Annotated in this window: 43 protein-coding genes and 10 pseudogenes; 37 read left to right on the plus strand and 16 right to left on the minus strand. The window is 69.1% G+C overall.

Annotated elements, in window-relative coordinates; translation table 11 throughout:
• The first annotated feature begins 929 nt into the window (after positions 1–929).
• Positions 930–1,532, plus strand: a complete 603-nt coding sequence (locus tag AB0F77_RS38675) for an NAD(P)H-dependent oxidoreductase (protein WP_361958138.1) — start codon at positions 930–932, stop codon at positions 1,530–1,532.
• Between the two features lie 93 nt (positions 1,533–1,625).
• Positions 1,626–1,891: pseudogene (locus AB0F77_RS38680) on the plus strand (transposase); the annotation flags it as partial.
• Here the strand turns inward: AB0F77_RS38680 and AB0F77_RS38685 are convergent.
• On the minus strand, positions 1,853–3,139 hold the full coding sequence (locus tag AB0F77_RS38685; RefSeq protein WP_361958141.1) for an IS256 family transposase: 1,287 nt from the start codon (positions 3,137–3,139) through the stop codon (positions 1,853–1,855). The pseudogene AB0F77_RS38680 and the gene AB0F77_RS38685 sit on opposite strands and share 39 nt — an antisense overlap.
• Between AB0F77_RS38685 and AB0F77_RS38690 the strand changes: the two genes are divergently transcribed.
• The 3 genes from AB0F77_RS38690 (at position 3,125) to AB0F77_RS38700 (ending at position 5,216) form a co-directional block, all read left to right on the plus strand.
• A complete protein-coding gene (locus AB0F77_RS38690) occupies positions 3,125–3,820 on the plus strand; it encodes a hypothetical protein (protein WP_361958144.1) in 696 nt (231 codons plus the stop codon). The two genes, AB0F77_RS38685 and AB0F77_RS38690, sit on opposite strands and share 15 nt — an antisense overlap.
• Positions 3,817–4,413, plus strand: a complete 597-nt coding sequence (locus AB0F77_RS38695) for a V-type ATP synthase subunit D (RefSeq protein ID WP_361958147.1) — start codon at positions 3,817–3,819, stop codon at positions 4,411–4,413. Before AB0F77_RS38690 ends, AB0F77_RS38695 begins: the two co-directional genes overlap by 4 nt.
• A 281-nt stretch (positions 4,414–4,694) precedes the next feature.
• On the plus strand, positions 4,695–5,216 hold the full coding sequence (locus AB0F77_RS38700; protein ID WP_361958150.1) for a hypothetical protein: 522 nt from the start codon (positions 4,695–4,697) through the stop codon (positions 5,214–5,216).
• Positions 5,217–5,265: 49 nt separating this feature from the next.
• Here AB0F77_RS38700 and AB0F77_RS38705 read toward each other — a convergent pair whose 3' ends face one another.
• The gene (locus AB0F77_RS38705; RefSeq protein WP_361958153.1) at positions 5,266–5,664 is read right to left on the minus strand and encodes a nuclear transport factor 2 family protein; all 399 of its coding nucleotides are present in this window, start codon (positions 5,662–5,664) and stop codon (positions 5,266–5,268) included.
• 96 nt (positions 5,665–5,760) lie between these two features.
• Positions 5,761–6,948, minus strand: coding sequence for an FAD-dependent monooxygenase (locus AB0F77_RS38710; protein WP_361958156.1), 1,188 nt, complete (start codon positions 6,946–6,948; stop codon positions 5,761–5,763).
• 228 nt (positions 6,949–7,176) lie between these two features.
• Between AB0F77_RS38710 and AB0F77_RS38715 the strand changes: the two genes are divergently transcribed.
• Positions 7,177–8,577 (plus strand): amino acid permease, encoded by a 1,401-nt coding sequence (locus tag AB0F77_RS38715; protein ID WP_361958159.1) that lies wholly within the window; start codon positions 7,177–7,179, stop codon positions 8,575–8,577.
• 14 nt (positions 8,578–8,591) lie between these two features.
• Here the strand turns inward: AB0F77_RS38715 and AB0F77_RS38720 are convergent, their stop codons facing one another.
• Both AB0F77_RS38720 and AB0F77_RS38725 read right to left on the minus strand, forming a co-directional pair.
• Positions 8,592–8,837, minus strand: coding sequence for a universal stress protein (locus tag AB0F77_RS38720; RefSeq protein WP_358079771.1), 246 nt, complete (start codon positions 8,835–8,837; stop codon positions 8,592–8,594).
• Complete coding sequence (locus tag AB0F77_RS38725; RefSeq protein ID WP_358079773.1) at positions 8,753–9,046, minus strand: universal stress protein; 294 nt, start codon at positions 9,044–9,046, stop codon at positions 8,753–8,755. Before AB0F77_RS38725 ends, AB0F77_RS38720 begins: the two co-directional genes overlap by 85 nt.
• A gap of 259 nt (positions 9,047–9,305) precedes the next feature.
• Here AB0F77_RS38725 and AB0F77_RS38730 point away from each other — a divergent pair, with 259 nt between their 5' ends.
• The 10 genes and pseudogenes from AB0F77_RS38730 to AB0F77_RS38775 all read left to right on the plus strand — a co-directional run bounded on the left by AB0F77_RS38730 (position 9,306) and on the right by AB0F77_RS38775 (position 19,031).
• The gene (locus AB0F77_RS38730) at positions 9,306–10,985 is read left to right on the plus strand and encodes a chloride channel protein (protein WP_361958163.1); all 1,680 of its coding nucleotides are present in this window, start codon (positions 9,306–9,308) and stop codon (positions 10,983–10,985) included.
• A 95-nt stretch (positions 10,986–11,080) separates the two neighbouring features.
• On the plus strand, positions 11,081–11,326 hold the full coding sequence (locus tag AB0F77_RS38735; RefSeq protein ID WP_361958166.1) for a hypothetical protein: 246 nt from the start codon (positions 11,081–11,083) through the stop codon (positions 11,324–11,326).
• 5 nt (positions 11,327–11,331) lie between these two features.
• Positions 11,332–11,460 carry a hypothetical protein gene (locus AB0F77_RS38740; protein ID WP_361958169.1) on the plus strand — a complete coding sequence of 43 codons (129 nt, stop codon included), beginning with the start codon at positions 11,332–11,334 and terminating at the stop codon, positions 11,458–11,460.
• Positions 11,461–11,619: 159 nt separating this feature from the next.
• Complete coding sequence (locus tag AB0F77_RS38745) at positions 11,620–12,036, plus strand: DUF4396 domain-containing protein (RefSeq protein ID WP_361958237.1); 417 nt, start codon at positions 11,620–11,622, stop codon at positions 12,034–12,036.
• Between the two features lie 346 nt (positions 12,037–12,382).
• Positions 12,383–13,690, plus strand: coding sequence for a Na+/H+ antiporter NhaA (gene nhaA, locus AB0F77_RS38750; RefSeq protein ID WP_358079807.1), 1,308 nt, complete (start codon positions 12,383–12,385; stop codon positions 13,688–13,690).
• A gap of 591 nt (positions 13,691–14,281) precedes the next feature.
• A pseudogene (locus AB0F77_RS38755) lies at positions 14,282–15,482 on the plus strand (IS110 family transposase).
• A gap of 11 nt (positions 15,483–15,493) precedes the next feature.
• Positions 15,494–15,670 (plus strand): annotated as a pseudogene (locus AB0F77_RS38760) (winged helix-turn-helix domain-containing protein); the annotation flags it as partial.
• 50 nt (positions 15,671–15,720) lie between these two features.
• Entirely contained in the window at positions 15,721–18,276 is a 2,556-nt protein-coding gene (locus AB0F77_RS38765) for an ATP-binding protein (RefSeq protein ID WP_361958172.1), read from the plus strand.
• 81 nt (positions 18,277–18,357) lie between these two features.
• Positions 18,358–18,603 (plus strand): DUF4118 domain-containing protein, encoded by a 246-nt coding sequence (locus AB0F77_RS38770; protein ID WP_361958175.1) that lies wholly within the window; start codon positions 18,358–18,360, stop codon positions 18,601–18,603.
• Complete coding sequence (locus tag AB0F77_RS38775; RefSeq protein WP_361958240.1) at positions 18,492–19,031, plus strand: hypothetical protein; 540 nt, start codon at positions 18,492–18,494, stop codon at positions 19,029–19,031. Before AB0F77_RS38770 ends, AB0F77_RS38775 begins: the two co-directional genes overlap by 112 nt.
• A gap of 223 nt (positions 19,032–19,254) precedes the next feature.
• Here the strand turns inward: AB0F77_RS38775 and AB0F77_RS38780 are convergent.
• Positions 19,255–19,584: pseudogene (locus AB0F77_RS38780) on the minus strand (alpha/beta fold hydrolase); the annotation flags it as partial.
• Positions 19,585–20,730: 1,146 nt separating this feature from the next.
• On the opposite strand from AB0F77_RS38780, the gene AB0F77_RS38785 reads away from it, so the two are divergent.
• The 3 genes and pseudogenes from AB0F77_RS38785 to AB0F77_RS38795 form a co-directional block, all read left to right on the plus strand.
• Positions 20,731–20,877: a hypothetical protein gene (locus AB0F77_RS38785; RefSeq protein WP_361958178.1), complete on the plus strand. Its 147-nt coding sequence runs from the start codon at positions 20,731–20,733 to the stop codon at positions 20,875–20,877.
• Positions 20,878–21,051: 174 nt separating this feature from the next.
• Positions 21,052–21,348, plus strand: coding sequence for a hypothetical protein (locus AB0F77_RS38790; RefSeq protein WP_361958181.1), 297 nt, complete (start codon positions 21,052–21,054; stop codon positions 21,346–21,348).
• A gap of 225 nt (positions 21,349–21,573) precedes the next feature.
• A pseudogene (locus AB0F77_RS38795) lies at positions 21,574–22,041 on the plus strand (transposase family protein); the annotation flags it as partial.
• Between the two features lie 121 nt (positions 22,042–22,162).
• Here AB0F77_RS38795 and AB0F77_RS38800 read toward each other — a convergent pair.
• The 5 genes from AB0F77_RS38800 to AB0F77_RS38820 form a co-directional block, all read right to left on the minus strand.
• Positions 22,163–23,068 carry a hypothetical protein gene (locus tag AB0F77_RS38800; RefSeq protein ID WP_361958183.1) on the minus strand — a complete coding sequence of 302 codons (906 nt, stop codon included), beginning with the start codon at positions 23,066–23,068 and terminating at the stop codon, positions 22,163–22,165.
• A gap of 65 nt (positions 23,069–23,133) precedes the next feature.
• A complete protein-coding gene (locus AB0F77_RS38805) occupies positions 23,134–23,547 on the minus strand; it encodes a hypothetical protein (RefSeq protein ID WP_361958185.1) in 414 nt (137 codons plus the stop codon).
• 526 nt (positions 23,548–24,073) lie between these two features.
• The gene (locus AB0F77_RS38810; protein ID WP_361958187.1) at positions 24,074–24,247 is read right to left on the minus strand and encodes a hypothetical protein; all 174 of its coding nucleotides are present in this window, start codon (positions 24,245–24,247) and stop codon (positions 24,074–24,076) included.
• Between the two features lie 78 nt (positions 24,248–24,325).
• Complete coding sequence (locus AB0F77_RS38815) at positions 24,326–24,739, minus strand: hypothetical protein (RefSeq protein WP_361958189.1); 414 nt, start codon at positions 24,737–24,739, stop codon at positions 24,326–24,328.
• Between the two features lie 1,353 nt (positions 24,740–26,092).
• Positions 26,093–27,601 carry a SulP family inorganic anion transporter gene (locus tag AB0F77_RS38820; RefSeq protein ID WP_361958191.1) on the minus strand — a complete coding sequence of 503 codons (1,509 nt, stop codon included), beginning with the start codon at positions 27,599–27,601 and terminating at the stop codon, positions 26,093–26,095.
• A 361-nt stretch (positions 27,602–27,962) separates the two neighbouring features.
• Here AB0F77_RS38820 and AB0F77_RS38825 point away from each other — a divergent pair.
• From AB0F77_RS38825 to AB0F77_RS38875, 11 genes and pseudogenes are all read left to right on the plus strand, one after another.
• Positions 27,963–28,346: pseudogene (locus AB0F77_RS38825) on the plus strand (MerR family transcriptional regulator); the annotation flags it as partial.
• A gap of 866 nt (positions 28,347–29,212) precedes the next feature.
• A complete protein-coding gene (locus tag AB0F77_RS38830) occupies positions 29,213–30,112 on the plus strand; it encodes a transporter substrate-binding domain-containing protein (protein WP_361958194.1) in 900 nt (299 codons plus the stop codon).
• Between the two features lie 19 nt (positions 30,113–30,131).
• A complete protein-coding gene (ehuC, locus tag AB0F77_RS38835; RefSeq protein ID WP_361958197.1) occupies positions 30,132–30,839 on the plus strand; it encodes an ectoine/hydroxyectoine ABC transporter permease subunit EhuC in 708 nt (235 codons plus the stop codon).
• On the plus strand, positions 30,836–31,480 hold the full coding sequence (gene ehuD, locus AB0F77_RS38840; RefSeq protein ID WP_358079725.1) for an ectoine/hydroxyectoine ABC transporter permease subunit EhuD: 645 nt from the start codon (positions 30,836–30,838) through the stop codon (positions 31,478–31,480). The genes ehuC and ehuD overlap by 4 nt, the downstream gene beginning before the upstream one ends.
• Positions 31,481–31,541: 61 nt before the next feature.
• Positions 31,542–32,300, plus strand: coding sequence for an ectoine/hydroxyectoine ABC transporter ATP-binding protein EhuA (ehuA, locus tag AB0F77_RS38845; protein ID WP_358079727.1), 759 nt, complete (start codon positions 31,542–31,544; stop codon positions 32,298–32,300).
• A gap of 98 nt (positions 32,301–32,398) precedes the next feature.
• A pseudogene (gene ectA / locus AB0F77_RS38850) lies at positions 32,399–32,897 on the plus strand (diaminobutyrate acetyltransferase).
• Between the two features lie 97 nt (positions 32,898–32,994).
• Positions 32,995–34,257, plus strand: coding sequence for a diaminobutyrate--2-oxoglutarate transaminase (ectB, locus tag AB0F77_RS38855; protein ID WP_358079731.1), 1,263 nt, complete (start codon positions 32,995–32,997; stop codon positions 34,255–34,257).
• Positions 34,258–34,330: 73 nt separating this feature from the next.
• A complete protein-coding gene (locus tag AB0F77_RS38860; RefSeq protein ID WP_361958201.1) occupies positions 34,331–34,726 on the plus strand; it encodes an ectoine synthase in 396 nt (131 codons plus the stop codon).
• A gap of 4 nt (positions 34,727–34,730) precedes the next feature.
• Entirely contained in the window at positions 34,731–35,618 is an 888-nt protein-coding gene (thpD, locus tag AB0F77_RS38865) for an ectoine hydroxylase (protein WP_361958204.1), read from the plus strand.
• Between the two features lie 178 nt (positions 35,619–35,796).
• The gene (locus tag AB0F77_RS38870) at positions 35,797–36,234 is read left to right on the plus strand and encodes an NfeD family protein (protein ID WP_361958207.1); all 438 of its coding nucleotides are present in this window, start codon (positions 35,797–35,799) and stop codon (positions 36,232–36,234) included.
• A 29-nt stretch (positions 36,235–36,263) separates the two neighbouring features.
• Positions 36,264–37,373 carry an SPFH domain-containing protein gene (locus AB0F77_RS38875; RefSeq protein WP_361958210.1) on the plus strand — a complete coding sequence of 370 codons (1,110 nt, stop codon included), beginning with the start codon at positions 36,264–36,266 and terminating at the stop codon, positions 37,371–37,373.
• A gap of 526 nt (positions 37,374–37,899) precedes the next feature.
• Here AB0F77_RS38875 and AB0F77_RS38880 read toward each other — a convergent pair.
• Positions 37,900–39,180, minus strand: a complete 1,281-nt coding sequence (locus tag AB0F77_RS38880) for an FAD-dependent monooxygenase (protein ID WP_361958213.1) — start codon at positions 39,178–39,180, stop codon at positions 37,900–37,902.
• A 1,213-nt stretch (positions 39,181–40,393) separates the two neighbouring features.
• On the opposite strand from AB0F77_RS38880, the gene AB0F77_RS38885 reads away from it, so the two are divergent.
• Together AB0F77_RS38885 and AB0F77_RS38890 are read left to right on the plus strand one after the other, a co-directional pair.
• Positions 40,394–41,176 (plus strand): DUF4142 domain-containing protein, encoded by a 783-nt coding sequence (locus tag AB0F77_RS38885; protein WP_361958216.1) that lies wholly within the window; start codon positions 40,394–40,396, stop codon positions 41,174–41,176.
• Positions 41,177–41,412: 236 nt separating this feature from the next.
• Positions 41,413–41,694: pseudogene (locus tag AB0F77_RS38890) on the plus strand (hypothetical protein); the annotation flags it as partial.
• A 16-nt stretch (positions 41,695–41,710) separates the two neighbouring features.
• Here AB0F77_RS38890 and AB0F77_RS38895 read toward each other — a convergent pair.
• The 3 genes from AB0F77_RS38895 to AB0F77_RS38905 all read right to left on the minus strand — a co-directional run bounded on the left by AB0F77_RS38895 (position 41,711) and on the right by AB0F77_RS38905 (position 44,312).
• Positions 41,711–42,439: a hypothetical protein gene (locus AB0F77_RS38895; protein ID WP_361958219.1), complete on the minus strand. Its 729-nt coding sequence runs from the start codon at positions 42,437–42,439 to the stop codon at positions 41,711–41,713.
• Between the two features lie 210 nt (positions 42,440–42,649).
• On the minus strand, positions 42,650–43,159 hold the full coding sequence (locus AB0F77_RS38900) for a MarR family transcriptional regulator (protein WP_361958222.1): 510 nt from the start codon (positions 43,157–43,159) through the stop codon (positions 42,650–42,652).
• A gap of 64 nt (positions 43,160–43,223) precedes the next feature.
• The gene (locus tag AB0F77_RS38905; protein ID WP_361958225.1) at positions 43,224–44,312 is read right to left on the minus strand and encodes a PP2C family protein-serine/threonine phosphatase; all 1,089 of its coding nucleotides are present in this window, start codon (positions 44,310–44,312) and stop codon (positions 43,224–43,226) included.
• Between the two features lie 881 nt (positions 44,313–45,193).
• Here AB0F77_RS38905 and AB0F77_RS38910 point away from each other — a divergent pair.
• The 5 genes and pseudogenes from AB0F77_RS38910 (at position 45,194) to AB0F77_RS38930 (ending at position 47,597) form a co-directional block, all read left to right on the plus strand.
• Positions 45,194–45,748 carry a hypothetical protein gene (locus AB0F77_RS38910; RefSeq protein WP_361958228.1) on the plus strand — a complete coding sequence of 185 codons (555 nt, stop codon included), beginning with the start codon at positions 45,194–45,196 and terminating at the stop codon, positions 45,746–45,748.
• A gap of 97 nt (positions 45,749–45,845) precedes the next feature.
• Positions 45,846–45,998 (plus strand): hypothetical protein, encoded by a 153-nt coding sequence (locus AB0F77_RS38915; protein ID WP_361958231.1) that lies wholly within the window; start codon positions 45,846–45,848, stop codon positions 45,996–45,998.
• A gap of 118 nt (positions 45,999–46,116) precedes the next feature.
• Complete coding sequence (locus AB0F77_RS38920) at positions 46,117–46,275, plus strand: copper resistance protein CopC (RefSeq protein WP_361958234.1); 159 nt, start codon at positions 46,117–46,119, stop codon at positions 46,273–46,275.
• Positions 46,276–46,729: 454 nt separating this feature from the next.
• Positions 46,730–46,873, plus strand: a pseudogene (locus AB0F77_RS38925) (hypothetical protein); the annotation flags it as partial.
• A gap of 73 nt (positions 46,874–46,946) precedes the next feature.
• Positions 46,947–47,597, plus strand: coding sequence for a hypothetical protein (locus tag AB0F77_RS38930; RefSeq protein WP_361958243.1), 651 nt, complete (start codon positions 46,947–46,949; stop codon positions 47,595–47,597).
• Positions 47,598–47,609: 12 nt separating this feature from the next.
• Here AB0F77_RS38930 and AB0F77_RS38935 read toward each other — a convergent pair.
• Positions 47,610–47,702, minus strand: a pseudogene (locus AB0F77_RS38935) (flavodoxin family protein); the annotation flags it as partial.

The raw sequence follows: 47,702 nt of genomic DNA on the forward strand, positions 1-47,702 counted from the left end.
GAGCGAGTAACTCCCACTCCTGGTCAGTGAGTTCATGACGGCGTACCACAACACCATCATCTACCACCCGAACGATCTTTGAAGACGGACCCTAGAACCCAAGCGTTCCTCTGGGGCCAGAGAAGTCATTCACAGCCACACAGGCGTACGCAGAGGGTCTGGAGCACGTTGCGGCCAACTGCACGCCGACCAGCCCGAGAGAAGTACCCCGCACGGATCTGGGCCGACTGGCTGTGCGGTGAACACACCCCCGAGCGCCGCCAAAAGACAACCTCCGCCGCCCCGGCGCCCTCAACGACCACCCCGAATGGGAAGCAGCACTGCACGAAGTCGACGAACACTGGAACCCGACCTAGCCGGCAGACTGGCAACGCCACTACGCCGCGCAGCGAACTGGTACGCGACGAAGACCAGAGCCGCATCCTCCCCGGCGTCACCGCCCACGGCATGGACATCGGCAAATGGCTCGCACGCCAGCACCAGCACACCAGGTGCTGGCGAAGGCGAGTTGGACGGGCTTGTCGCACCCCATGGCCAGCGGCCGGAAGCGGGTTGCCGAGGTGACATGTGCCACACTTCGATTTAAAGCAACCGGTTGGATTGACAGGGGGCGGATGACCTATGAATATGTTCAGGCTGATGAATCCGAAGGAAGGGTAACGGTGCACACGCGCCCGGTTGGCAACAGGGCACCTGCCCAGGGTCAGCCATGGACCGAGCCCTCCGGGCGTGATTCACCGTGCCGCCACCCGTTCAGCAACACCTCACAATACCAAATCCGTGGCAGAGTGGTTTACGGAAGACCGACAAAGATAAGCATCGCCTGAAGAAATTCACCCACCCTCTCCGCGAATTCTATTGCAAGCCCTCCGGCTCCAATTGCCCGGCAGGGATGGAATTAACCATAACGAACTTACCGGGAAGATAAAATGAATCTGCTTTCCATTGATTCAAGTCCTCGGATGCACCACTCGCGTTCGCGACGCGTCGCGGCGCACTTGATTGATGTCCTAGTGGAACGAAACGGAACAAACCTGGTCCACAGGGATCTGGCGCAAGACCCGCCGCCGCACCTGGACGCCGCGTTCCTGGATGCTTACTCCACGATGCCCGCTGAACGCACACCGCAGCAGAACGCCACACTGAAGTACTCCGACATGCTGGTCGACGAGTTCCTCACCGCCGACATCATCGTTGTCTCCACGCCCATGTGGAACTTCAACGTTCCTTCCACACTAAAGTCCTGGATCGACCACATCGTCCGGCTCGGGCGCACCGTCAACGCAACCGGCAGCGGGTTCGAAGGTCTGGCAGCCGGCAAGAAGATGTATGTCGTCATCGGAAGCGGCGACTACTACTCGCACGGTCCTCTCGCCATGTACGACGCCGTGACGCCGTCGCTGCGAGCCGCCTTCTCCTTCATCTCGCTGCACGACCTCGAATTCATCCGCGTTGAAGGCACGAACCAGCCACAGACCCGGGACAGCGCCGTCGACGCGGCAATCTCCGAAATCGATCGACGTTTCCGATAAGAGCTCGTAACACGATCTTGTTGAGATGCCCTGGTGGGGCGTGACCGGTCAGACGATTCGGTCGTTCGTGATGGCGTGAGTACTCGGCCGTGGATCGTGGACGACGACTTGTGGGTGTTGGCCGAGCCGCTGCTGCCGCCCTGGCCCGAGCGGTCGCCGGGCCACGGCCGGTGGCGGACCGGCTCTGTCTCCAGGGCATCCTGTACGTGCTCTACAACGACATCGCCTGGCAACTCCTGCCGCTGGAGCTGGGGTTCGACTCCGGGCAGACCTGCTGGCGCCGCTTGGAGCGGTGGCAGCAGGCCGGCGTCTTCGACCAACTACACCGAATCCTGCTCTCCCAGCTGAACGCCACCGGCGGTCGTGCCCCTTGGCGTGGTGTAGGCGATCATTCGTCGGTGGCGGGCAGCAGGGTGGTCTTGTCCGGATAGAGGCTGTCCATGCTCTCGTTGGAACAGGTAGCGGCGGGGGAAGGCGATCCACTCGTCGTGCAACTCGATCAGGACGGCGGTCGCGAGGCGTTCGACGGCGGCGTCGTTGGGGAAGACCTGGACGACGTCGGCCCGGCGTTTGACCTCGCGTTTTAAGCGCTCCAGCGGGTTCGTCGACTGGATCTTCTTCCAGTGCTGGTGGGGGAAGTCGGCGAAGGCGGTGAGCTCGTCCTTGGCGTCCAGGAGCATCTCCTTCACCTTGGGGAACTGCTTGCCGAAGGCGTCGGCAACGGTGTCGAGCTGGGCGCGGACCGAGACGGCATCGGGCTGGGCGAAGATCGTGCGGATGGTCGCGGCGGCCATCTCGGCGTGCTGCTTCGGGATCACCGAGAAGACATTGCGGACGAAATGAACGCGGCAGCGCTGGTGTGCGGCTCCGATCATGACCTTGCCGATCGCGGCGACCAGGCCGAGGTGCTGGTCGGAGATGACGAGCCGGACCCCGTTCAGGCCGCGTTTGCGCAGGTCACGCAGGAAGGTGGTCCAGAAGGTCTCGTTCTCGCTGTCGCCGACCATGACGCCGAGGACTTCGCGGCCGCCGTCCTCGGTGACGCCGGTGGCGATTACCACGGCGCGGGAGGCGATCTGGTGGTCGACGCGGGCCTTGAGGTAGGTGGCGTCGAGGTCGACGTAGGGGAAGCGGGTGTGGTCCAGGGGGCGGTTACGAAAGGCGGTGAGGCTTTCGTCGAGGTCGTCGCAGATCCGGGAGACCTCGCTCTTGGAGATGCCGGTGTCCGAGCCGAGGGCTTTGACCAGGTCGTCGACGCTGCGGGTGGACACGCCATGGACGTATGCCTCGATGATGACGGTGTAGAGGGCCTGGTCGACGCGGCGCCGGCGTTCCAGGAGGCTGGGGAAGAAAGTGCCGGCGCGGAGTTTGGGGATCGCGAGTTCCAGGTCGCCGGCCTGGGTGGTCAGGGTCCGTTCGCGGTGGCCGTTGCGGTAGGCGGTGCGGGTCTCGGTGTGCTCGCCCCATGCGGCACCGATGTGCTGTGTCGCCTCGGCTTCTATCAGTTCCTGCAGGACTCGTTCGGCCGCGGCCCGGACGATCTCCAGTCCGTCCGCCGAGCGTAGTGACTCCAGAAGGCGGAGCAGGTCATCATGGGCCAGGGCCATCGTGCATCTCCCGGTCGGATTCACCGTTCACCGCGGAGAGTTGCACGGTGGCCCGTCCTCGTTCAGGGCGCACGAGCGGTCCACCAGGGGCAATACGGTGGCGAGCCGGGGGCGCACAGCGACCTGGCCTCCCTGTACGAACGCTGCGGACGCATTCGGGGACGGCCCGGCTCGGTCACCGTGCTGCCGGTGCTCACCATGCCCGCGGGCGACATCACCCACCCCGTGCCCGACCTCACCGGCTACATCACCGAGGGCCAGATCGTGCTCTCACCCGAGACACACGCGCGAGGCGTCTACCCGCCGCTGGACGCCCTGTCCTCCCTCTCCCGGCTGATGCGCAAGGGCGCAGGGCCCGGCCGTACCCGCGCCGACCACCTAGACGTCGCGGCCCAGCTGCTGGCCGCCCTGGCCCGCGCGCGGCAGGTGCATGATCTCGCGGACCTGGTCGGCCAATCGGCGCTGAGCCCCACCGACCGCCGCTACCTGGACTACGACGAGGCGTTCCTGCGGGACTTCGCCGACCAGCGCAGCGACGAACCGCGCGACCTCGACACCTCGCTGGAACGCGGCTGGCGGGCGCTGCTCACCCTGCCCCGCAGCCAGCTGTCCATGCTTCCTGCCCCCCTCCTCGACACCCACGGGGCAAAGGCCGCCCCGGGCGCGGAAGCGTCCCGATGACCGGCGCACGCCGGACGCCGCCCAGCCGTGCGGGACACCTGCGGCTGCGGCACAGCCTTGATGTCGCCGAGCGCGGAGCCGACCTGCTGGAGCAGAAGCTGCGAGTCCTGCGCTCCGAGCACCAGCGGCTGCTGCGTGCGCGGGAGGCAGCCGAGCGCGCCTGGCGGGACCTGCTGTCCGAGGCCGAGAGCTGGCTGCTGCGCGGACTGCTCCTGGGCGGGGAACAGGCCCTCGACTCCGCCGCCGCGGGCATCGGCCCCGCCGAGGTCACGGTGCGCTGGACCACATCCATGGGGGTACGCCATCCGGCGACGGTCGCCACGTCCGTGCACTCCCGTCCGCCCACTGCCGCCGCTCCCATCAACACGGCCCTCGTGCACGCCGAGGCAGCCTACGGCCGTGCCGTTCGCGCCGCCGCCGAGTACGCGGCGGCCCACGCCGCCGCCGAGCTGGTGGGCGCGGAAGCCATCAGCACACGGCACCGGGCCCGTGCTCTGCGGCGCCACTGGATCCCCCGCCTGCGGGAGGCACTCGACCGGAGCGACCTGGCCTTGGAGGAGGCCGAGCACGAGGACAGCGTCCGGCGGCGCTGAGCCGCCCGGCAATGACCCGATCTCGTTCGAGTCCATGGTGAAGGCGAAGGCGAAGATCACTGCCATGATCACCGCGACGGTGAGGACACCGGCGAAGTTGCCGACGAACACCGAGCGCCATCAACTTCCGCGTCGGCCTCGCCCGCCACCCCGGTCCCGACGGAGCCCGTGTCGTCGTCACCTTCGACGGCAAGGTTCCTCGGCTACAGGTGGTGCCCGGCGCCACCCTCGCGGAGGGGGGCGGCGCTCCGCCCGAAAACCAACCTTGGCATACTGCAAAGATGGCAGGCACAGCCCCGCGCACCCGCACACCCCTAGCAGCATCCCTGTCCGTGGCACTCGCCGTCCTGACCGCCGGCTGCTCGGACCATTCCTCCGCCCGGGCCACCGTCCCCGCTCCCGCGTCCACCGGCTCGGCCGTCCCGGGCCGTATCCAGGTGGATGTCGCCGACGTCGACATGACGATCACGGGCGCCGTGGCGCACCTCGACCGTTCGGGCAATGGCTCGCTCAGCATGAGCGTGCGCAATGACGACGGCGTTCCCGAGCACCTCGGCATGGTCGCGACCCCGGATGGTGGGCGGGGCGAACTGGTCGGGGGAACGTCGGCCGAGGGCAACGGCTCGCTGTCCACCGCTGGCATCCTGCTCCTGAGCGGCACCACCGTGACCTTCGGCGGCACCGGACCGCGCGTACTGCTGCACCACGTGCACGGCGCCACCGCACAACACACACTGCCCTTGGCCCTGCAGTTCGGTGTGGTCGGTCTGGTCCGGTTCCAGGCACGTGTCACGTCACCGTGAGCGCCGGCTGCGACCCGCGCGCACGCATGCGGGCCGACACCGCTCCGCATCAGGCCGTGATCCCGGTGAAAGCCGCCTCCAGCGCCTCGACCCGGTCGGTGTAGCCCGTGATGCGCGTGATCAGGCCGCCGGTGACGTCGAAGACGTGATACACGGCGTTCTCCGGGTCGGCCGGAGGCACGGCCCCGTGGATGCGCAGGCCGAGGACGACGGCGGCCGGGTAGGTGAAGGTCTCTTCGACGTCGGCCCGCAGGCCGAGGGCGCCCAGGCGGGCACAGCGGCTGAGGACGTGGGAGCGGGTGTGGCAGCCGGTACCTCCTTCATCGGGCGGGTTCCAGCGCACGTCCGGATGCAGGACATCGCCGAGCGACCTGCAGTCGGCGGCGTCCAGAGCTTTGCGCAGCCGAGCGGTGACGGAGCCGGGACCGGAACGGGAACTGGGCGACATCTGGACCTCTCAAGCGCGCGGGGCGGTCGGTGCCGAACCGGTCCCAGCCGCCAGGGCACCGCCGGGAGCGGCGCCATGCAGCCTGCCTATGATCAACTATGCGGGCACTGCCGCGAGTTGCCACAGCGACGGCCGTCGCTTCCCCGTCAGCGCGGTGCCGGCGAAGAGCCGGGCACCCGGCAGGCCGGCGAAGCGCAGGGCGGCACGGCGGATGTTCAGCTGTCGCTCCGACTCGGGGACGAACCAGCGGGCCGTTCGGCGGGCGGCGCGTTGTCCGTCCCTGACGACCGGCCGCCAGAGGCGTTCGTAGCCGTGCAGCGCGTCCTCGACGCGGCGGGCAGAGGCGAGTTGGTCGGCCAGGACGTAGGCGCCGGCGATCGCCAGGGAGGCCCCCTGTCCGGCGAGCAGGGACACGGCCTGACAGGCGTCACCGACCAGGACGACCCGCCCACGGCTCCAGGACGGCAGATCGGTCTGGGCGACCTGGTCGTAGTAGACCCGCGAGGACGGCGGACAGCCGGCCAGTGCGCGCGGCACCAACCAGCCGAGGGAGCCATATCCGCGATACAGCGCGGCCCGCGCGTCGTCCGGGCGGCGGGGGTCGGCGCTGCGGTGGACGGCGAAAGCGGCGACCTTGCCGTTCCGCAGGGCGTACAGGCCCATCTGCCGGTCGACACTGTCGGTGAGACAGAACCGGCCGCCGAGCTCCGCGTGCACCTGGGGGTCGTCGAAGGTGAACGCGGCGGTGTGGTAGCCGAGGTAGCGCACGTACCGCTGCTCCTCACCGAAGACCATGGCCCGCACGGTGGAGTGGAGACCGTCGGCTCCGACGAGGAGGTCGGCGTCGAGGGTGCTGCCGTCGGTGAGGGTGAGGCGGATGCCGTAGGCGCTCGGGTCGATGCGTGCCGGGCCGACGCCGAACCGCAGGCCGACGGCGAAGGACAGCCGTTCGCGCAGGGCGAGTTCGAGGTCGGGCCGCATGATGCTCAGCAGGCGGCCGTCGAGGGAGCGGGCGAGGCGGTCGTAGCCCAGCCGGGCACGGCACTGGCCCAAGTCGTCGACGAAGGCAACCTCGGAGACCGGGTAGCCGAGTTCCTCCAGCCGGGGCAGCACGCCCATGGCCTCGGCCGCGTCGTACCCCGGGCCGAAGAAGTCGATCATGTATCCCTCGGTGCGGGGGCACGGAGCCCTTTCCAGGACCACGACTTCCCAGCCGAGCGCGTTGTGCAGACGGCTGGCCAGCGCCAGTCCGGCGATACCTGCTCCGCAGATCACTGCTCTCATCGGTGCGCTTCGCCTCTTCCACTTCGGACACCCCCCACTTTTGCACTATGCAAAGCTCGGGCGCAAGAAGGCTCTGCTCGCCCCGCCAGTCGGTCAGGATTCTTGATGCGCCCCTAACGCCTCACCGACGGCCTTTTGACGTACCGTTGACATCGGTGTGCCGGGAAGACGGGTCGGCGAAGTGCCCCTGGTGAAGCGTCCGTTGAGGACATCGAGGAAGGTCTTCGCGTGACCCCGTCGAAGTCGGCTGCCGCCGTCGCGGCCGCCCCGTCCATCGGAGTGCGCGGCCGCGGTCCGCGCCGTTCCGTTCTCTTCTTCGCGTTCGCCTTCGCGGTGATCGCCGACCCGGTCTCCTCCGTCGCGTACGCGATCGAGGCCGCGCTGCGCGCCCTGCACGGTGACCTGGCGCTGCTGCTGCCGACGATGAGCCTGGTGATCGGGCTCGTGGTGGTCGTGACCGCGAACTACTGGCAGTTGGTGCGGCGCTTCCCGAAGGGCGGTGGCGCGGCGGCAGCGGCCGGCCGGGCCTTCGGCGCCCGCTGGACGTTCCTGCCCATCGGCGCCCTGGTGGTCGACTTCGTCCTGACCATCGGCATCTCCATCGCCGCGGCGGCCAGCGCGGTCATCGCTCTGTTCCCGGGCCTGGCCGCGTGGCGCATCCCGCTGGCACTGGTGCTGCTGGTCGTGGTGGCCGGGCTGACCTGGTTCGGGCACGGCGGACGGTTGCTGTTCGCCGTGATGACCGTCGCGTTCGTCGTGATCTCCGTGGCGGTACTGATCCGGGGCTTCGCCTCTCCGCACACCACCGGCCACGCAGGCACGTCCACCGCCCCGGGCCACTCCGCCGTCCTGGCCGTGGTGCTCGCCTTCCCGGTCGCCATGGCGCTGGCCACCGGCATCGAGGCACCCTCGACGGCGATCGCCCAGCTGGGCCAGCTCGACGACACGCACCGCCGCCGCTTCGGCCGCGGCACCCTCGCGCTCCTTCTCGTCATCGTCGGCGGCCTCACCCTGGCTCTCACCGCTCTGACCGTGCAGCTGCATATCGGCATCCCCGGCGCCGACTCCACGCAGATCGCCGACATCGCGCACGCCGCCGCTGGACCCGGCTGGCTCTACGGTGCCTTCCAGCTCACCAGCTCACTGCTGCTGCTCGCCGCCGCCAGCTCCTCCTTCCAGGCCGGACCCGGACTGCTCAAGGCCCTGTCCGGCACGGCCGAGCGGCCCGGCGTCCTGCCGCCGGTGCTCGGCCGGACCAACCACCACCACACCCCGTACTGGTCGCTCGTGGTCTACCTGGCGGCCGCCGCGCTCATCATCGTGGCCGCGGCGGGCCAGGAGCAGGAGCTCGTGCTCTTCTACGCGGTCGCGGTCTTCGTCAGCTTCCTCATCGGCCTGCTCGCCATGGCCCGCTTCGCCCGCCGGGAGAACAAGACGGCCCTGGCCTGGGTCAACGCGCTGGCGGCCGCAGCCGTCGCCTTCACCCTCGCGGTGAACCTGCTGCGGGGCTGGCCGATACTGTCGCTGGCCGCGACCCTGCTGATCGCGGCGGGCCTGTACGTCCGCTGGACGCGGACCGGACGCCCCAGCGGCATCGAGGACGTCGAGGCCCGCGCCGAAGCGGACTGACACCAGCAGGCGAGTCAGGTGCGCGCGGTCCGGTCCGTGTCGGCACGGACGACGAGGACCGGGCAGGTGGCGTGGTGCACGCAGTGGTGACTGACCGAACCCAGCAGCATCCCGGTGAAGGCGCCGTGCCCGCGGCTGCCGACCACCAGCAGCTCGGCGTCCTTCGCGGCCTCGGTCAGCGCCGCCGCCGGGTGACCCTCGACGACCTGAGGTCCACGGGCACGCCGGGCTGCTCCCTCAGCGTCTCCCCGACCGTGCACCGCAGGCTCTCGCGGACCCGTTTCTCGAAGTCGGCGTCCGAGTAGTCCACCGGCATGCCGTCGGTGGCCGGCAGCCGCCATGCCTGGCCGGGGCGTAGTTTTGTGCCGGTCAGTTCGGCCTGGCGGGCGGCCCGGCGCAGCGCCGCCCGGCTCGCCTCGGACCCGTCGACGCCCACCACGATCAGTGGTGGGGAAATCTGGCTGCTCACTGTTCGCCTCCGTGGCTCCTACGCCTACCGGCCTTCGCGCGGGCGCGCTCCGGATCAAAGAGGCCGTTCGGCCCCGGTGGCCGGCCAAGGTCCCGTGGCACACACGCTTGACTCCTTTTGCATAATGCAAAGATAGGGAAGGGGAGCGATGAGCGCCATACCGGCAGCGACGGACGGGAAGCACGTGCCCAGCGCAACAACGAGTGGAATCACAGCCGCGCCAAGGCTCACAGGCCTACGTACCGCCCCATGGGGCCTGATGGCACTGGCGGTCGTGGTCGGCGGCGGGGCCGGTGCGGGTTCGATCGTCTTCCGCTGGTGCATCGAGACGTTCACCCGCCTGTTCTCCGGCCACGCGGACTACGCCGCCTCCCCCGGCGCGGGCAATCCGCACGTTCCGTGGCTCGGCCCGTACTTCGTGCTCCTCGCCCCGGTGGTCGGCGGTCTGCTGTACGGGCCGCTGGTGAACCGGTTCGCCAAAGAGGCGCGCGGCCACGGGGTGCCCGAGGTGATGCTGGCCGTCGCCCAGCGCGGCGGGCGGATCAGCCCGAAGGTCGCCGTGGTCAAGACACTGGCCTCCGCCCTGTGCATCGGCTCGGGCGGCTCGGTGGGCCGCGAGGGCCCGATCGTGCAGATCGGCTCAGCCCTCGGCTCCACCCTCGGCCGGGTGACGAAGGTGACCGAGGCCCGAATGAAGCTGCTGGTAGCGTGCGGTGCCGCGGGCGGCATCGCGGCCACCTTCAATGCGCCGCTGGCCGGCGTGTTCTTCGCCATGGAGCTCATCCTGGGCACCTTCAGCGCGGAAGCCTTCGGCGCGACCGTGCTGGCCAGCGTCACCGCGAGCGTCATCGGACGCGCCGCCTTCGGCAACACTCCCTTCCTGAGCCTCCCCGACTTCCACGTCGACCACCTCGCCCAGTACGGCCTGTTCGCCGCGCTCGGCATCGGCGCCGCAGTGGTGGGGGTGGGCTTCTCCCGGTTCCTGTACCTGATCGAGGACGCCTGCGACTGGTTGTGGCGCGGCCCGGAATGGCTGCGCCCGGCGGTCGGCGGGCTGGTACTCGGCGTGCTTCTGCTGGCGCTACCGGAGATGTACGGCGTGGGATACCCAGTGCTGGAGAAGGCGACCGAGGGCGGATACGCGGTCGGCTTCCTGCTCCTGCTACTGGCGGGCAAGATGCTGGCGACGAGCCTGACCATCGGCATCGGCGGCTCGGGCGGGGTGTTCGCACCCAGCCTGTTCATCGGGGCGATGCTGGGCTCGGCGTACGGCGTCGGCGTCCACCACCTGGTGCCCGGTTCCGCCGGCGCGGTGGGCGCGTACGCACTGGTCGGCATGGGCACGGTGTTCGCCGGTGCGGCACGGGCGCCGATCACCGCCGTGGTCATCCTTTTCGAGCTCACCAGCGAGTACTCGATCATCCTGCCGCTGATGCTGGCCATCGTGCTCGCCACCGCCACCAGCCGCCTGCTCTCGCACGACACCATCTACACCCTCAAGCTGCGCCGCCGCGGCATCGACCTGGAAGGTGCAGCCCCCGGCGCCCGGATCGGCACCCAGCGCGTCGACGCCGTCATGGAGCCCCTGCCCTCCCCCCTAGCGGCATCCACGACCCTCGCCGACGCCGCCGACCTGCTGAGCCTGTCGGGCCATGGCGCCCTCCCGGTCATCGACGAGACCGGTGACTACACCGGCGTCGTCACTGCCCAGGCGGTGGCCGAAGCACTCGCGGAACAACCCGAGGACGCACCGACGCGAGCCGGGCAGCTCGCCGAGACGCCGCCGCCCGTCCTGGCCGACCAGCCTCTCTCCCAGGCCCTGCACGCCCTGCTGTCCGCCGCCGGAACCGGCGTACCGGTCCTCGACTTCGAGCACGGCAAACCGGTCGGCTGGCTCAGCCATCAGAGCGCGCTGCACGCGGTGCACACAGCCCCTTGACGCCCTCGGGAAGGCTCACCCAAACACCAATTTTGCACTGTGCAAAATGGGTACAGGGACCTCTGGACACAGGGAGTATCCCAAGGAGGTGGGCCATGCACACCGAGCACGTCCAGCGCTCCTACTCGTTCGCATGCCTCGACTGCGGACACGGATGGGAGGACACGTATGACATCGACGTGTCCGTGGACGAACACGCGCGGATCACCGCGATCTATCACCTCGGAGGCAGGCACGTGCCCTCGCCGCTGCAGTCGCCCCGCTGCCCCGCCTGCGAGAACCGCAAGATACGCATCATGCGGCCGGGGCGCGTGGCGACGGCCCACCTGCACGAGAGGTGATGCCGATGGAGCCGCACCACCAACCGGCCGCCTGCCTGGAGGCGCCGGGCTGGGCCAGTCTGGGTGCGGCCGGGGCAAGCGCCCTGGCGATCGCGGCGGACATGACGCTGCGCGGATACCGGCAACGCATGTGAATCATGTACCTGGTCTACCCGACCACGGCCCTGTACTGGGGTCCGGCCGCCCTGTGGTTCTACCTCCGCCACGGTCGACGGACCTCGCGGCCGGTGATCGAACGGGAGGGCAAGGTTGATCCGGAGAAACTTCCGGAATAAGTCACCTCCGCCAAGGCCATCGGCCATTGCGGCGCCGGGTGCGCACTGGGCGACATCGTCGGCGAGTGGCTGGTGCGGTCGACCGGCATGGTGATCGCGGGCAAACCGCTGTACGCCGACTTCCTCCTGGACTTCGTCCTGGCCTGGCTGTTGGGCGTCGGTTTCCAGTACTTCACCATCGCTCCCATGCGTGACATCGGGCCCGCGCAGGGACTGTGGGCGGCCGTCAAGGCCGATACGTTCTCCATCATGTCGTTCCAGATCGGCCTCTTCGCGGGCATGTGGTTGTACCAGGAGGTGTTGTTCGCTCCGGGACTGGCCAAGACCACCGCCGCATACTGGCTACTGATGCAGCTCGCCATGATCGTCGGCTTCTTCACGGCCTGGCCGGTCAACGGCTGGCTGGTCCGCGTCGGCTGGAAGGAGCGGATGTAACCATGCCGACCCGAAGCACCCGGCATCCGCACACCGCACCCGCATTGCTCACATCGGAGCATTTTGCGCAACGCAAACGTACGTGTCGCCCTGGGCGGGCCTGGATGGGCACGGTAGTCGTCGGTACGTCCATCCCCGGCCCGCCCGTCCGCGGAGGCAGAGCCCGACTGATGCCGTGACGACGATCACGGCGAGGCGGCGCACCCGGGGCGCCCGATCCGCATACCTGTGGTGGCCGCGGATAGGGTGTAAAGAACGCGTCAAGCGATGCGGGGTGTGCCGGGAAGTCTGGTCGGCGTCAAAGGGGCACGTGTGCCCGAAACCGGTGCTGTGGAGGTCTTCCCGGATGCGCGGTGGCAGGCGTGAGCGTTCTGTGTTCCTGGGCCTGCTGCCCTGGACGGAGCGGGTGCGGGTGGCCCGGGCCCTGCGTACGGAGACGGTCGGCGGGCTGGTGCTGCTGGCGGCGGCCGTGGTAGCACTGGTGTGGGCGAACTCCCCGTGGAACGGCGCCTACGAGGCCATCCGCGACTTCCACTTCGGAATACCCGCACTCGGCCTGGATCTGTCGGTGGGCCACTGGACGGCGGACGGGCTCCTGGCCATCTTCTTCCTGGTCGCCGGGATCGAGCTGAAGCGCGAGCTGGTCGTGGGCGAGCTGCGGACTCCGGCCACGGCAGCCCTGCCCGTGGTCGCCGCCCTGTGCGGCATGGCGGTCCCCGCCGGCGTCTACCTGGCCACTACCGGAATCGGCGGGGGCAGCCGACAGGGCTGGGCGGTGCCGATGGCCACCGACATCGCCTTCGCGCTCGCCGTCCTCGCGGTGCTCTCCACCCATCTGCCGTCCGCCCTGCGAGCCTTCCTGCTGACCCTGGCGGTGGTCGACGACCTCGGCGCGATCCTGGTCATCGCCGTCTTCTTCACCAGCGACCTGAACCCCGCCGCCCTCGCCGGAGCCGTGGCCGGATTGGTCGTCTTTTATCTGCTGCAGCGCTTCCGGGTACGTGGCTGGTGGTGGTACCTCCCGCTCGGCGTGGCGATCTGGGCGCTGATGTACAACGGCGGCGTGCACGCGACAGTCGCCGGTGTGGCCATGGGCCTGATCCTGCGGACCACACCGGACGAGAGCGAGGACGCCTCCCCCGGGGAGCGGACCGAGCATCTGCTGCGGCCGGTCTCGGCCGGCGTGGCCGTACCGCTGTTCGCACTGTTCGCCGCCGGGGTGAGCGTGTCGACCGAGGCCCTGGGCGAGGTTCTCACCCGCCCGGAGCCACTGGGCGTGGTGCTGGGCCTGGTCGTGGGCAAGACGGTCGGGATCTTCGCCGGCACCTACCTGGCCGCCCGCTACACCCGGGCCCGCCTCACTCCCGACCTGGCATGGGCAGACGTGTTCGCCCTGGCGGTCCTGGCCGGCATCGGCTTCACCGTCGCCCTGCTCATCGGAGAACTCGCCTTCACTGACCCGGCCGACGTCGAGCACATCAAGGCCGCCGTCCTGCTCGGCTCACTGATCGCCGCGGCCGTTGCGGCCCTGCTGATCAAGCGCCGCAACGGAATCTACCGCCGCCTGTGGGAGGCAGAGACCCGCGACGAGGACACCGACGGCATCCCCGACATCTACCAACGCACCGCCTCCGGCCGCGAGGGCACGGGCTGAACGGTGTCCGTTCCACTCGCGCTTGTGTTATCACACCAGTGAGATCACCACTGCACGCGCCGACACTCTGACGACATCAGCTGCAAGGAGGGGGGCCGAAGGCCCACGATCCGTTCAGGCGAGGCGGTGCGCTCGACATCACGATGGGATGGCTCTGCGTGCTGGCTGCGACTTCTCTGCTATTGAAGGCGATAGAGCTGACCAGACACGGCGCTTCACCCTCGTGACCGCTGATCGCAGGCGCGGTGGTCGCACTCAGCCTGTACCGGATCCGCCGGGACAGGCCCCGGGGCAGGCCGTGAATGCCCCTGGCCGACTGGCCGCGGCCCCCGTGACGTTTTCCGCGGTCCTGCAAGGGGACCGCCGGCCTCCGGGCCCGGCATGACTGTTCTCTCCTGTCGATCGGATGGCCTGGGGGGGTGCCACCGGGCCCGGGAGGCGCCGTTGGAGACGCTGATCAGAGGTCCGACTACCACCTGGCCTGGAACAATGCCCGGCCGCTTACGGGTGGCAGGTCTGCATGACGTGGATGCGCGCAAACGACGCCGACGCCCTGGCCGGCACCGCACGAACCCCGTCCGGGAGGATGGGTTGGACGACATCGACGACGTGGGCGTCTTCCTCTGCCTGGACGTCGGCAAGAGCGCCACCACGGACACGGCCTCATCCCGGCCGGCAAGAAGGTCTTCGACAAGCACAGCCCAACAGCGAGCCGAAACTGCGGGCCGTGTTCGACAAGCCGGCCGCGAAGTTCGACACCGTGCTGGTCATCGTGGACCAGTCCGCCTCCGTCGGAGCCCTGCCGCTGACGGTCGCCCGGGACGCCGGCTGCAAGGTCGCCTACCTGCCCGGACTCGCGATGCGACGGATCGCCGACCTCTACCCGGGCGAGGCGAAGACCGACACGAGGGACGCCGCGGTGATCGCCGACACCGCACAGACCCTGCCGCACACCCTGCGCTCGCTGGAACTCACCGACGAGATCACCGCCGAACTCACCGTTCTGGTCGGCTTCGACCAGGACCTCGCGGCCGAGGCCACCCGCACCTCCAACCGGATACGCGGCCTGCTCACCCAGTTCCACCCCAGCCTGGAACGCGTCCTCGGCCCCCGCCTGGACCACCCCGCAGCGACCTGGCTGCTGGAACGCCACGCATCCCCGGCCGCACTGCGAAAGGCCGGTCGCCGCAGGCTCGTTGAGGTGATTCGACCCAAGGCCCCGCGCATGGCTGCCCGGCTGATCGACGAGATGTTCGACGCCCTCAACGACCAGACCGTCGTGGTCCCGGGCACCGGCACCCTCGACATCGTGATCCCCTCCCTGGCCCGTTCGCTCGCGGCAGTCCACGAACAGCGACGAGCCCTGGAAACGCAGATCGGACAGCTGCTGGAGGCTCACCCTCTTCCCGCGGTCCTGACCTCGATTCCGGGAGTCGCGGTCAGGACCGCCGCCACCGTGCTGGTCACCGTCGGCGACGGCACCGGCTTCCCCACCGCCGCCCACCCGGCCTCCTACGCCGGCCTCGCCCCCACGACCAAGCCGTCGGGAACCTCCATCCACGGCGAACACGCGCCCAGAGGCGGCAACCGGCAACTGAAACGCGCGATGTTCCTGTCCGCGTTCGCCGCCCTGCACGATCCCACCTCCCGCACCTACTACGACCGATGCCGAACCCGCGGGAAGACCCACACCCAGGCACTCCTCCGCCTCGCCCGCCAACGGATCAACATGCTCTTCGCGATGCTCCGCGACCACACCTTCTACGAACCCAGAACCCCACACCTCGCTTGACCAAAGACCTCAACCCCGGCCGCCTGATGACACAGAAGGAACTCCTCCGGGAGGTCCGGGACCCCGCGTACGCCACCAGGACGAGCTACCTTCGGGTGTACATGGCCCAGTTCCGGCACAAACCCGAAGCGGATCCCGCCCGCTCCTGCTACCCGATCACCGAGCTGGGCATGGGCCACCGCTTCGACCTGACCTTCCTGGAAGTCCACCCCCCATCCCGTACGACGGAGACGAGACCATGGCACGCGGCAAACTCCGGATCTACCTCGGCGCGGCTCCGGGCGTCGGCAAGACCTACGCCATGCTCTCCGAGGCCCACCGGCGCATCGAGCGCGGCACCGACTGCGTCGTCGCCGTCGTCGAGCACCACCGCCGGCCCCGCACCGAGGTCATGCTGCACGGCCTGGAGCAGGTACCGCGCATGGAACTGACGTACCGGGACACGGTCTTCACCGAGATGGACGTGGACGCGGTGCTGGCCCGGCGTCCTCAGGTGGCCCTGGTGGACGAACTCGCCCACACCAACATCCCCGGCTCCCGCAACACCAAGCGCTGGCAGGACGTCGAGGAGCTGCTGGATGCCGGGATCGACGTCGTGTCGACGGTGAACATCCAGCATCTGGAGTCGCTGGGCGACGTGGTGGAGTCGATCACCGGCATACGTCAGCAGGAGACGGTTCCAGACGAGGTCGTGCACCGGGCGGACCAGACAGAGCTGGTCGACATGTCCCCGCAGGCGCTGCGGCGGCGGATGGCGCACGGCAACATCTACAAGACGGACAAGGTCGACGCCGCCTTGTCCAACTACTTCCGCCCCGGCAACCTCACGGCCCTGCGCGAGCTGGCCCTGTTGTGGGTGGCAGACCGGGTCGATAAGTACCTCCAGCAGTACCGCAGCGAGCACCAGGTCTCGAAGATCTGGGGCTCGCGCGAGCGCATCGTGGTGGGCCTGACCGGCGGGCCCGAGGGCCGCACGCTGATCCGCCGCGCCGCCCGCCTCGCCGAGAAGGGCGCCGGCGGCGAGGTCCTGGCCGTGTACATCGCGCGCAGCGACGGACTGACCTCGGCCTCCCCTAAGGAGCTGGCCGTCCAGAGCACTCTGGTGCAGGACCTGGGCGGCACCTTCCATCACGTCATGGGCGACGACATCCCCCTGTCACTGCTGGAGTTCGCCCGCGGGGTCAACGCCACCCAGATCGTGCTCGGCGTCTCCCGGCGCAAGGGCTGGCAGTACGTATTCGGGCCGGGCGTCGGTGCGACCGTCGCTCGGGACTCCGGCTCCGACCTCGATGTGCACCTGATCACCCACGACGAGGCGGGCAAGGGCCGCGGACTGCCCTCAACCCGGGGCGCCCGGCTCGGCCGGGCGCGGATCATCTGGGGCTGGCTGATCGGAGTCGTCGGCCCGGTGCTGCTCGCCCTGCTCCTGGCCAACGTCCCGACCGATCTCGGCCTCGCCAACAACGTCCTGCTCCTCCTCTCGCTGACCATGGCCGCGGCTCTGCTCGGGGAACGGTGGCCGGCGCTGGCCTCGGCCGCCGTCGGCTCCGCCCTGCTCAACTGGTTCTTCACCCCGCCCGTCCACACCTGGACCATCGCCGACCCCAGAAACATCGTCGCCATCGCCGTCTTCTTCGCCGTGGCCGCCTCCGTCGCGTCGGTGGTCGACCTCGCCGCTCGGCGCACCGAGCAGGCGGCACGGCTGCGTGCCGAGTCCGAGATCCTCTCCTTCCTCGCCGGCAGCGTGCTGCGCGGCGAGACCAGCCTTGAGGCCCTGCTGGAGCGGGTGAGGGAGACCTTCGGCATGGAGTCGGTGGCCCTGCTGGAACGCGAGAACGACATCGCCCCCTGGACCTGCGCAGGCCGCGTGGGCGACGCACAGCCAGTCGAGCGCCCGGAGGACGCCGACGTGGACATGCCCGTCGGCCACCATATGGCCCTTGCCCTGTCCGGCCGTGTCCTGCCCGCCTCCGATCGCCGGGTGCTCGCCGCGTTCGCCGCACAGGCCGCCGTCGTACTGGACCGTCAACGCCTGACGCACGAGGCCGAGCAGGCGCGCGCCCTGGCCGAGGGCAACCGCATCCGCACCGCTCTACTCGCCGCCGTCAGCCACGATCTGCGCACCCCACTGGCCGGTATCAAGGCGTCTGTGTCCTCCCTGCGCTCGGACGACGTGGAGTGGTCCGAACAGGACCAGGCGGAACTGCTGGCCGCGATCGAGGAGGGCGCCGACCGTCTCGACCACCTCGTCGGCAACCTCCTCGACATGTCCCGCCTTCAGACCGGCACCCTCACCCCGCTCATCCGCGAGGTCGACCTCGACGAGGTGGTGCCCATGGCCCTCGTCGGCATACCCGACCCCGAGTCGGCGGTCTTCCTGGACATCCCCGAGACCCTGCCGATGGTCGCCGTCGACAAGGGCCTGCTGGAACGTTCCGCCGCCAACGTCATCGAGAACGCGGTCAAGTACAGTCCCGACGGCGAGCCGGTCGCGGTCACGGCCAGCGTCCACGCCGACCACGTGGAGGTGCGCGTCGTCGACCGGGGCCCCGGCGTCCCCGACGAGGCGAAGTCCCGCATCTTCGAACCCTTCCAGCGTCACGGCGACGCACCCCGCGGCGGCGGAGTCGGCCTCGGCCTCGCGGTCGCCCGTGGCTTCGCCGAGGCCATGGGCGGCACCCTCAACGCCGAGGACACCCCCGGCGGCGGCCTCACCATGGTCCTCACCCTTCCGGCCGCCACCGGCCAAGCACCGGCCGCCATGAACCGTCCGGCTACGGCGACGCGGTCGTAGTCGTAGCCGGCAGCGCGGGTGTATGTCCGGCAATCTTCGGTCCTCTGATCCTCTTGCCAACCCGAACGTCTGCCCGAGCGTATGGCGTCAGAGGTGCGACAAGACCCGCACATGACGTCCGCGAACCTGGCGGTGATCCTGGTCGTGGTCGTCGTGGCGGTCGCCGCACTCGACAGCAGGGCGGCCGGGGTGGTTGCCGCGCTGTCCTCGGCAGCGTGGTTCGACTTCTTCCCCACTCGCCCTACCAGTGGTTCACCACCGCCGACGGTGACGACATCACCACCACGTTCCTGCTGCTGGCGGTGGGCGTCGCTGTGTCCCACCTGACTGCGCACGCGCGCACGCTGAAGCTGGTCACCGTCACCGCCCATCTGATGCGGATCCACGAGACGGCCTCGCCGGTCCAGTCCGGGGGCTCGTCGTACGCCGCGGTGGACCACGTTCGGGAGCAGCTCGTCGAGACCCCTGCGCGGCCGCCGCTTCGAACACGGCACGCCGCTCGGTCGGCGCCCCCGCCTGGAACAGGAGGGCTCGGTGACCGTCGGCCGGACCACCTGGGACCTGGACGTGGACGGCTGGCCCGGCCAGGAGTCGAACTACGTGCCTCGGTGGGCGGACGTTGCCCGGGCAGGTTCATGCTCCGGTCGGAACCCAGCGCCGTACCGCCTCCCTTGCAGACCCGCCTGGTCGCCGTGAGCCTGGCTGACCAGGTCAGCGCGGCGCTGGACACGGCGGGACCGGCGCTCGACGGCTGACCACCACCGTCCGGCCGGTTCCGCCCCGTCTACGCGGCGTCGCCGTACGCCGACTCCATGGTCCGAACCACCAAAGCGATGGCCTCGCCGGGCGACTCGTCCAGCAGCAGACGGCCCGAGTTGTCCATGACGTGCAACAGGGCACCGAGGTGCCGCCGGACGGCCTGTCCGAGGCGCTGGGGCGGCAGAGAAAGACGTCATGGTGCCACGTGGCCACCACGCACGGCGCCGACCGGCGTTCGGCCAGCGGGTCCCGCGGCAGCGGGTGAGGAGCAAGACTGCTGTGGCGGCAGCGGGCCACCAGCGTCATCCACTCCGTGAGCTCGTCCGGCACGCGGCTGCCGGGGGCCGGCAGCCGACGCAGCACCCGGGCGGTCCTCGGCAGAGTCGGCCGGGCGAGCCACGGCACGGTCGCTGCCACGCCCGTCGGAACCCGCAGCCGCACCAACCCGGCACTGGAGAGCAGCAACCGCCCGGCGATGCGCGGGGAGCCGGAAGCGAGTACGACGACACCGCCCAGCGAATGCCCGACGAGCAGGGCCGGTCCCGGCACCGCCTGCTCCAACGCCTCGGTGAGCCATCGCCCGTACCACGCGGATCAACCGCGCCGCGGACGCAGATCAGCGCTCAGGCCCGGTTGCCCGGGCATGTCGAGCACCACGGTGGGCCAACACCTCGGAGATGTGCTGGTAGACGGAGCCATTGGTGTTCGTCCCGGGCACCAGCACCACGGTCGGCACTGCGGGCGTACGGTCGTGGTGATGACGCTGGTGACGCCGACGGTCGTAAGGACCTCATGGCGTTGGTGCGGCACACCCCATTCACCGAGCCGTTCAAGACACCAGTCCCGTACCTGCTGCCGACACTTCGCGTTGCGATAGATGGAGGGTACGTCGGCAGAGTAGCCCCGCTGAACGGTACGGGTGCCGGGCGAGCGCCTGGTCCTACGCGTCGACACCGCCGCAGTCGGTGCCGCCTAGAGTGACGCCGGGGATTATCGCGACAGGTCTTGCGTGACGTGTTGTAGACAGCGGGGTGGGTCGCCTTCCTCGAAAGCGTGGACGTCCTGCAGCATCCACCCATGGGCGAAGGCGTCCACCACTTCTCGGAGGGAAGAAGTACATGGCGAAACCGCCGTGTTCGAGGATGTCGTCGCCGTGAGCAGTTCCCTGACCGCAGTGGGTGTCGTCGGTATGGCGGACGGTGCAGACGAACGTGCTGCCGGGTTTGGGACGCGACAATCTCCGCGGCCACCGTGTGGTCAAGTGTGGCCGACGGCCTCCTGATCGCTGATGGTCTCGTACGCGCCCGCCGGCGGTGGTGGTACGGCGCCGTCAGGCTTCGGGGCGGGCCGGGTTCGTCGGTGTCCGAGGAGGTGGGCGGCCAGTCCGCGGGCCGCGGTGCACGCCGTCCTTACAGGGCTGTCCGGGGGCGTCGGCAGCAGATAGAGTGCAAAGAACACGTCAAGGGACGTGTGGTGTGCCGGGAAGTCTGGTCGGCGGAAGGGGCCTTGCGCCCGTCGGTCGCTGTTTTCCTGGAGGTGTGCCGCCATGGCCGCTGGCTCACGATTCCGCTCACGGACTATCAGGGTGTTTACTCTGTCGGCGCGGCGGGCGGTTGCTCAAGCTCTGCGGGCAGAGACGACCGACGGCCCGATGGGTGCCCTGATGACGGGCCGACCTGACGGGACGTCCGGCTGATGGCAACGGACGTCCCGCCGCTGACGCCCGCGATCATCATTGCCGCCCTGGTGGTCAGAGCGGCGCTCGGTGAACTCCGGCACCGAGGAACCATCCGTGAACAGTGGGCGTTCTTGTCCACCGAGACGAGGGCCGACCGTGATTGATCGCCATCAGGCACGTCCGAATCATGCTGGCTGCCAGAGCACCGTCGACCTACACCTCCCGGCCCCCTCCACCTGTGCCCCAACCCTCTCCGGCCCAGTCGACCGCCGTCATCGCGGCCGAAGCCGCCCCGTGGCCCCGTCGGCCCACCGCTCACCAGAGGAGTCCTTGCACGCATGACCTGGCACTGGATCGGTCTCGTCTTCTTCTCCCTCACTCTGTTCCCGGGCGGACTGGCCCTGCTAAGCGGCCGGATACCCAACTCACTGCGGCACCGGCTCGCACCCATGCGCCCGCGCGGCCTGGCCCTGCTTGCCCTCTACGCCGTCGCACCCCTCAACACGGTGCCGCGCCTGGCCGAGGCACCGCCCGTGATCACCCTGGTGGCTACGGCCGCTGCGGCCCTCGTGGCCGCAGCGGGCTGCGCATACGCAGCCGTTGCAGCACACCGAGTCGGGAAGGCCACCCCATGACCAGCCGACGGCACGTGCGGCGCCTCGCTGTTTCCCTCACCGTCTGGTGGGCGCTGATCGCTCTTGTCCTCTGGCTCGCGGGCCAGGTGCTCGACCAGCCCGCCACGCTCGCACAGTGCATCACCTCAGCCGTGTTCCTCGTCGCGGTCGGGGAGGCCGGCGACTGGCTGAGGCGACGCTGGGCCGACCGGCCCACCAGGCGGCGCAGGCCGGCACCGGCACTACACCAGCCGCGCAGCCCCGAACCCACGGCCAGCCGACGGCCCGCCTCCGCGTCCCTGCACAAGGGGCCTGCGCGACCCGGAACTGACCAGCATGCCCGAACCAGCGCAGGACGAACTCATCAACCAACTGGCCCAGGATCTGGACGAGTTACGTGAGCAAGGACGGCTCCAGCAGCGGGGAGGCAAACGCATCCGTGCCCGTGGCGCGGGGGCCAAGGACAAGCTGAACACCGCCGACAGAGCTCTGGCCACCGTCCTCTACCTGCGCAAACTCGGCACCCGAGACATGCTCGCCCAGCTCTTCGCAGTCAACGCCATCACCCTCACCAGGGCCGTCCACCAAGTACAGCCCCTCCTGGCCGAGCACGGCTGCACGATTCCGCCCTCGGCAGCCCGGTTCCGCACGCCCGCTGACGTCACGGCGTTCCTCACGGACAGCAGCCCTGTCAAGATCAAATCAGCATGTTGATTCTCTGCGAGCCCTAACGAACTACCGCTAGAGCACACCCTTGACAGAAATTGGATATATGCACCTAACCTCCCCAACCGGCTGCTCGTACGCCACACGGTGAGACTGCCGGCAGTGCGGCTCAACTCCTGTCGTCGCGCACCGCTTGGCGGGCGGCCTCCAGCCAGCGCGCCTTGCTCTCGGCGAAAGCGCGGAAGTCCTTCTCGTGCGAGCGGATGATCTTCCTCTGTATCCGGGTGTCGACCTGACGCCAGACGGAGATCAGACCGGTGCTCTCCTTGCACCGTACGTCCGCTCGCGCGGTGGCGATCTCCTGTGGGGAAGGGCGCGACGATTTCCTCCAACTCGGATCGCCCGTAACACTCAGAGGATCCGCCTGCTCGAAGCCACGGGCCCGCATGCACGCGCTCCACTTACGAGTGGCTGCGGTTACCTCCGGGTCGTCCAGCGCTTCGTCGAACGCTTCAGAGACATAGGCGTTGTACCGGGACGTGTCGAACTCGGCGCCCTGAAGCAGCGACTCCTGCGCCTTCTTCCAGCATCCGCCGCCACCCTCCTCACCATAGGCGGCGCGCCGCACATAGGAGGGCAGGCCCCGTCTCTCCTTCCACACCGCTTCACGGCGGTTCATGGCCTGCGCAGGAGGGGGCAGGTGGTACCCGTAGCGGGCAGCCACCTCGGCTTCGAGCACACCGTAGCGGCGCCGGTTGGGCGGTTCGGCGGCAGCCTCGGCCGGTGGCGGCAGCAGATTCCAGCTCAGGCCCTGGGCGCGCATGCAGTCGCGGATGAGGAGGTCCTGGGCGTACTCGACGGTATGGATCTGGAACACGGAGAGCCCGTACGCATCGAAGGGGAGGATCAGCTCCCGTGCCTCTCGCCCCGGCGGGACGTCCGCCTCCTTGGCGGAGCGCTGAGGGTCGGATGCCGTGGATGCGACAGTCACCGCCATGAACGAGCCGACCATGAGCACAGCGGCCATCGCGACAAGGGCACTTCGTTGGCGGACGGACATGTCGGCGCTTCCCATGGATCGATCGGAGAACCGAGTGCGAGGCGGGCACCGAGCGAGTCGCCACCCGCCTCGACCGGTGATTACTGGAAGACCAGACAGTCGGCTTTGTTGTCGAAGTTGTTGTCACTGAGGTCGCCGTCCGACGTCCACGGCCGGGACGTGTACTGCGCGCCTGAACAGACGGTGGAACCGCTCGGTGCGCGGTTGGCGTAGAGCACGACGTAGCGGCTGGTGTTGTTGTCCACCGAACTGACCGAGTCGCTCACCGCCCCCTCCGCAGACCCGCCGTCCCACTCGTCGTTCTCGAAGTTCCTGTCGGTCCCGGTGTAGGATTTCTTGTCACCCTTCATTGCGTCGTCGCCGTAGACCCAGAACCGTTCCACTGCGGCGCTGCCTGTTTCGGAGTTGGCGACCGCGGGTGTCCCGCCCCCCAACGTGACGGCTGGTACGGCCACGGCCAGGGCGCTGAAGAGCATTGCGAAACGTCGTCGCACAACGGCGTCCTCTCATTTCTGTACCACTGGGAATGTTTTTGGACAGCAGATTTTCTCCACAGCACTGCTGTGTGCGTTTATTTCTTTCCGCATTCCATCCGTCGAGTACGCTGATGCTTTTCTTCGACGACTGGACGAGAGCAACACTGTCACGAATCTCGTCGAGTTTCCTTGACGGACAGTGGCTGCTTTTCTTGACGCAGCCTCTACACACGATCCGTCCCGTGGCGCGATAGAACGGTCGTCCGCCCCAGCACCCCTGGTGTCGAGAAAACGTCGTTGCCGCTCCAACCTCGATTCTTCAGCGGCGCGACGGCGTCGCCGTGTGCGGCTGACTGCCCGTTATGTCTCCTACCGTGCGGGGACGGGTCGTCGTGTGACGCTGCGGGGCGTCGGGGCCCACGTGCCCGAGGGTGCTGCGGTCCCCCTCCTCTCCGGTGTCGTCGGGGTGGTGGGCGGCCCGTCAGATGCAGGCCGGCAGTTCGGTGGCGCGCCTCCAGGCGGTGGTGAACGTGTCGGCCCAGGGTCAGGTGTGGTCGTGGCGCAGAGTGCGGCGGCGAGCGTAGGTGGTGAGGCGGGCCGGTGGTAGAGCTTCCTGCGGATCGTCTCCGGCTCGGGCAGCGGCGAGTGCGGGCTCATCGCGCAGGAGGAGGAGCCGCAGCCGGGCGTCCAGGTCGGCGGCGAGGGTTGCGGCCGGCATCCAGGCGGCGTTCAGCTGCCAGGACGCCGAGGGCAACCACTCGCAAAGCCCGCCCTCGCAGAGGTAAAAGGGTGACACTCATGCACGAAACCGGCCCGGTGGTCCGCCGACGACCCTTGAACCGGCCGCTGCAAGGTCACCGCTCCGCGCCGCCGTAGTGGTCGTCGTGCGGGCCGTCCAGTCCGCCGAGCTGCCGGGCACGCACCACCACTCGATCACGGCTGCGCCGCGCAGTACGAGCGGCTGTGCGCCGTACATGATGGCGCCCTCGACGTCCGGCAGTGCGCGGATGCCCTCGGCGGGCGGTGGATGATCGGACGCGGCGTACGGGCCGATCCTTTCGTCCTCGGCCGCGGTGCGGGTGGAGCGGTGCCTCACCAGCGGATTATGCAGCGCGGCCTCGAAGGCGTCGTAGAAGTCCTGGGGATAGCTCTGCTCGGCGGCCAGGTCGGACAGCCACCCCTTGGCCAGACCGTCGGATGCCGCGTACACCGGACTGGTCAGTTCCAGGGCTTCGCGAGTGGCGGTCGTACCGGCAAGACGGGCGGCCTCCGCGTCGGCCGCCGACTCGGTGTACCAGGCGCGTGGTTGAGATGCCCGCAGCAGGGGGCCAAAGGACTGAAGCGGCCCTCCAGCCGCTGTGCGAGCAGACTCCGGGCACTGAGCAGCAGTGACGTACGCCGATCACATATGTGCTGTTCATGCGCCAGTTCGTGCCCGACCACGGCCGCCAGCTGCGTGGCGGTCAGCGCCCGCAGCAATCAGCACGTGAGAGCGGGTACCGGCAGCCTTCACACGTCCAAGGGGCCGCGGTGGGGATCGGGACGACTCGGACCAACCGCGGCCCGGAAAAGCCGAGCCGCGCGGCCACTCCTGTACCAGGCCGACCAGTTCCGACTCGTTTCCGGGCTGCAGAGCCATTGCCGGCAGGAAGTCCCGGTCACCGGCCGCTCGCAGAACGTTCACCAGGATCCACACCAGCGGCACCCCTGCCATCGCCCCCGAAGAGAGCCGTGGCCAGTACCGCCGCCCCGGCACAGGCAGCCAGGCGATCGTGAACATGCCCGCGATGAGCAGCCATTCGCGGGCGGCAGACGCACCGACAGCGTCCGCGGACGAGGGTATGGGGATGTCCCATCACGCTCCTGGCACACTGCCGGGATGCGACCGGATTGTGCCACAGTGCAGGGCCTCACGATCTACCCGGGGCCAAGTGCCCGCGGGCCTCGGGATCCAGGGCGCCAGAGGCCGGGCGCGGCTTCGCCCAGGGAAGAGGTGAGGGCTGAAAGCCCGGTGGAGACCTTACCCACGGGGGAATGGCGAGGTCAGGCAGAGCTCAACGCAGGCAACCCGATATCTGCGCGAAAGAAGTGACAGAGTCCCCCGCCTCAAGCACACCTAGAAGGCGCGCAGCCTCGTGCCCCCCTCGGGGTGGCCTGCTCGCACCCTCGGATCCTGGTCGACGCACCGCCCCGCACCGGGCCGTTGCCCGTACTTCGAGACCGTGTCCCCTGGATGATGCCGGCCCGTTACATTGCTGATCATGACGGCATCGCAGCCCTCCTGGTGGAGGCAGCTGACCACGGCACTCGGTCTCACCTACGCCCCCGGCGGGGAGCGACGGCCTGGCGATCCCAGGATCTCACGGTTCGGGCGCTTCGTCTCGACGCGCCTCGACCGGGAACTGAGGACCTGCAGCGGCGGGTGGCGGAGCGGACAGTACGGTGAGTCGGCCGTTCATGTCGGACACGCTCTCCCCTCCCAGTAGCCTGGGGTGATAGCCGTCGCAGGCGGCCGAGCGATCACTGAAGACGGTTCTGCGGTGCGGCTGCCGGTGTGATCCGGTCAGTGGCCGCCGGTGAGCTCCCCGCTGAGGGTGTCGTGGATCCGGGCGCTGGGTTCGTTCAGGCCGGTGATCTCGACGGTTTTGCCGCGCTGGGCGTACTTGGTCTCGACGGCGTCCAGGGCGGCTACGGAGGAGGCGTCCCAGATGTGCGCGGCAGACAGGTCGATGACGACCTTGTCGGGGTCGGTCGCGTACTCGAACCAGCCGAACAGGTCATTGGAGGAGGCGAAGAACAGCTCACCCGTCACGCGGTAGACGACTGTCCCGCCGTCGAGGTCGGTGAGGGCGGTGACCTCGGCGAGGTGGGCGACGCGCTTGGCGAAGATGACCATCGCGGTGATCGAGCCGACGACGACGCCGATGGCGAGGTTGTGGGTGGCGACCACACAGGCAACGGTGACCAGCATGACGGTGGTCTCCCCGGCCGGCATCCGTTTCAGCGTCTTGGGCGCGATGGAATGCCAGTCGAAGGTGGCGACCGACACCATCACCATCACAGCGACCAGCGCGGCCATGGGAATGTCGGAGACGACCGGGCCGAACACGATGCACAACATCATCAGGAAGGCTCCGGCGAGGAACGTCGACAGCCGGGTCCGGGCGCCGGAGACCCGCACGTTGATCATCGTCTGGCCGATCATCGCGCAGCCGCCCATGCCGCCGAGGAAGCCGGTGACGATGTTGGCGATGCCCTGGCCGATCGATTCGCGGGTCTTGGAGGAGTGGGTGTCGGTGATGTCGTCGACCAGTTTCGCGGTCATCAGCGACTCCATGAGGCCGACCAGGGCCATGGCGAGCGCGTACGGCGCGACAGTGGTGAAGGTGTCGAGGGTGAACGGCACGTCCGGCAGGCCGGGAACCGGCAGTGAGGAGGGCAGGTCGCCCTTGTCGCCGACGGTCGGCACGGCGATACCGGCGGCCACCGTGATGACGGTGAGGAGCGCGATCGACACCAGCGGTGCCGGGACCGCCTTCGTGACCTTCGGGAAGAACACCATCAGCGCCAGCCCTGCTGCGATCAGCGGATAGACAGGCCAGGGCACGTCCGTCATCTCCGGCACCTGCGCCATGAAGATCAGGACGGCGAGGGAGTTGACGAAGCCGACCATCACGCTGCGCGGCACGAACCGCATCAGCTTGGCCACGCCGAGGGCGCCGAGGAGGATCTGGAGGACGCCGGCCAGGATCACGGTCGCGACGAGGTAGCCGAAGCCGTGCTCACGGTTCATCGGGGCGATGACCAGAGCGACAGCACCGGTGGCCGCGGAGATCATGGCCGGGCGGCCGCCGACGATCGCGATGGTCACAGCCATCGTGAACGAGGCGAACAGGCCGATGGCCGGGTCGACCCCGGCGATGATCGAGAACGAGATCGCCTCGGGGATCAGTGCCAGGGCGACCACGAGACCAGCCAGCACCTCGGTGCGCAGCACCTTCGGGTCGGACAACCACGACGGCTGTCGAAGGCCACGCAGTCGGGCCGCCGGGGACAGAGCGGAGGAGGACACGAGGAGAGGAACCTGTCGTGCTCGGGCACACCCGGCATGACGGCGGGCGTGCAGAAAGGCATGGAGGGCCGGGGCGGCCATCCACCAGGTCCGCGAACGGCGGACCGAAGCAGAGTGCGGCAGCGAAGGAACCCACAACGGCGCCGGGCATCATGGGCACGTGTAGACGTTCTCCGGCTTCAAGGACTGCGGTCCCTGTCGGGGGCGACGTCGGCCCCGACACGGCTGACGGTCGCAGGAGGGCATCCCGCACCAGGGGAACGGGCGCCGAAAGGCATCCGACCCGACATCGAGGCAACCCTACCCTGACGTTGGGGTAGAGATCGGTGGCGGCCGTGGCGAGACGAGGAAGGCGCCCCACGTGAGCAGCCAGCACATGCAGATCGGCGAGGTTGCCGCACGGACCGAGCTGTCGCTGCACACCATCCGCCATTACGAGGAGACAAGCCTCGTCATCCCCTCGGCCCGTTCCCAGGGCGGCTTCCGCCTCTACACCGAGTCCGATGTCGCCCGCCTGATGGTTATCCGCCGCATGAAGCCCCTCGGCTTCACCCTCGACGAGATACGCGCCCTGCCGGAGGCAACCGACCGCCTCGACTCGGGTGGGCAACTGACTCCCGAGCAGCGCGAGGAACTGCTGGATCGGATCCGCGGCTTCGAGCGGGCCGCACAGCAGCGCGTCGAGGACCTGCACACCCAGCTCTCCCGCGCCGAGGACTTCGCGGCCACCCTGACCGAGCGCTTGCGGGCGCAGGGGCCCATCGGTTCGGGCGGGGCGTCGGGGTGGCCGGGTCGGGCGTACCGGCGCACCTGCCGCCGGTGGCCTTCGGTCCGATCGGCGGTGACCAAGAACTCCGCCGGAAGCGCGGCGAGGGGCTGTGTGTCGACCGCGGCACCGTCGTGGCTGGTCGCGCGATTCCCCGCGGCCCCTTCACAGCGCTACCGGACCGCGGCCGACGTCACCAGGTCCGCCCAGCTCATCCAGCAGGTTCGGTGCATCGCGCGCCACGGCCCCCAATGCGGCGCGCACCGCCTCGGACACCAACTTCAAGCGGGACGAAACCCTCATGCCGGACAGGATCGGACGGAGTCGATGCAATCCTGCCCGCCCGCAGGCGTCACGGCCAGGGCGCCGTCCCGGGCCCTGCTCGCCGAGTTCGCCGCGGAGCGATGGCGGCCTTCAACCCGGCCGACATCGGCAGGATGCCACTGTCCCCTGGCCTCGCGGACGGAGAGGTCCACATCTCCGACAGGAGACCGGTCGGCCGATGGCCATGATCTCCTCCTGCGGTCTCACCGGATCGCCCCGCACCGGGAACAAGAGACAGCCGGTTACGCGTGCACGGGTCAATCGCCCTACCGGGCAGGCGACTTGGTGCCGAACGAGTACGCGGGTGCCTGCGGCAACGGCGATACGTCCTCCTGGCATGGCCGATCGAATGCACAGATGGAAAGCCGCTCGGCGGCTCCTGAAACCGCATGGTGGTAAGGATGTTGAAACGGTCCCGATACGAGCTCATAACACTGTGAAGGTTTCCGACATACCTTTCGGAGTCCGGGCAGGCGGGTGGGCACTGCGTAAAGCGCTTGCCGGACAAGGGACTTCACTTCATGCCCAGACACACCGCTCTGACCCGCCGCCGTCTCCTCGGCCTCGCCTCCGCCGGTGCCTTCGCGGCGACAGCGGGTGGGCTGACCGCGTGCAGCAAGACCGAGGGGAGCGGTGACAGCGACCCGGAGTTGCTCGCCCGGATCAAGAAGCGGGGCTACGCCAAGGTGGCGTACGCGAACGAGGCACCGTACGGCTACAAGGAGGGGGACACCCTCAAGGGGGAGGCGCCGGCACTGCACGCCGAGGTGTTCAAGGCACTCGGCGTGCCCGAACTGCGCCCGGTGTTCTCGGAGTGGGACGGGCTGATCCCGGGACTGCTGGCCGGGAAGTACGACGTGATCAGCGCCGGGATGGCGATCCTGCCCGAGCGCTGCGAAAAGGCGATCTTCTCCGAACCTGAGTTCATCTCCCCGACCGCCATGATGGTCCCGGCCGGTAACCCGAGGAAGCTGGGCGATCTGGCGTCGGCCGAGCAGGCGGGGGTGACCCTGGGGGTGATGTCCGGTGCGGCCGAGAAGGGATATGCCGAGGGGGCGGGCATCCCGGCGGCCCGGATCAAGACGGTGACCAAGCCGCAGGACGGCGCCGACGCGGTGAAGAGCGGGCGGATCGACGCCTTCGTGCTGACCGGCATCTCCCTGCGCTGGCTGGCCAGGACCAACAAGGGCCTTGAGGTCACCGAACCGTTCCTGCCGGTGGTCGACGGGGTGAAGCAGTACAGCCCGGGAGGGGCCGTCTTCCGTAAGGGGGCCGCGCCCCTGCGGGATGCCTTCAACACCGAGCTCCAGAAGATCACTTCGGACGAGGAGCGGTACGTCGCCCTGCTCGGTGCCTACGGCTTCACCGCCGCCGAGATGCCCCCGGCGGATCTGACGACCGAGAAACTGTGTGCCGCCTGACGCGGGGGGCGGGGTTCCCATGGGTGACTTCCTGTCCGTCTTTCTTTCCGAGCTTCCCTCGGTCGGCGCCGGGGCATGGGTGACCGTCGAGGCAACCGTGCTGGGCTCACTGGTGGCAGGCGTGCTTTCCTTCGTGCTGGGCCTGGCAGCGGGGTCGGGATGGCGCGTGCTGCGCTGGACGTCCAGGGGTGCCGTGGAGTTCTTCCGCGGCACCTCGCTGTACATCCAGCTGTTCTGGCTGTACTACGCTTTCCCGCTGCTGACCGGGTACGAGTTGGGGCCGCTGCTGTGCGGAGTCCTCGCCTTCGGCCTCAACTACGGGGCGTACGGGTCGGAGGTCGTGAGAGGAGCCCTCGCAGCGGTACCGCGCCCGCAGCAGGAGGCCGCCGTCGCGCTCAGCTTCTCCCCTCTCCAGCGGTGGTACCGGGTGGTCCTGCCACAGGCGTGGCCGCAGATGATCCCGCCGTTCACCAATCTCTCGATCCAGATGCTGAAGTCCACCCCGCTGCTGTGGCTGATCTCCGTGGCGGATCTGACGACGGTAGTCCAGACGCTGCGTGACCGCACCGGGGAGACCGTGCCCGCCTACGTGACCCTGCTGCTCCTCTACTTCGTCCTGGCCATGCTGCTGACCTGGGGGATGCGGCTCCTGGAGCGGCATGCCGCTGCGCGGCTGGGCCGCACCGGACGGGCGGATACCCTCGCCGCGAGTGGAGGCCGCCCGTGAACTACCAGTGGGACTGGGGGGCGGCGCGGGAGGCGCTGCCTCTGCTGCTCGCCGGGTTCAGGACCACCGTACTGGCCACCGTCCTGGGGACGGTGCTGGCCGCGGTCGTGGGGCTGGCGCTGGCGGTCGGCGGCCGGGCTACCACCCGATGGGTGACCCTGCCGCTCAAGGCCGGGGTGGAGATCGTGCGCTCCACCCCACTGCTGGTGCAACTGGTGGGCGCCTACGCGGTGTTCACCTCGATCGCCCCGCTGACCATCGGTGTCGTGGTGCTCGGCCTCCACTACTCCGCCTACCTGGCGGAGGTGTACCGGGCCGGCATCGACGCCGTACCGGCGGGGCAGTGGGAGGCCGCGCGAGCCCTGTCGCTGTCCCCCGTCCGCACCTGGCGGTCCGTCGTCCTTCCGCAGGCTGTTCGTACCGTCCTGCCCGCGCTCGGCAACTACGCGATCGCGATGTTCAAGGAGACCCCCTTCCTCGCCGTGATCACAGTGTCCGAGATGGTCGCGCAGGCCCGTGAGTACGGGGCCGACCACTTCGCCTACCCCGAAGCCTTCACTCTCGCCGGACTCGTCTTCCTGCTGGCGAGCTACCCAACCTCGCTCGCCCTGCGGAAACTGGAGCAGCGCCTTGGCAACTGACCCCCTCCACAACCCTCTAACCCGTGACGGCGTCGAGGACGCCACGCCGCAGCGGCGGCCGATGGTCCGCTTCGAACGGGTAGTCAAGCGGTACGGCGGCCACACGGTCCTCGACGAGCTGGACCTCTCCGTCGAGCGCGGTCGGCACGTCACCCTGATCGGCCCGTCCGGTTCCGGCAAGACCACCATTCTGAGGCTGCTGATGACACTGGAGCGGGTATCGGACGGGGTGATATGGGTCGACGGCGAACCGCTGTCGCACCGGCGAGCCGCGGACGGCACGTTCAAGCCCGCCGACGAGAAATACCTGCGGCCGATCCGGCGCCGTATCGGCATGGTGTTCCAGCACTTCAACCTTTTCCCCCACATGAACGTGCTGCGCAACATCACCGAGGCACCCGTCCGCACCCTCGGGCAGCGGCGGGAGCAGGCCGAGCAGCGGGCCCGAGAGCTGCTGGACCTGGTCGGACTGGCGGACAAGGCCCTGGCTCATCCGACCCGGCTCTCCGGCGGCCAGCAGCAGCGCGTGGCCATCGCCCGGACGCTCGCCATGGAGCCGGAGATCCTCCTGCTCGACGAGGTCACCTCCGCCCTCGATCCCGAGCTCGTGTCCGGCGTCCTCGACCTGCTGCGCGAGATCGCCGCCACGACCGAAGTCACGCTGCTCTGCGTCACCCACGAGATGGGCTTCGCCCGGGACATCTCCGACGAGGTCCTCATGTTCGACGCGGGACGGGTCGTGGAGGTCGGCAGCCCCGAACAGCTCTTCACCGAGCCCCGGCACCACCGCACCCGGGATTTCCTCGGTGCCGTCCTATGAACCCCGGTACCGGAAACCCTCCGCCACCCGGGGCATCTCCATGCACGGTCCCCCGCTCCCATCGGCTCGTCCCACCGCTCCCGACCGAACACGGATCCATGCCCTCTTCTTTTCCGGCCTCACCCGCACGTCACGGCTCCCCGGTCATCGACCGCCCGAACGGCGATGACGGTCCCACCCTCCGGCGCCTCGCCCACGACTCCCGGGTTCTCGACCTGAAATCGCCCTACAGCTACCTGCTGTGGCGCCGCGACTTCGCCGAGACCTCGGCAGTCGCCCGGCACGAGAGGACCGGCGAAGCTATCGCGTTCATCACCGGCTGCCTCCCGCCCACCCGTGCGCAGACCCCGTGATCTGGCAGATCGCCGTCGACGAGGAGCACCGGGGCAACGCCTGGCCGCCGCCCTCCTCGACGAACTCACCGCACGGCACCCGCTCACCACGGTGGAGACCACCATCACCCCGGGCAACGCCGCCTCTCTCGCGCTGTTCGCCGCGTACGCGGCGCGACACCGTGCGGACGTCGAACAGACGGTCTTCTTCGACGACGGGCTGTTCCCCGGGGACTGGCGCCCACCGGAAGTGCTGCCCACATAGGCCCCCTGCGCCCACCCGCGGACCGCCCGGCACCGGCCACACATTGACCAGGCACGAACCCGCACCGTCGTCACACCCCGCAAGGAGATCCATCAGTATGACCACGACCCAGACACCCCTGAGCACGTTCGAAACGCTCGAATCAGAGGTCCGCAGCTACTGTCGCGGCTGGCCCGTGGTCTTCGACCACGCCCGCGGCAGCCAACTGTGGTCCGAGGACGGCCGCCGCTACCTGGACTTCTTCGCCGGGGCAGGGTCCCTCAACTACGGTCACAACAACCCGGTCCTCAAACGCGCCCTGCTCAGCTACCTGGAGCGCGACGGGGTCACCCACGGCCTGGACATGGCCACCACCGCCAAGCGCGACTTCCTCGAAAGCTTCCAAGAAATCGTCCTCGGCCCTCGCCAACTACCCTACAAGGTCATGTTCCCGGGGCCGACAGGGACAAACGCCGTCGAGGCCGCGCTCAAACTGGCACGCAAGGTCAAGGGGCGGGAGTCGGTCGTCTCCTTCACCAACGCCTTCCACGGTATGTCCCTGGGCTCCCTGGCCGTCACCGGCAACGCCTTCAAACGGGCCGGAGCAGGCATCCCACTCGTCCACGGCACACCCATGCCGTTCGACGACTACCTGGACGGACAGGTACCCGACTTCCTCTGGTTCGAACGGCTCCTGGAAGACTCGGGCTCCGGCCTCAACCACCCCGCGGCGGTCATCGTCGAGACCGTGCAGGGCGAGGGCGGGATCAACGTGGCCCGGCCCGAATGGCTTCGCGCGCTGTCCGCACTGTGCGTACGCCACGACATGCTGCTCATCGTCGACGACATCCAGATGGGCTGCGGCCGTACCGGGGCCTTCTTCTCCTTCGAGGAAGCGGGCATCACGCCGGACATCGTCACCGTCTCGAAGTCCATCAGCGGATACGGGCTGCCCATGGCGCTCACCCTCTTCCGCCGCGAACTCGACCAGTGGGAACCAGGCGAGCACAACGGCACCTTCCGCGGCAACAACCCCGCCTTCGTCACGGCGACCGCCGCCCTCCACACGTACTGGGCGGACCGGGAACTGGAACTGCGCACGGCGCGCCTCGGCAAACAGGTCGAGCAACGGCTGCTCGCCCTCTGCGCCGAACACGAAGGCACCGCCTGCCGGGGCCGCGGCCTGGTCTGGGGAATCGAGTTCGACGACCGGGCACGGGCCGCCGCTATCTGCGCCCGCGCCTTCGAACGGGGCCTGCTCCTGGAGACCTCGGGGCCGGAGGGACAGGTCGTCAAACTGCTGCCGCCGCTGACCGTCAGAGACTCCGAGCTCGATGAGGGCCTGGACATCCTCGACCGAGCGGTTCTCGCGACGCCCTGAACTCATTCGGGCACCGCCCCCTCCCCCATTCCCCTTCCCCAGCCACCCGCACAGACGAGGAACGAGGACTCCAGTGATCGTCCGATCGCTCGTGGAAATTGAGAACACCAACCGCCGCATCAGGTCGAAGTCCGGCACCTGGGAGAGCAAACGCATCGTCCTGGCCCGTGAGAAGGCGAGTTTCTCCCTGCACGAGACCGTGCCGTACGCCGGCACCGAGACCACCATGCGGTACGCAAACCACGTGGAGGCCGTCCTGTGCGTCGAGGGCACGGCCGGACTCACCGACGAGGAGACCGGCGAGACCCACCGGATCATGCCGGGCACCCTGTACCTCCTCGACGGCCACGAGCGGCACACCCTGCGCCCCCGGAGCGACTTCCGGTGCGTGTGCCTGCTCAACCCGCCAGTCACCGGCCGCGAGGACCACGACGAGAACGGCGTCTACCCCCTGCTCACGGAGGACTGATCCCATGACCATGCTCACCGACCTCTACCCAAGCCGCGGCCCCCGCGAGACCACGACCCCACGCCAGGATCCGGTGGTCTGGCCGGCGCCCGAACACCCTGGCCCCCTCACCTCCGACGACCTGCACGGCTACGAGCAGGACGGCTTCCTGACGGTCGACCGGCTCATCGCCCCCGACGAGGTAGCCGGGTACCGGGCCGAACTGGACCGGATGCTCGCGGATCCGGCCGTACGGGCCGACGAGCGCACCATCGTCGAACCCCGCTCGGGAGGCATCCGGTCGGTCTTCGAGATCCACCGCGTCAGCGAGGTGTTCGCCCGTCTGGTACGCGACGAGCGGGTCGTGGGCCGGGCTCGGCAGATCCTCGGTTCGGACGTCTACGTCCACCAGTCACGGATCAACGTCAAGCCCGGCTTCGGCGCCTCCGGCTTCTACTGGCACTCCGACTTCGAGACCTGGCACGCCAAGGACGGCCTGCCCAGGATGCGGACCGTGTCCGTGTCGATCGCGTTGACGCCCAACCTCGACACCAATGGCGGCCTCATGATCATGCCGGGCTCACACCGCACCTTCCTGGGATGCGCGGGCCGGACCCCCCGCGACAACTACAAGAAGTCACTGCAGATGCAGGACGCCGGGACCCCGTCCGACGACGCCCTGACACAGCTGGCCGGCGCACACGGTATCCGCCTCTTCACCGGCCAGGCCGGCTCGGCGGTCTGGTTCGACTGCAACGCTGTGCACGGTTCCGGCGACAACATCACCCCCTATCCCCGATCCAACGTGTTCATCGTCTTCAACAGCATCGAGAACACCGCGGTCGAGCCCTTCGCCGCCCCCGTCCGCAGGCCTGAATTCATCGGAGCCCGCGACTTCACCCCGGTGAGGTAGGCACAAGGGCCGGTTGTGTCCCGGTGACGGCTCCAGGACACAACCGGCCGACAGCGGGAACGCCCCTCCGTAAGGCAAGACACATCAACTGTGCCGAACGGCAGCTCTCCCGTGTCTGTTCTGTCCGGCGCGATTACGGGTACTTTAGTAAAGAAGGCCCAAAGAGAAGGGCGATTCGATGCCGTGGTTCGTGTGGCTGCTGGCCGCCGCGGCGCTGGGTGCCGCGGAGTTTTTCACCCTGACTCTGATCTTTGGACTGCTGGCGGGCGCCGCGTTGGTCACCGCCGTGGTCGCCGGTGTGGGCATCGGCGTTCTCGGCCAGATCGCAGCCTTCGCGTTGGCAGCAGCCGCGGGTCTTGTCGTCGTCCGCCCCGTTGCGCTGCGGCACATGGCACAGCAACCCCTCATCCGCGAGGGCAGCGACGCGCTGATCGGCAAACGGGCCGAGGTCGTGCAGGAGGTCACCGCGACCCGCGGCCTGATCAGACTCTCCGGCGAGGAGTGGTCCGCCCGCGCCCTCGACGAGAGCCTGGTGATCCCGGCGGGAGCGCTGGTGGACGTCATGGAGATCGAAGGTGCCACCGCCGTCGTCTACCCTCGCGAACTCCTGCCGTAGTCGGTTGAACGCAGAGTAACGGAGGCACTGTGGATCCCCTCGTCATCCTCACCCTCGTGGCGGCCATCATTGTCGTCTTCCTCGTCGCCTCCACGGTACGGATCGTCCCGCAGGCACGCCGCTACAACATCGAGCGGTTCGGCCGGTATCGCCGCACCCTGCAGCCTGGCCTCAACTTCGTCCTGCCGGTGGCGGATCGCGTCAATACCAAACTCGACGTGCGCGAGCAGGTCTACTCGTCGGACCCCAGGCCGGTGATCACCGAGGACAACCTCGTGGTGAACATCGACACCGTGCTCTATTACCAGATCACCGACCCGAGAGCGGCGGCCTACGAAGTCGCCGACTATCTGCAGGCGATCGACCAGCTCACCGTGACCACGCTGCGCAACGTCATTGGCAGCATGGACCTGGAGGAGACGCTCACCTCACGTGAGGAGATCAACTCGCGGCTGCGCGCCGTCCTCGACGACGCCACCGGCAAGTGGGGCATCCGCGTCAACCGCGTGGAGATCAAGGCCATCGACCCGCCGCACACCATCAAGGAAGCGATGGAGAAGCAGATGCGGGCCGAGCGCGACAAACGCGCGGCCATCCTGCACGCCGAAGGGGAGCGGCAGGCCAAGATCCTCACCGCGGAAGGCACACGGCAGAAGGACATCCTGGAGGCACAGGGCGCGCAACAGGCCATGATCCTGCGGGCGGACGGCGAGGCCAAGGCCGTGGAACTCGTCTTCCAGGCCGTCCATCGCAACAACGCCGATCCGAAGGTCCTGGCCTACAAGTACCTGGAGACGCTTCCGCACCTGGCGAGCAGCGACAACAACACCTTCTGGGTGATCCCGGGGGAACTGACCGAGGCAGTCCGCACCGTCACCCGTGCGTTCGGAGATCAGTCGTCGGTCGGCCGTCCCCAACCCGCGCAACCCGAGCAAGCAGCCACCGCCGGCGCCGACACACCGCACGAAGGCAGGGCCCCGGAGCTCGCCGCGGGCTCGACAATTTCACTTGACGCCGCGACAGCTGCTGACCAGGCCGAGAAGCAGGCCGCCGCAGCGGTGAACGACGCCAGGGCGGAGGCCGCCGAGGCCGCGATGGCGCCCCAGGTTCCGCGCCGGGGGCAGGCGTCCGGCGGCTGATCCTGCCGCCTGGCTGACGCCAGGAACCGCCCTGTCTCATCCGGAGCTCTCGGCCGGTCCGTGCATGTGGTGTCCCCTGAACCACGGGCCGTTGTCCGGGACCCGCCAGCGGCCCCACGTGGTGGGCGGACGTCACGGGGGGGGCGTCCCTACGCCATCGCGCAGACTCCGGGACTCGTGAACTTCCCTCGCGACTTGGTCCACAGCAGCGACCAGCGGTCCCGCGAGCACGAGAGGCAGGAGCGGCGGTGGGCCGCCGACCTGGTCGAGCAAATCCCCGGAACCACCGGAGGTACGACGGGCCGCCGGACAAGTGAAGGTCTCCTCGGCACTCGCCCACAGGCCTGGCCGGCGGCGTTCTCGCCGGTTACTCGGGGGAAGCGTCCCGGTCGCGCACCTCGCCGTGCTGCCGGGCACATCCGAGTACGTGCGGGAGATCAGCCAGCACGGGGCAGTGGGCAGCTTCAAGCGCTTCGTGCAGGTGAGCAGTGACGAGGCTCGGGCCGGACCTGGAGCCTGATGGCGTTTAGCTCTCCGCCTGATGGGTCTGCTCGCCGGAACTCCCAGCTTGCGGCGTCGACCGACCCGAGCACGATCCGGTCAACTCCGCCGTTCTCGACCGGGCGGGTACTGCGGCGAGTCGACGCAGATACGGCCGCTGCCTGCCGGCGAGTGCCGTGCCGACGGCATCGCCTGTCACAGGGAGTTCGGCGAGCCGCAGGGCAAGTCGGCGCAGCCGCAGTTGCTGGGGCGTGGCGGGCACGAACCAGCGGGCGGTCCTGCGGGCGAAGCGCTGCCTGCGGGAGACGGCCGGTCGCCACAGACGCTCGTATCCTGCGAGCGCCTCCTCGATGCTGCGGGATCCGGCGAGTTGGTCGGCGAGGACATAGGCGCCGGCGATCGCCAGCGAAGCACCCTGCGCGGCGAGCAGGGACACGGCATGGCAGGCGTCGCCGACCAGGACGACCCGCCCGCGGCTCCAGGACGGCAGATCGGTCTGGGCGACCTGATCGTAGTAGAGCCGTGGGGACGGCGGACAGCCTGCCAGAGCTCGGGGCACAAGCCAGCCGAGCGAGCCGTACTCGTGATGCAGAGCGGCCCGGGTGTCCTCGGGTGTGCCGGGTTCGGCGGTGCGGTGGACGGCGAACGCGGCGACCTTGCCGTTCCGCAGCGCATACAGGCCCATCTGCCTGCCGACGGTGTCGGTGACGCAGAAACGGTCGCCTAGTTCCGCGTGTACCTCGGGGTCGTCGAAGGTGAACGCGGCCGTGTGGTAGCCCAGATGCCGTACGTAACGTCGCTCCTCGCCGAAGGCGAGTGCCCGCACCGTGGAGTGGATGCCGTCGGCCCCGACGAGAAGGTCCGCGTCGAGGATGCTGCCGTCCGTGAGCGTGACGCGGACGCCGTAGGCACCGGCGTCGATGCGTGCCGGGCCGACGCCGAAGCGCAGGCCGACGGCGAAGGACAGCCCTTCCCGCAGGGCGACTTCGAGGTCGGGTCGCATGATGCTCAGCAGACGCCCGTCCAGGGACCGGGCGAACCGGTGGTAGCCGAGCCGGGCACGGCACCGGCCCTGGTCGTCGATGAAGGTCGCCCCGGAAATCGGATAGCTGAGTTCCTCCAGCCAGGGCAGTACTCCCATGGCTTCCGCGGCGTCGTAGCCGGGGCCGAAGAAGTCGATCATGTACCCCTCGGTGCGGGGCCCCGGCGCCCTCTCCAGGACCACGACCTCCCAGCCGAGCGTGTTGTGCAGACGGCCCGCGAGCGCGAGCCCGGCGATACCGGCTCCGCAGATCACTGCTCTCATCGGTGTGCGTCGCCTCTTCCACTTCGGGAGGACTGGGGTGTACCCACCCCACCCATACTTTTGCACTATGCAAGGCTTGGGTGTCAAGCAGGTCAGGATCGGGGATACGGCGAACCGGAAGGCGCTCCGGCGGTCTCACGCCCACCCGACGCCACGGACGGTGACCGCCGGATGCCGTACCGGCCTCACGGGCCGAACCCAGGATCTTGACGTTTCCCTGACGCCGCGCTGCTGCCACTTTGACGTAGCGTCGGACGCGGTATGCCGGGAAGACGGGTCAGCGAAGTGTCCTTGACACCTCGTCCGTCACTCGTTCGCCTGCCTCGACTGCGGACACGGCCGGGAAGCCGCCCTACGACATCGATGTGACCGCGGACGACCAAGGGCGGGCCATCGCCACATACCACCTCGACGGGAAGGCCGCCCCGTCGCCACTGCAGTCACTTCGCTGCCCGGCCTGTGAGCGCAGCAAGATACGCATCATGCGGCCCGGACGGGTAGCGACGGCACATCTGCACGAGACCGGACGTGATGCAGCCGGATGATCAACCGACCAACCAGGGAAATACCGGGCCAGCCGACCTTTCCCTCGCCACGGCGGGGGCCGCCGACGTGGCGCTGCACGGATACGGGCAGCGTATGTGGATCATGCACCTGGCGCATCCGCGCACAGCCCTGTACTGGGGTCCGGCAGCCCCGTGGTTCCGCGTACGCCACGGCCGGCCCCCTTCCCGTCATCGAGCGGGAGGGTGAACAGGATCCGGAGGAGTCGTCGCGATGGATGTCCTCGGCAAGGCCATCGGCCACTGCGGCGCGGGGTGCGTCCTCGGCGCACCGCCGACGAGTGGCCGACGCGGGCCAGTGGCATGGCGATCGTCGGTAAGCCGCCGTACGCCTACTTCCTGATGGATTTCACCTTGGCCTGGCTGCTCGGCATCGGCTTCCACTACTTCGCCCTCACCCCGAGGAAGAACACAGGCGCGTACTGGCCGTTGCTGCAACTCGCCATGGCCCTTGGCTTTTCACGGCTCGGCCGGTCGACGGGCAGCTGGTGCGCGTCGACCGGAAAGGGCGGATGTGACCGTATGAGACCGGTCCGGAGCCGACCACCCGACATTTCTGGCATCATGCAATCTTTACCTAGAGCAAAGGTCTTCTTTCCGTACCGCCTCCGTACGACCGGGCAGCAATGCGGTCCGCACCAGGAGGCATCATGGCCATCTCACGCAACACAATCGGATCCCTCGCCGTCGGCGGGGCGCTCACCGCCACGCTCGCCGCCCTCGTCTACCCGAGCGTGCTGGGCATCCAGACGACCTCCTCGAACGCGTCCCGGATCATCGCCAGCACCCAGTGGGGGCCACTCACCGAAGCCGACCGCAACTTCGTCGTCTTCGTGCGCTCCGCCGGGCTTTGGGAAGGCCCTTCGGGGGCTTTGGCCATGCAGAAGGGGACGACCCCGGCCGTACGCGAGGCCGGACGGCACCTGGTCATCGGGCACGCCGCGCTCGACGCCAGTTGCCGGAAGATCGCGCCCATGCTGAACGTCGCCATCCCCAATCAGCCCACGCCCCAGCAACAGGGCTTCCTGACGACGTTCCAGTCGGACACGGGCAAGCAGTTCGACACCGACTTCGCCAACACCCTGCGCGTCACCCATGGCTCGATTTTCAATACCATAGCCAAGATCCGTTCCACGACCGAGAACACACTCGTGCGCCAGCTGGCCGACCAGGCCAACGACGTGGTCCTGGACCACATCACGCAGATGGAGAAGACCGGACTGGTCAACTTCGCCCAGGTCAACTTCCAGGAGACGACCCCGCCGAAACTGCCCGCCTCCCAGGTGACGCCGCCGGTGCCACAGGCGGGCGCGCCCCAGGTCGTCCTCACGGTGCCTCCCGGGCTGTCGACCGAGGGAGTGCCGACGGGTCCGGCCGTCACCTCGGAAGGCTCCTCCGTGACATCCCCGGCACCGTCGCCGACCGCCGGGTGACACCGCCGCGCCGACCACCATGTGGCAGCGTGCAGGTTTCACCTCGCGCAATCACCGCTCGGCGTGAGGCACGCATACCTCTTTCGCGCCAGGCGGCACCATGCCCATAGCCCGCAAGACGATCGGAACCCTTGTCGCCGGAGGAGCGCTCAACCGGCTCATGGGGATCGGGGGACGTGGTCTGCACGCCGAGCATGCTCGGACATACGAGAGCGGCCCCAGAACGGCTCGACAAGAAGATGAAAGCGGTGGGTGAACACCCGGCCGTGGGGCATGCGAGGCTGGACGACCTGTGCCGCAAGATTGCGCCCATGCTGAAGATCACGCTGCCCCACCAAGTGCCCCCACAACAGCAGCAGTTCGTCGCGGCCTCGGCGGCGCAGTCCGCCAAGCTGTTCGACTCCGCCGCCGCGAACATCATGCGCGTCACCCACGGCCGGATCTTCCCGACCATCGCCGTGATCCGCGACGGCAGCACCAACACCCTGGTGCGTCAGCTCGCCGATCACGCCAACAACCAGTCCAAGGCCCAGGTCACCCCAGATTGGGCCGGAGGACCTCACGCTTCGTACCGGCCGGGCGGGAAAGCCGGTAGGAACGCACCACGGCGACCAGGCTCGCAACGATGAGAGCGGACGACCACGGCGCCAGACCACGCAAGGACTCCGGTACACCCGACCCTGCCTCCACTCCGCGCGGCGACACCCGCCCCTCAGGGTCGTAGACGAGCGTGATCGCGTCCCCCGGGCGGGTCGCGTCACCGCAGCCGCGCCAGATCCGGACCTTGAGCGGCACGCCGTCGGCGTCCCGCACCGAGCACAGGTACCGGCCCCACCCGCCATCCGTGGCCCAGCCGTCCTCGACAGAGGTCACGGTCGCGGACTGCGCCCGTCCCCGTTCCGCCAGCACCACACCGGCCGCGGCCTGCGGTGTATGCAGTGCAAGGCAGACGCCCAGCAATACGACGACGCCGACCAGCGCACGCCCCGCCCCGACGGAGACGAGATACACCGCGAGCGCCGCCGCGCACACAAGGCCCCCCTCGCCATCGGCGAGCGAGGGGCACCCCGTCCAGGCTCCGTAGAGCGCCGTGCCGACGACGGCCCCGACGGTGAGGATCCCCGCGAGGACTCCCTCCGTGACGAGCCCCCACGGCGGAAGGCCGACGAACTCGGCCGGGCCCCACACCATGGCGCGCAGATGGGTCATGACGTGCGAGTCGGCGGACGGCGAGGCCCCGCGCGTGCGGCGCACGAGTGCCATCCCCCGCATCCTTCCTCAGCCCTTGGGCACCTGTACCTTCAGGCCACGCTGTCGCGGCCGGACGCACCGGCACGACGCATGCCCCGTAGCGAGCTTCGCGACCGGCGTTCCACAATTCCCTTGCATTATGCAAGACAAGCGGGATCCGGAAAAGATGCGTCGGAGGACGGCCACCGCCCGGCCAGGCGCTCCGGTCCGAACCCGTGAGGGTCACACGTCATGGACCATCGCCTCGTCCACGGCCCAGCCGAGCGGGTGCGGATCCGGACTGTCGGCGGCCGGCGTCGCCGGCGGCTCGCCGCCCGCGCTGTTGAACGCGCCCAAAGCCTCGATCAGCGCGAGCCGCTGCGTGGGACCGAGCCGTGCGACGATCCCCGCGATCTCAGAACGGCGCCGGGCGGTGACGTCCTCAACGGCGCGCCGCCCCTCCTCGGTCAGCTGCAGCAGGGTCTCACGGCGGTTGTCGGGGTTGGTCTGCCGGTCTGCGAGCCCTGCCGCGATGAGCCGGTCCACCATCCGCATCGCCGTCGACGGGGCCACCTGCAGCAGGTCGGCGAGCACCACCAGTTTGGTGGCGCCCCGGGTGGCGAGCACGACCAGCATCCGGAACTGCGGCAGGGTCACCCTCTCCTCGACCTCCGCGAGGGAGCGGGCGGAAACCGCCACCAAAAGGCGCGAGGCGGTCAGCACCGCCCTGGTGACCGCGTCGACATCGTCCATGGCCCCTGCTGGGGTCGCGTGCTCCGGCATAGGTCCTTTCTACCGTGCCGAAGCCGACGCGCTCTCACGCGATGGGAACAGATTTTCCTTCCCCATGGCCGTGGTACCGCAGGAGCAGCATCGCAGCGTCGTCGTGGAGCGGCCCGTCGGCATGTCTGACCAGGTCTTCCCGCAGTACCTCCAGGGCGTGGTCGGCGTCGGGCTCCTTGAGCAGGTCGGCCCGTTCACCGAGGGGATAGAAGGAGCCCTGGGCGTCCCGGGTCTCGGTGACACCGTCGGTATACAGCAGGAGCTGGTCGCCGGGCGCGAAAGCCACCCGATAGGGCTCGGGCGGCTCGCCGCCATGGGCGCCCAGCCCGAGCGGGAGAGCGTACGCCGGCGGCTGCGGGAAGTCGGCGGTGCCGTCCTGTCGTACGACCATCGGGGCCGGATGGCCGAAGCTGAGGAACACGACCTCGTGACCGGAGCCGATCTCGGCGAGCACCGCCGTGACGAACTTCTCACCCTCCAGCTCCCGGGCCACGCTGCGCTCAAGCCGCTCGCCCAGCCCCACCAGATCGGGTTCGTCATGGGCCGCCTCCCGGAAGGCGCCGAGCACCACAGCCGCTGTCTCCACTGCGGCCAGCCCCTTGCCCTGCACGTCCCCCACAATTACCCGGATCCCTTGCGGCGAGGCCACCACCTCATACAGGTCACCACCGATCCGCGCCTCCGCCACCGCCGACGTGTAGGACACCGCGGCCTGCAACGCCCCCGCAGTCCGGGGCACGGGCCGCAGCAGCACCCGCTGCGCCACCTCCGCGATCGACCGAACACTGGCCAGTTCCGCCTCCCGACGCGAACGCATCACTGCTGCCGCGACACCCACACCAGTGACACCCGCCACCGACGCCATCGCCGTGAACCCCCGGCGCTCCTCGAACAGCCCGTCGTACATCCCGAGCCCCACGCACAGGAGCAACGCCATCGCTCCGATCAAAGCGGTACGCCGCCACCCTCCCACCAGTCCGGAGAACGCCGGCCCCAGCGAGACCAGCGGCAAGAAACCCACGCCCGGCCCGGACACCAGGTCCGCCCCGGCCACGACAATCATGACCGCCACCGGCATCCCGGAGAGCACGGCGGACGCGGACGTCGGTTTCTGTTCGGTCATGACGCCCTCCAGCAGTACCGTGGTCTCAGGGGCCGCCTCTCCACGACGTCCGGCACAGGCACCCCCGAATTTAGACTATGCAATAGTTTGCGCGTCGAATCGGCCTCCGTTCCCCGCCCTTTACCCAACAGAGGCCGAGAGCCACCGGGGCCGACGCCTCCCCGGGGAGGCGACCACGCCCGCAGACGGACCCCACCGGATCGACCCCGCCTCACGCCTCCCGGCGGCGACCGGCCGCACGGCTGCCGAGATCCCATTTCCGCTGCGGACCGGGCCGCGCCTCCGGCTGCTCCCGCTGCACCACGCGGGCCACGCCACCGGACGCCGGAGCCGGGCGGTTCCTTGAAGTGGTGGAACACGCCCCGGCCGGAGAAAGCTGGACCGTCGCATCCGGCTTCGGACCGACGGCCGCCCGGTACCACCTACCACAGACGGACCCCGAGACCCCGAACGAGGCGAGCGGCCGCCGTCACCGCCCGCTTCTTCCTGCCGGACCGAGGCGCCGGGATCGCGGGCCGCCGGCCCGCCACCACCCAAGAACCACCGACGCCGACGGGAGACCGGGACGGCCACCCCCAACGTCCTCCCGGAGCGCGCCCCCGGATTCCGGCCGACGTGACCCGCACAGCCGTACTCCCCGGGCAGAAACATCTCCGAAGCACTCGACATTATGTTTTGCATCATGCAAATATTGCGTCAGGGGGTTGAGCCGGGGCACAGGAGTGACCGGCATGCATGACGGGCTCAAGTTGCGCGTCGGCCGCCGACAGGCCCAACGGACCTGTCCTGGCAGTCCCGCCCACCCTTCCAATCTCCGGCAGTACGCCGCCCCGGCACGACGTAGCCCCGGTTGAGGAAACAGGCATGGAGGATGAAAGCCAGTGGTCGCTGAGCACCCGGCGGGTAACGGAGGACTCGGCGGCGAGGACGGTGGCACGCCGGTCCCGGATGCCGTCTGGCGAAGATTCCTCGACGACAACGAGCAGGCCATCCGGGCCTCCGCGGCCCGGGAGCCCTCCGCACAGGAGCGAGCGGAGGGCGTCCGCCCCGGGCCGACGAATGGGACCGACGTGTGGCACGGCACGGCGGAGCACGGCCCCGCGCCAAGCCGCATGGGTGACGTGGTCGGCGACCTGTGGGATCCGGAGGCCCCGTGGACGGCGAGCGGCTGGCGGGACCTGAACGGCCCGGGGAAGCGGCGACGGGCCGGTCGTGTTCTCGCCGCTGTCGCCGCTGTCATCGTGGCCGTGGGAGCCCTTGACCGCGTAGCCACCCGACCGGTTCTCCCGGACGGCACGCCCGACGAGGGCACCGCACAGCAGGCCGGGGACATTCTGCCGGACGGAGTGCCCACGGCCCTGGCCCCCGGTCCCCTGCAGTCCGGCACGCCCTCCTCGACGATCCGTACCAAGTGGGACGGGACCGCCCGTCGGTAGCCGTCCTGTCCGAGGGCCGAGGACGGGACGGGGTGAGCTCGTTCCGGGGGGCGTCCGTACCTGTTGCTGGACCAGGACGGGACACCGGAGAACCCACGTGGCGCGACAGGAGACAACCGGCATCAGGCACAGCATCCGTTCACTGATCGCGGTGGTCACCCTGCTGGCCGGCGTCCTTCTCGGCGGTGCGGCGCCCGCGTCGGTGCACGCGACGCTAACCGGCAGCGACCCCGTGAAAGCAGTGTGCTGAAGACCATGCCAAAACAAGGTCACGGCAACGTTCGACGAATCGGTCGCCTTAGTCGAGGACTCGCTGCGGGTGGTCGACCCGGACGGCCGTCCGGTGACCGCGGGGCGGGCGCGATGAGATGAGCCTGACGGACGGTCTGGAGCAGGGCACGTACACCGTGTCCTGGCGGGTGGTGTCGGCGGACAGCCACGCCGTGTCGGGCGCGTTCTCCATCTCGGGCGGTCAGCGCCAGACCGCCGTCGCACCGACCGTGGACCCTGCGGTCGACGCGCTGTAGGGCATCGGCCGCTACGTCGCCCATGCCGGTCTGGCTCTGCTGATCGGCGTCGTCGTGTTCGTCCTGGCCTGCTGGCGTTCCGCCACGGCGGTGCGGCTGGTGCATCGACCGTTCACGACCGGCTGGTGGGCGCTGCTGGGATCCACGGTCGCGCTGATGCTGTTGCGCGGTCCCTAAGACAGCGGTGACGGACCGGCCGGGATACTCGACGTGGACTCACTGCGGCAAACGGTGGGCACCCGCCCAGGGACCGCCCTACTGGTCCGTCTGGTCCTGCTCCTGGCGGTGGTCGCGGCTGGTACGGCTCGGGCCGCCGGAGCCCACTCAACCCATCACAACGGCGGGCGGTGTACTCGCGCTTGGCCTGGCGGCGACCTGGGTGACGGCCGAGCACGCCTCCGTGGGAATCCAGGTGCCCGTGTCCATGGCTTCCGCCGCGCTGCACCTGCTGGCCATGGCAGTCTGGCTGGGCGGCTTGGCCACACTGCTGTTCACACTCCACCGCGCCTCCGCCAAGAATCCGCTGCCGCCCGTCGCCCGTTTCTCCCGCATCGCACTCGTCTCGGTGGCGGTGCTGACTGCCACCGGCGTCTACCAGTCCTGGCGCGGACTCGGCTCCTGGGAGGCGTTCACCACTCCCTACGGCAGGATCCTCGCTCAGGGTCTGGGCCGTGCTGGTGATGCTGTTCGCGGCGTCGTACTCCCGGCGCTGGACGGCCCGGCTGTGGCCCGCGCCTGGCGACGAACGGATCCTGATCGCCGCGAGCCACGGCGGATCTCCTCCCCCGGCCGAGGGTGGCAACTCGACGGGCCTCACCAGCAAGGCGTCCCTGCGCGGGTTGCACTGGCCGACGCTGGCGGAAGTGGCGATCGGCGTGGCGGTCCTCCTGCTCACGACCCGGCTGACCGGCACCCAGACGGGCCGGGCCGCCGTCGAGACAGCCGCCGCCGTGACCAGGGTGCCGGGTCGGCCCGACGTCTCCCTGACCCTGATCCCGTACGACACCGGCACAAACACCCTTGTCGGACGGGGCAAAGTCCAAGTCGGCCTCTCGCCGAGCCGGACCGGTCGGAACGTCGTCGAGGCGCTGGTCTACAGCGCCGACGACAGCTCCGTCACCATTCCCGAGCTCCGCCTGACCTCCAGGGACGCCGACCGGGGGATCGGCTCGCTGGACGCGGGCCTCGTCGATGAACACGGCTACTGGGGCAGCAACGTCCTCGACCTGCCGGTAGCCGGGACCTGGACCTTGAAGGCGACCGTCCGCGTGTCCGGCATCGCCCAGGTCACCGTGGAGAAGGCCGCGAGGATCCGGCGATGACCACCGTCCCCGCTACCGGTGCTCGGGGTTCTCGTAGTCGCGGCGGCAGCCGGCGTCCCAGGCGGTGCGCTGGTTGCCGTAGGCGGGAATGCCTCCGAGGTCCTT

This window comes from Streptomyces sp. NPDC026672, from assembly GCF_040638185.1.
GTDB lineage: Bacteria > Actinomycetota > Actinomycetes > Streptomycetales > Streptomycetaceae > Streptomyces.

Bases quoted from the DNA above. Each gene is read 5' to 3' on its own strand.
- AB0F77_RS38675 (WP_361958138.1), top strand. From the start codon at position 930: ATGAATCTGCTTTCCATTGATTCAAGTCCTCGGATGCACCACTCGCGT.
- AB0F77_RS38690 (WP_361958144.1), top strand. From the start codon at position 3,125: ATGGGCCAGGGCCATCGTGCATCTCCCGGTCGGATTCACCGTTCACCG.
- AB0F77_RS38685 (WP_361958141.1), bottom strand. From the start codon at position 3,139: ATGGCCCTGGCCCATGATGACCTGCTCCGCCTTCTGGAGTCACTACGC.
- AB0F77_RS38695 (WP_361958147.1), top strand. From the start codon at position 3,817: ATGACCGGCGCACGCCGGACGCCGCCCAGCCGTGCGGGACACCTGCGG.
- AB0F77_RS38700 (WP_361958150.1), top strand. From the start codon at position 4,695: ATGGCAGGCACAGCCCCGCGCACCCGCACACCCCTAGCAGCATCCCTG.
- AB0F77_RS38705 (WP_361958153.1), bottom strand. From the start codon at position 5,664: ATGTCGCCCAGTTCCCGTTCCGGTCCCGGCTCCGTCACCGCTCGGCTG.
- AB0F77_RS38710 (WP_361958156.1), bottom strand. From the start codon at position 6,948: ATGAGAGCAGTGATCTGCGGAGCAGGTATCGCCGGACTGGCGCTGGCC.
- AB0F77_RS38730 (WP_361958163.1), top strand. From the start codon at position 9,306: ATGGCACTGGCGGTCGTGGTCGGCGGCGGGGCCGGTGCGGGTTCGATC.
- AB0F77_RS38735 (WP_361958166.1), top strand. From the start codon at position 11,081: ATGCACACCGAGCACGTCCAGCGCTCCTACTCGTTCGCATGCCTCGAC.
- AB0F77_RS38740 (WP_361958169.1), top strand. From the start codon at position 11,332: ATGGAGCCGCACCACCAACCGGCCGCCTGCCTGGAGGCGCCGGGCTGG.
- nhaA (WP_358079807.1), top strand. From the start codon at position 12,383: ATGCGCGGTGGCAGGCGTGAGCGTTCTGTGTTCCTGGGCCTGCTGCCC.
- AB0F77_RS38765 (WP_361958172.1), top strand. From the start codon at position 15,721: ATGGCACGCGGCAAACTCCGGATCTACCTCGGCGCGGCTCCGGGCGTC.
- AB0F77_RS38770 (WP_361958175.1), top strand. From the start codon at position 18,358: ATGGCGTCAGAGGTGCGACAAGACCCGCACATGACGTCCGCGAACCTG.
- AB0F77_RS38785 (WP_361958178.1), top strand. From the start codon at position 20,731: ATGGCAACGGACGTCCCGCCGCTGACGCCCGCGATCATCATTGCCGCC.
- AB0F77_RS38790 (WP_361958181.1), top strand. From the start codon at position 21,052: ATGACCTGGCACTGGATCGGTCTCGTCTTCTTCTCCCTCACTCTGTTC.
- AB0F77_RS38800 (WP_361958183.1), bottom strand. From the start codon at position 23,068: ATGGGAAGCGCCGACATGTCCGTCCGCCAACGAAGTGCCCTTGTCGCG.
- AB0F77_RS38810 (WP_361958187.1), bottom strand. From the start codon at position 24,247: ATGCCGGCCGCAACCCTCGCCGCCGACCTGGACGCCCGGCTGCGGCTC.
- AB0F77_RS38830 (WP_361958194.1), top strand. From the start codon at position 29,213: ATGCCCAGACACACCGCTCTGACCCGCCGCCGTCTCCTCGGCCTCGCC.
- ehuC (WP_361958197.1), top strand. From the start codon at position 30,132: ATGGGTGACTTCCTGTCCGTCTTTCTTTCCGAGCTTCCCTCGGTCGGC.
- ehuA (WP_358079727.1), top strand. From the start codon at position 31,542: ATGGTCCGCTTCGAACGGGTAGTCAAGCGGTACGGCGGCCACACGGTC.
- ectB (WP_358079731.1), top strand. From the start codon at position 32,995: ATGACCACGACCCAGACACCCCTGAGCACGTTCGAAACGCTCGAATCA.
- thpD (WP_361958204.1), top strand. From the start codon at position 34,731: ATGACCATGCTCACCGACCTCTACCCAAGCCGCGGCCCCCGCGAGACC.
- AB0F77_RS38870 (WP_361958207.1), top strand. From the start codon at position 35,797: ATGCCGTGGTTCGTGTGGCTGCTGGCCGCCGCGGCGCTGGGTGCCGCG.
- AB0F77_RS38880 (WP_361958213.1), bottom strand. From the start codon at position 39,180: ATGAGAGCAGTGATCTGCGGAGCCGGTATCGCCGGGCTCGCGCTCGCG.
- AB0F77_RS38885 (WP_361958216.1), top strand. From the start codon at position 40,394: ATGGCCATCTCACGCAACACAATCGGATCCCTCGCCGTCGGCGGGGCG.
- AB0F77_RS38895 (WP_361958219.1), bottom strand. From the start codon at position 42,439: ATGGCACTCGTGCGCCGCACGCGCGGGGCCTCGCCGTCCGCCGACTCG.
- AB0F77_RS38900 (WP_361958222.1), bottom strand. From the start codon at position 43,159: ATGGACGATGTCGACGCGGTCACCAGGGCGGTGCTGACCGCCTCGCGC.
- AB0F77_RS38905 (WP_361958225.1), bottom strand. From the start codon at position 44,312: ATGACCGAACAGAAACCGACGTCCGCGTCCGCCGTGCTCTCCGGGATG.
- AB0F77_RS38920 (WP_361958234.1), top strand. From the start codon at position 46,117: ATGAGCCTGACGGACGGTCTGGAGCAGGGCACGTACACCGTGTCCTGG.